This window comes from Burkholderia sp. 22088, assembly GCF_052045915.1.
GTDB lineage: Bacteria > Pseudomonadota > Gammaproteobacteria > Burkholderiales > Burkholderiaceae > Burkholderia > Burkholderia cepacia.
The window spans coordinates 113,249-169,929 of sequence record NZ_JBQEPY010000022.1 but is presented as its reverse complement, the minus strand read 5'-3'; the positions used below and the strand labels follow the sequence as shown (position 1 = coordinate 169,929).

The following is a 56,681-nucleotide window of genomic DNA, read 5'->3' as shown; positions in this document are numbered from 1 at the left end:
TCCCTTGCTCGTTCTTCAGCAGCGCATAGTGCGACTTCACGCAGAAGTGGCACTTGCCGACGATCGACGCGGCGAGCGCGTACATCTCGAACTTGCGCTTGTCGACGCCGCCGTGCGTCGCGTACGCGCCCATCCGCAGTTCGGCACGTTGCGTCTTCAGGTCGGCGTCGTCGGCCATCTCGACATACGGATACCAGGTGTTGTTCATCCCCATCAGCGCGGCCGCCGTCAGCACGGCATTCGTCTCTTCGGGCGACAGGACGCCGGCTTCGCGGATCGTCTTGATGAGTACCGTGCTCTTCGCCGCGATCGCCGCCGCCAGCGCGACGCCGACCGCGTCGGTGCCTTCGAGCGACGAGCGCGAGATCGTGCCGTCGAGGTTCAGGCGAATGTCCTTCGCGTAGTCGGGAATACGTGCCTTAATCGAGTCGATGAATTCCATTGATATCTCCTATGGGTTGGCCGTTAAAAAAGCCCGCAGGCAGGACGTGCGCCGCGGGCTTCGTGCATCGATGCGCTTACAGCGTTGCGCCGCCGACTGCACGGTTGCACGGGCAGAGTTCGTCCGTTTGCAGGCCGTCCAGAATCCGCAGGACTTCTTCCGGGCTGCGGCCGACGTTCAGGTTGTTCACCGAAACGTGCTGGATCGTGTTGTCCGGATCGACGATGAACGTTGCACGCAGGGCCACGCCGGCTTCCTTGTCGCGCACGCCGAGCTGGTCGATCAGCTCGCCCTTGACGTCGCCGAACGAGTAGTGGTTCAGCTTGTCGAGGTCCTTGTGCTCACGGCGCCATGCGAGCTTGACGAATTCGTTGTCCGAGCTGCCGCCCAGCAGGACGGCGTCGCGCTCTTCAAACTGCTTCGTGAGCTTTGCGAATTCGACGATTTCCGTCGGGCACACGAACGTGAAGTCCTTCGGGTAGAAGTAGATGATCTTCCACTTGCCCGGGAACGACGCTTCGGTGACGGTCTCGAATGCCGACTGGCCGTTTTCTTCGTGGTTGTTGAAGCCCGGCTTCGCGGCCACGACGGTGAAAGCTTCGAGTTTATCGCCAACGGTTTTCATGCGGATACTCCTGTATGAGTTGGGAAGAAGACTGAGTCAAGCTACCTCGGTGCTGCAACGATGGTGTGACAGCATGGGCGAGACTGTAACACTATTAGTAAGGCGCTTCAATAGATTTTGACTAACGCCCTCCATAGTTTTTTTCAACCGGATCGATAGTGTGAAGGGCGGCAGGCGTACGCGAGCGCGTCACGCCGTCGCACGTGCCTTGCCGGCGCCGGGGAATTCGAGCGTGACTTCGAGGCCCGCGTCGGGGCTGCGGTTGCGCAGGCGCAGCGCACCGCGATAGCGGCCGACGAGGCGCAGCACGATCGCCATCCCGAGCCCCGTGCCGTCCGCCTTGGTGCGCGCCGTGTCGACGCGATAGAACGGCCGCATCACGAGCGGCAGCTGGTCCTCGGGGATGCCGGGGCCTTCGTCGCTCACCGAGAGCTCGACGCGCGCGTGCGTCACGCGCGTCTCGAGCGTGATGCGCGACACGCCGTCGTCGCGGCTCTGGCCGTATTTGCGCGCGTTTTCGACGAGGTTGCCGATCACGCGGCGCATGTCGGTCTCGTCGGCTTCGATCACGGCGTTCGGCGCAAGCCGCGTGCGGATCTCGACGCCGTCCTCGCCCGACACGCGCGCGGCGACTTCGTGCGCGATCGAGGAGAGGTCGACCGGCTCCGGCTTGCGCTGGGTCGGACGCGCGTAGTCGATGAAGGCCGCGATGATGCGATCCATTTGCTCGATGTCGTCGACCATCGCGTCCTTGGTCGCCTGGTCGGACGGGCTCATCTCGGTCTCGAGCCGCAGCCGCGCGAGCGGCGTGCGCAGGTCGTGCGAGATGCCCGCGAGCATCAGCGCGCGATCGGCCTCGAGCTGCTCGAGGTCGCGCACCATCTGGTTGAAGCTGCGGTTGGTGTCGGCCGCGACGCCCATCCCGCGCTCGGGCAGCGGGTCGGGCGCCTGCCCCGAGCCGACCTGGCGCGCGACGAGCGCGAGCCGCGAGAACGGCCGGTTCACGAGGCTGGTGATGAACGCGGAGCCGAACAGCGACAGCGCGAGCGCGAATAACCCCCAGCCGGCCCACTGCAGGCCCGTGACGTTGTCGAGCTGGTCGCGGTCGAGCGCGACCCAATAATCGTCGTCGTCGATCTTGAAGCTGATCCACACGCCGGGAATGTCGTTGACCGACTGCGCGATCACGGTATCGTCGCCTAGGCGGCTGCGGATGTCGTGCTCGATCAGGCGGTTCAGCGATTCGTCGGGCTGCAGCTTGAACTTGTCGGTCTTTTCGCGCGGGTACACGCGCACGCCCTCGTTGCTCTCGAGATCCTGCAGCAGCGCGCGCCGCAGGTCGGGATCGGAATAGAGCAGGGCGGTGCGCGTGAGCTTCACGACCGCGACGAGCTGGAGAGCCACGCGCTGCGCGCGCGGCTCGCGCTCGATCACACGAAAGCTCTGGAACCACGCGGCGAGACTGACCGAGATCAGCAGCGCGATCAGCAGGAAGGTGCGCCAGAACAGCCCGCCGAACGCGAGCTGCAGGAGGCGCCGGTCGATACGCATGGGACGGGCCGTGGGCGGGCGAAACCGGAAAGGAAAAAGATCAGGCGGCGCCGTCCGGGATGAACACGTAGCCGAGGCCCCAGACGGTCTGGATGAAACGCGGGCTGCCCGGATCCGGTTCGATCAGCTTGCGCAGGCGCGAAATCTGCACGTCGAGGCTGCGGTCGAACACTTCGTATTCACGGCCGCGCGCGAGCTCCATCAGCTTCTCGCGCGACAGCGGCTGGCGCGGATGGCGCGCGAATACCTTCAGCACCGAGAATTCGCCGGTCGTCAGTGGAATTTCCTGGCCGGATTTCGTCAGTGTGCGGGTCGCGAGGTTCAGCGAGAATTCGCCGAACTCGAACACCTCGGTGGTTTCCGACGGTGCGCCCGGCAGCTCGGCCGGCGCCTGGCGGCGCAGCACCGCATGAATGCGCGCGACGAGCTCGCGCGGGTTGAACGGCTTCGGCAGGTAATCGTCGGCGCCCATCTCGAGGCCGACGATGCGATCGACGTCCTCGCCCTTCGCGGTGAGCATGATGATCGGCGTGCGGTCGTTGCTGCCGCGCAGGCGGCGACAGATCGACAGGCCGTCTTCGCCCGGGAGCATCAGATCGAGCACGAGCAGGTCGAAACGCTCGCGGACCCAGAGCTTGTTCATTGCGGTTGCGTTTTCGGCGACGTAGACATTGAAACCCTGCTCGCCGAGATAGCGGCGCAGCAGATCGCGCAGGCGCGGGTCGTCGTCGACGACGAGAATCTTGGAGGGGTTTTTCGTTTCCATGATCGGCATCTTATCGCGAATGGGAATTGACGCACGGCCGCGTATTTTCGTGCGTTACAGTCGGTTACAAAATTTACCCGTAGTGTCGCGCCGAGTAAAGGCAGGCTATATAGATTCCTTTACTCGAAGCCGAAATTCGGTAGATACTCCCCTGCACTCCATCATTCATCTTTGCACACCCGAATTCCGCAGGGTTTTTCAAGTACCAGAGGTAACCGGTTGCCGCGTGACGAAGGGAACAAATCGACCAAAGAAGCGAGGACGGTCATGCGATCTGCCCGGATTGCACTGATGCTGACGATCGCGCTCGCCGGTCCGTATGCGTCGAACTTCGCGTATGCGCAGCGCCCCGAGCAGGGCGCATCGTCGCGCAAGCTGCCGCGCGGCAAAGCGCCGCAGTCCGATCGTACCGCCGAGATGACGGTCCGTTCCGCCGTGCCTCCCGATCTCGAACAGCGCCGCCGCGACGGGCACATGACGCCCGAGGAGCGCCACCTTTTGCGCCAGCACATCGAGGACGCCGTTCGCGAGCTGTACAAGCGCTGACGCGCCGTCTTTCGCCCTGCGGATTACAACGCGATACATCGCGCGGAAAAGATTCGTAGCAATTTTTCCGTCAACTTTCGCCTGCCGATTGCCGTTGTACCGGCATCCGCACCGCCGGTGCGCACCGGGAGTCCATGACGATGAAAGCGAACGCTGCCGCACCGGCGCCGTCGCCCGCCATGCAGTCGCCGCTCGACGCCGACGACGCATTGTTTTTCCTGAGCCGTACCGGTTTTTCTCCCGCGCCCGCCGATGTCGCGCGCATCGTCGGCATGACGCGCGCGCAGGTCGTGGCCGACACGCTCGGCAGTGTTCGGCGCGAGCCCGTCACGACGTGGCCGGACTGGATCGCCGAGTTGCCGCCGACGCGCGCGCAACGCCAGGCGCTGACCCCCGACATGCGGCGCGACGAGCAGCGCGAGCGCAATGTCCGTTACGATGCGCTGCGCGCGGCCTGGGTCAACGAAATGATCGTCACGCCGTCGCCGCTGACCGAGCGCATGACGCTGTTCTGGCACGGGCACTTCACGTCGGGGCAGGACAAGGTGCCTTACCCGCAGACGATGGCCGCGCAGAACGCGCTGTTTCGCCGCGAGGCGCTCGGCAACTTCGGCGTGCTGCTGCACGCGGTCGCGAAGGATCCGGCGATGCTTCAGTATCTCGACGGCGCGAGCAATCGCAAGGGCCGCCCGAACGAGAACTTCGCACGCGAGGTGATGGAGCTGTTCACGCTCGGCGAAGGGCATTACACGCAATACGACGTGACCGAAGCCGCGCGCGCGATGACGGGCTGGACGGTCGATCCCGACACGCTGCGCTTCGAGGTGCGGCCGGAATGGCACGATGCGGGCGACAAGACGATCCTCGGCGAAACGGGGCCGTTCGACGGCGACGGCTTTCTCGACATCCTGCTGAAGCAGCCCGGCACCGCGCGCTTCATCGCCGGCAAGCTGTGGCGCGAGTTCGTGTCGGATACGCCCGATCCGGGCGCGCTCGATGCGGTGGCAGAGCGGTTTCGCGCGAGCGGCTACGACGTTCGCGCGGCGCTCGCCGCGCTGTGGTCGACCGACGCCTTCTGGGACCCGCGCAATCGCGGCGTGCTCGTCAAGTCGCCGGCGGAATTCGTCGTCGGCTCGGTGCGGCTGTTCGACGTTGCGTACGGCGATCCGCAGATGCTTGCCAACACCGTGCGCACGCTCGGGCAGAACCTGTTCTATCCGCCGAACGTGAAGGGCTGGCCGGGCGGCGCGCTGTGGATCAACAGCACCACGCTGCTTGCGCGCAAGCAGTTCGTCGAGCAACTGTTCCGCGCGACCGAGACGGCCGGCATGCACCCGCCGGCGCGTGCGATGGCGCCGCCGCCGAATGTCCGCGCGCACGCGATGCCGGTGGTCGATGCGGCGTCCGCCGCCGGCATGCGCGCGGCGCCTGCCAGGCCCGCGCGCGGCGGCCTGCGTTTCGACCTCGAACGCTGGCTCGCGCAATATCGCGCGCGGCCGCAGGCGATCGCGGGCTTGTCGACCGAGCTTCAGTTGCAGCACGCGGTGCTGCAGCTTTCGCCGGTCGCGGCGATCGACACGGATTCGACCGGCAGCGCGTATCTCGAGGCGCTGCTGATGGATCCGGCCTATCAACTGAAATGATTCGAACGACGATGAAGCGGGGAGCCGGTGCGGCAAAGGTGCCGGGCGGCGAACCAAAGGATGCGCGATGAACCGACGTGATTTTCTGACGCTGACGGGCGCCGCGGCCGCAGCCGGCGTGTCGCTGTGGCAGGCGCCCGCGATGGCTGCCACCGGACGGCAGCCGGCGGCAGGGTATGCGAACGTGCTGATCCTCGTCGAGCTGAAGGGCGGCAACGATGGCCTCAACACGGTGGTGCCGTATGCCGATCCGCTGTATTACCAGTTCCGGCGCAGCATCGGCATCAAGCGCGAGCAGGTGCTGCAACTCGACGCGCACACGGGGCTGCATCCGTCGCTCGCGCCGCTGATGCCGCTGTGGCGTGACGGGCAGGTCGCGGTCGTGCAGGGCGTCGGTTATCCGCAGCCGAACCTGTCGCATTTCCGCTCGATCGAGATCTGGGATACGGCGTCACGCTCCGACCAGTACCTGCACGAAGGCTGGCTCACGCGGACGTTCGCGCAGGCGCCGGTGCCGCCCGGGTTCGCGGCGGACGGCGTTGTGCTCGGCAGCGCCGAGATGGGGCCGCTCGCGAACGGCGCGCGCGCGATCGCGCTCGTCAATCCCGCGCAGTTCATCCGTGCGGCCCGCCTCGCCGAGCCGTCGTCGCTGCGCGAGCAGAACCCCGCGCTCGCACACATCATCGACGTCGAGAACGACATCGTGAAGGCCGCCGACCGGCTGCGCCCGCGCGGCGGGATGCGCGAATTCCGGACGGCTTTTCCGGCCGGCGCGTTCGGCACATCGGTGAAGACCGCGATGCAGGTGCTGGCCGCGTGCGAAGCGTCCGGGCCCGGCGCGCAGGATGGTGTCGCGGTGCTGCGCCTGACGCTCAACGGCTTCGACACGCACCAGAACCAGCCGGGGCAGCAGGCCGCGCTGCTCAAGCAGTTCGCGGAAGGGATGAGCGCGATGCGCGGCGCATTGATCGAACTCGGGCGCTGGAACCAGACGCTCGTGATGACGTATGCGGAATTCGGGCGGCGCGTGCGGGAGAACCAGAGCAACGGCACCGATCACGGCACGGCCGCGCCGCATTTCGTGATGGGCGGTCGCGTGGCCGGCGGGCTGTACGGCGCACCGCCGGCGCTCGGGCGGCTCGACGGCAACGGCAACCTGCCGGTCGCGGTCGATTTCCGCCAGCTTTATGCGACCGTGCTCGGGCCGTGGTGGGGGCTCGATGCGACGCGCGTGCTGCAGCAGCGCTTCGACACGCTGCCGTTGTTGAAGGCGTGATGCGTCGTGACGTTCAGCGGCGGCGCGCGGCGCGCCACGCGATCCACAGCTTGCGGATCGGCGTCAGTGCAATGCGCTGGTGCAGCACCTGGTAGTCGTCGCGCTCGATTTCGTCGAGCAGCGCGCCGGCCAGTGCGATCTGCGCGCGCAGCGTGCGCTGTGCGCGGCGCCCGGATGCGGGGATCGCCGCTTCGGCGGCCGCAAGCGCTTCGCGTGCCCGTGCCGTCTGGAATTGCAGCAGCTCGGTGAACGCCGGGCTGTAGCGACGGTTCAGCAGGTCGGCCGCCGTCACGTTGTAGCGCTGCAGTTCGTCGATCGGCAGGTAGATGCGGCCGTGGCGCGCGTCGTTGCCGAGTTCCTGCACGAACTGCGCGAGCATCAGCGCGCGGCCGGCGTCCGCGGCCCACGGCTGCGGGTCGGCCGGGTTCGCCGAACTGGCGCGCGCGACCAGCGACGCGAAGGTGCCGCCGACCTGCGCGATGTAGCGCTGCAGATTCGCGAAATCGAGGTAGCGCGCCTGTTCGAGATCCATCCCGTAGCCGTTGACGAGCGTGCGCAACGCGTCGGCTTCGGCGGCGATCGCGGGGTGATGTTGCGCGAGCGCCTTCGTGACCGGATGCGACGGCTGTCCGTCGGCCAGCGCCGCGAGTTCCTTGTGCCACCACGCGAGCTTCGTGTGTCCGACGGTCGGGTCGCTGGTTTCCTTGACGGTTTCCTCGAGTTCGCGGCGCAATGCGAACAGCGCGGTCAGGCGCGGTTGCGTGGCGAGCGGCGCCTGACGCAACGCGTAGTAGACGCTGGAGCCCGCAGGGGCGGCCTTTTGCTGACAGTAGTCGTCGAAGTTCACGGGCGGAATCGTGTGGGGGCGGGTTCGGGGGACGCGCGGCGGCGCGGTGCCGAAACGTCGAGCGCGGCATTCTAGCACCGCCGCACGACGGGTGCCGGCGGGGCGAGACAACGCCGCCCGGATCGGGTAGAATCTCGCGCTCGCCTGATCGGGCGTGCCGGCTCGAGGCCGGCGCGATGTCCCGGGCGCGCGGCAACGCATCTTGCGTGCCGCGTAGTCAGGCGACAGAAAATGCGCGTGAGTGGCGAAATTGGTAGACGCACCAGGTTTAGGTCCTGACGCCCGCAAGGGTGTGCCGGTTCGAGTCCGGCCTCACGCACCAGAAGTCGAACATGCACTCGTCAGGGTGCGGTTCCCGAAAAAGCGCTGCCGGTCGGCTGACCGCAGCGCTTTTTCGTTGATGCCTGTCTTGTTCGCGGACGTGCAGCCCGTACGAGGAGCGCACCCTCAAATTCGGCCGCATGTAATATCGTCAGCGCGATCGAATACGAGAAGTACGAGAACACCGAGGGGCCACCGATGAAAAACACCGTACGCATTCCGATTTCCGTTCTGGCGCTGATGCTGGCCGCGCCGGCGTTTGCCAATACACCTGCCGACAACGTCGCATGGAGCGCCAGGCCGCTGCATGTGGCTGCATCGACGTCGGCGTGCTCTGCGTACTCGGGGCGGGTGATGGCGGGCGGCGAGTCGCTGTCGACCGAAAACGTGCTGAAAGCGCTCGGCACGTCGCTGGCCGGCGCCGTGCTGGGCGCCGTCACCGGGGGGTATCAGGGCGCGGTCTCCAATCCGTGCCCGCGTCCCGGCCTGTGACCGGCGCGCAGGCGAGTCGAGGGGCTCGCCGCGTTATCCGGAACAAGCCCGACGAAGCGCCGCGCGTCACCCGACTCGCGGCGCTTCGCCGTTTCAGGCGCGTCTATTCCCAGAAACTCCGGATCGCAACCGCCACGATCACCGGCACCGAAAAAACCAGCGGGATCGCGAAATACTGCGCCTCGCGATCGACGATCCAGCTATAGATCACCCACGCCGCGCCGAGCGCGAACGTGATGAGGCCGACCGTCACGGCTGCGATGTTCAGGGCCAGTTTCGAAGGCTGGCGGCGCGTCTTGGCATCGTCATTGTTGTCGCGCGGGGACGATTTCATCGGAAGAGTACGGCTTCGGGCCGGAACGGGAATAAAGGCACAGGAGACCCCATCCGCTCCGATCGCGCAAGAGGGCCGCCGCCGGCCGGCCCCGGCGCGTTCGTCAGCGCGCATTACAACCCGAACGACGCCGCCAGTTCGTCGAGCAGTCCGCGCTGGAACGCGACGAACCGTTCGCCCGGCTGCTGCGCGATCGCGAGGTCGAGCATCGGATCGGCGACGTCGGTACGAATGCCGGCCAGTTCCTCGACGATCGCGAGCCCGCAGAACGGCACGTACGCCTCCGAATAGCCGCCTTCGTGAACGATCACGAGCCGCCCGCCGCAATGGCGCTGCGCGGCATCTTTCACCGCACGCGTCATGAACCGGTAGCTGTCGGTATGCAACTGCATGCGCGCGAGCGGATCGACCGCACTCGCGTCGAGGCCGCTGGCGATGACGATCAACTCGGGCCGGAAACGCGCCAGCGCCGGCAGCACGATCCGCTCGAACGCGTAGCGATAGGCATCGTCGCCGCTGCCCGCGAGCAGAGGCACGTTCAGGTTCGCGCCGACGCCCGCGCCTTCGCCGCGATCGTCCGCGCCGCTATAGCCGGGCGGGAAGCAGCGGTCCTGATGCAGCGAGATCGTCAGCGTGTCCGGATCGTCGTAGTAGATCGACTGCGTGCCGTTGCCGTGATGCACGTCCCAGTCGATCACCGCGACGCGCTCGATGCCGTGTTTCGCGCGGGCGGCCTCGATCGCGATCGGAATGTTCGCCAGCATGCAGAAGCCCATCGGGCGATCGCGCAGGCAGTGGTGACCGGGCGGCCGCGACAGCGAGAACGCGTTGGCCGCGCGCTCGCCGACGACCGTATCGACGGCCGCGATCGCAAGGCCGGCAGACAGCGCGGCGATCTCGTAGCTCCCTTTGCCGAACGGCGCGAGATCGCCGAGGTCGCCGCCGTTCGCGTCGCTGAGTGCGCGGAACGCGTCGAGATAGTGCGCGGGATGAATGCGCAGCAGGTCGGCGGTCGTTGCCGGTTCGGCGCCGCGCAGGTCGAGCTGCGCGGCCAGGCCCGAGGCCTGCACGAGCGACAGGAAACGGCGCTTCGAATCGGGCGATTCCGCGTAGCCTGCGCTCGACGGCGGCTGGACCCAGCCGCCGACCGGGAAGAACAGCGCATGCGTGCCGCCGGTGTGCCAGAAAGTGCGTTCGTCGGTGAAAAAAGCAGTGCGATTCATGGATGTGCGAGACCTGTCACGGTTGGGAGGAAACGGAGGCGTGCGTGCGGCGATCGATGTGGCGCAGCGCGGCGAAAGACACGATCGCGACAGCCGTCGCGATCGTGAACAGCGCGTGCATCGTGCCGCCGGCGTCGAGCATCAGCCCGGCGAGCAACGGGCCGGCAGCGAGGCCGGCGCCGATCACGAAATTGAGCGTGGCCACGAGGCGGCCCGACGAATCGATCTGCGCGACGGTCGCGAGGATGAACGGCAGGACGAATGTCCACGCGAACTTGAACGCGAAGATCGCCGCGCTGTAACCGCCGGCTTGCCGCATCACGGCGAGCGCGACGAGCGAGGCCGCCAGCAGCGCGTAACCGGCCGTCAGCATGGCGCGCCGCGCGAGCCGGCCGCCCGCGCACGACGCGAGCGCCGCGCCGGCGATGCCCATCACGCTTGCGATCGCGAGTACGTTGCCGGTCGACTGCGGATCGAGCCCGGCTTCGGCCGCGGCCCGGCTCGCGAACGTCCACACGCTGCCGATCGCGAGATAGAACGTCAGCACCGCGCCGATCGCAAGCACGATCAAGCCTTGCGGCGTCCGTGCCGCCGCGCCGCGCGCGTGTTGCGCAGGCGCGGTTCGCGCGCCCAGCGATGACGGGAAGCCGCGCGACAGCGGCGCGGCGAGCAGCGCGAGCCCGGCGAGCGCGACGTACAGCGCGCGCAGCCCGAATGCCGCGAATACATGCGGCAGCACGAACAGGCCGATCGCGCCCGCGATCAACTGGCCGACGACCCACAGGCCGTACACGCGGTCGCTGTTCTCGCTTGTTGCGGCGCTCGTCATGCAGAGCACCATCAGCGAACCACCGCCGAGCGCGGTCACGGCGCGCAGTGCGAGCAGCGCGACGAAGCCCGGCATCCACAGCGCGGTCAGCAGGTTGCCCGCGCCGAACAGCGCGATGGCGAACGCGGCCACGCGGCGTGCGTCGATGCGACCGAGCCACAGGTACGACGGCACGGTCGCGAGGCTGAACGCACCGAGTTCGACGAAGAAGTAGGTGCCGATCTGCGAGGCGGACAGCCCGAGCTGCGTCGCGAGCTGGCCGGCGACGGCGGGCGCGACGAGCAGCAGCAGCGGCGTGATGGCCGCGAACACGACGAGCGCGACGAGCGTCGAGCGCGCGAAGGCCGATGCGCGGCCGTCGGGCGGGAGTGCGGCATCCGGGGACAGGGTTTTCATGGCGGGATCTCGTGTGGGGAATCAGAACAGGTGGTACATGCCGACCATCGCGCCGAACTGCGATGCGCCGGCGAGCGGCGTCGGGTCGTATTCGTAGACGGTCTGCGAACTCTGGCCGCTGTTGCGCGCATAGCCGAGGTTCACGTAGGCGACGGTGCGTTTCGACAGCGCATACGTGGTGCTCGCGATGAACAGCGTCGGGTGGCCGATGGCCGGCGCGCGCGAGTCGGTGTGGTAGACGCCCGCGTTCAGGCCGATCCCGTTCGGTGTCAGGTAGCGCGCACCGCCCCAGACGATCGTGCGCGCGGCGTCGAGGTCGCCGGTCAGGCGTTCGACACCTGCATAGACGGTGAGCGGCAGCGCGGCGAACGCATAGCGTGCGGCGAGCGTGCCGAGTTCGCGGCGGCGTGCCGACGTGTCGTCGGCCGCCGATACCTCGCCGTGTGCCTGATGCAGCACCGCGCTGACCGACAGGCCGTTGCTCGTGTACTGGCCGCCGAGTTCGAGCACGCGTCCGGCGCGCGTATTGCCGGCGACGCCGGACGTCGCGGCAAGCGCCTCGACGTCGAAGCCGGCGAAGGTCGGCGACTGGTACTTGACGGAGTGGTCGATGAAGTTCGCGTTCATCGGCACGATGACGCCCTGGCCGCTGTACGACGCGTACCAGAGCGGGTCGTAGAACAGCGTCTTGTCGAACAGCACGCTGAACTGACGGCCGAGCGTGACGGTGCCCACGGGCCCGGCGACGCCGACGTACGCGCCGCGGAAGAACGCGTAGCCGGGCGCGGTCGCGGTGCCGTCGTTGAGGTTGAGGCCCTGTTCGAGCTTGAACAGCGCACGCCAGCCGCCGCCGAGATCCTCGTTGCCCTTCAGCCCGACCTGAGAAGGCAGGATGCCGTAGTTCTGCAACTGCACGGCCGAACGGCGCCCGTCGGCATGCGTCAGGTATTGCACGCCGGCATCGAGCGCGCCGTACAGCGTGAGGGTCGACTGCGCATGCGCGCCGGCGCCGCACGCGGCAAGCGTCGCGACGGCCGCGGCCGTGCGGATGAAGCGGGGTTTCGTCACGTGGGGTTCTCCATACCGTCCTGCATCGGTTTGTCGTTGGTGTTGTCGCGACGCAGTGTCCGCAGCGGGAAAACCTTCGAACAGTCGTACAGATGAACGGTGCGGAAAACCCGAGGTGCGCGGCATGGTCGCGACGCGCTGGCGTCGCGCGGCGTGCTGCGGAGCAGCAACGTGCCGCGTACCGTTCAAATGGATGGGGCTGGCGCCGGTTCCGGCACCGGGGCCTGTCAAAAAAGCCGGTCGCTATAATCGGCCGGTGTCGTTGCGCACGTCAGCAGCCCGATCGGGCAGGGGAGCGGAAGGTGAGGATCACGACGGATATCGGGCAGGATCTCGAAGCGCTGCGTGACGTGCCGGCAGCCATCGTGCTCGACGACTTCGCCTGGCCGCCGCTGCCGTCCCGGCGTGCGGATTTCGACGGCGTCACGCGCGGCGACGCATCGCAGCGCGAACTCGGGTTGATGCTGCTCGACCTGTACGCGGTTGCCGCGCGGTCCGGCATCGGCGAATTCGAATACCGCTTCTTTTCGCTGCTGCAGGTGCTCATTCCGTTCGACGCCGCGTGGACAGGCGTCGCAACTCATGTGCCGACCGGCCCGGTGATGCACAACAGCTTCCTGTACCGTCTGCCGCACGCGTTCTTCAGCGACTGGAAGCGCGTGCGCGATTGCGACCCGCTCGCGCACCGCACGCTGCGCGGCGCACACGGCCATGCGGTGCGGCTGTCGGTCGTCGAGCCGGGGCTCGATGCACGGTTTCGCGACTGGTGCGTGAAGTACGGGCTCGCGCAACTGATGTGCGTGTGCACGCTCGATCGCCGTTTCGGCCTGACGACGTTCATGTCGATCTACCGTCAGGGCCTGAACCGTCCGTTCAGCGATGACGATGCACGCCGTTTCGAGGAAGTGATTCCGCATCTCGCGGCGGCGCTGACGATCAATCGCGCTGCGCAGCTCACGCGCGAGCGCGGCGATGCAGTTGCGCCGGCCGCCCGCGCGTTGTGCGACAACTTCGGTGTGCTGCATCACGCCGATCATGGTTTCGACGACGTGCTGCGCACCGAGTGGCCGGCATGGGCCGGTGCACGCGTGCCGGAGCCGCTCGTTGCGCACCTGCGGCGCCAGACGGGCCAGCCGTTCGTCGGCGATGCGTTGCGGATCCAGTGCGTGCCGGTTGCGGGGCTGTTCCAGATCGAGGCGCGGCCGCGCTCGCTGCTCGACCGCCTGAGCCCGCGCGAGCTCGCGGCGATCCGCTATTACGGCGCCGGGCGCTCGCACAAGGAAGTCGCGCAACAGATGGCGATTTCGCCGACGACCGTGCGCCACTACCTGCGCTGTGCGTACCGCAAGCTCGGCATGCACGACAAGAGCCAGATCGCCGGCGTGCTCGGCGCGACGGGCGGCGCGGCCGACGACGAACCGGTGGAAGCCGGCGGCGAGCCGCGCTGACGCATGCGAACGCCGTGCGTCGCACGGGGTTGCGTGAATGGTTGTGCCCGCAACCATTGAGCGTTATGCTCGTCAGCTCCCAGGAGACGGAATTCCATCATGAACGACACGAATTCAGGGTCGGTGCGCGCGGCGGTGGTCGGGGTCGGCGCGATCGGCGGATTGCTCGCGGCCGCGTTGTCGCGGGCCGGGATGACCGTGAGCGCGTACGCGCGCGGCGCGACGCTCGACGCGCTGAACGCGCACGGCGTGCGCGTGATCGACGAGGCGGGCACGACGTCGTCGGTTCCGGTGCGAGCGAGTGACGATGCGGCCGCGCTCGGCGTGCAGGACTACGTGGTGATCGCGCTGAAGGCACAGGCACTGCCGGCATTGGCCGCGCGCATCGCGCCGCTGGTCGGGCCGGACACCGTGATCGTCGCGGCGATGAACGGGCTGCCGTGGTGGTTCACGCACGGGCTCGAAGGCGCGCTCGACGGCGTGCCGCTCGACGCGGTCGACCCGGCCGGCGCGGTGTCGGCAGCGTTGCCGCCCGCACAGGCGATCGGGTGCGTCGTCCATTTGTCGTCGAGTACCGACGCGCCGGGCGTCGTGCGGCGCGGGCGCGGCAACCGGCTGATCGTCGGGGCGCCCGATGCGCGGCTCGATACGGCCGCTGCCCGGTTTGCCACGGCGCTCGCGGCGGGCGGTTTCGACGTCGAGTCGACGCCGGCGATCCGGGCCGAGATCTGGACGAAGCTGTGGGGCAACATGAACATGAATCCGCTGAGCGCGCTGACGGGATCGACGGCCGAGCAGCTGCTCGACGATCCGTTCACGCAGGGTCTCGCGCTGCGGATGATGGAGGAGGCGGCCGCGATCGGCGCGAAGCTCGGCCTGTCGACGGGGATGAGCGGGCCCGAGCGGATCGCGGTCACGCGCAAGCTCGGTGCGTTCAAGACGTCGATGCTGCAGGATTTCGAAGCGGGCCGCGCGCTCGAGATCGGGCCGATCCTCGGTGTGTTTCCCGAGCTCGGGCGCAAGCTCGACGTGCCGACTCCGTATTGCGACGCGGTGCTCGGGCTGCTGCGCCAGCTGGCGACGAACAGCGGGTTATAAGCGCGGGCGGGGCCGCTGCATGCGCGATGCCGGCGAGGTGGCGCGCTGCAATCCGGTTGCCGCGCGCAGCGCATCACGCAAAGCGGGCCGCCCGCGTCGCTGGTGTGGCGACCGGGGCGGCCCGTCGAATTCATCGGATCAATACTGCGGACGTCGTGCCCGCGTGCCGGTCAGTCGTCCCGCTCGATCGCGTGCGCGACGACCTTGTCGAGCAGCCGCTCGAATGTCTGGCGTTCGCTGTCGGACAGGCATGCGAGCAAGCCATCGTTCCACTTGCGCACGATCGGCATGATCTTGCGATGCAGCGCGCGGCCGTCGGCGGTCAGCGCGATCAACACGATCCGGCCATCCTCCTCGCTTGCGCTGCGTTCGAGCAGCCCCTGGCGCAGCAGCGCCTCGGCCGCCCGGCTCGCCTGGCTCTTGTCGAGATTGGTGTGGCGCGCCAGATCCATGATCGAGAACGGGCCGAAGGCGCCGACGGCGGCGATCACGCGCGCCTCGGGCAGCGAGATGTCGAGCTTGTGCCGGTACACCTCGCCGATCCCGCGGTCGGATCGCTTCGTGAGCGCGTGGAGGCGATAGGTCAGAAACTGATCGAGCCCGGCTTGACGGCCTTTCATGTCGAATCCTGAAGAAAAAGGGCGGGCCCGATTGTTCCTGTATCGCGCGCTCGGGTCAACGGTCAGTGTGCGCCGTACTTCAGGCGTGTCAATTGCTCCGCTTCGTTCGCGAGCAGATTGGCCGCGTCGCGGATCGCGACGTCGAGCGTGATCGGCCCGGGAGCCGGCGAGAAGCAGCCGGAAAAATGTTCGGACAGGCGCGGCAGCGCGGCCGGGTCGACCGCGCCGGACAGCAGCGACGCGGGCACGCCCGCGGCCTGCGCGTGGCGGCACGCGATGAACGGCGCCTTGCCGTGCAGCGTCTGTACGTCGGAGCGGCCTTCGCCGGTGATCAGCCAGCCCGCGCCGGCGAGCGCCGCGTCGAGCCCGACCTGTCGCGCGACCACCTCGGCCCCCGCTTCGAATTGCGCACCGAGCATGTGCAGCGCGAATCCGAGGCCGCCCGCGGCACCGGCGCCCGGCAGGTCGCGGCCGCGACGGTCGAGCGCGCCTTCGAGCAGGTCGGCGAAGCGGGCGAGTGCGGCGTCGAGGGTGGCGACCTGCTCGGGCGTCACGCCCTTTTGCGGGCCGAATACGGCGGTTGCGCCGTGCGCGCCCGTCAGCGGGTTGTCGACGTCGGACATGCCGATGAATTCGGTTTCCTTCAGCCGTGGGTCGAGCCCCGACGCGTCGACGCGCGCGATGTCGGCGAGCCGCGACGGCACGGGCTCGACCGGCTGGCCGCCCGCGTCGAAGCACTGCAGGCCGAGGCCTGCGAGCAGCCCGGCGCCCGCGTCGTTGGTGCTGCTGCCGCCCAGCGCGACGAAGAAGCGGCGCACGCCTTCGTCGAGCAGCGTGCGGATCGCCTCGCCCATCCCGCGCGTGCTGCGCGCGTCGACCGGCACGCTCATGCCGACCGGATCCGTGATGCCGACGATCTCGGCCGTTTCGACGATCGCGGTGCGCGCGTCGATCACGCCGACCGCCGCGTCGCGCGCCGCGAGCGACGCACCGGCTACCCGCAGCGTGCGCCGCGTGCCGCCGCCTGCCAGCATCGCGTCGAGCGTGCCTTCGCCGCCGTCGGCCATCGGGCAGCAGCGCACGACGGCGTCGGGCCGGGCGCGGCGGATGCCGGTGGCGATCGCGTCCGCGACCTGCTCGGCGGAAAGCGAGCCTTTGAACGAATCGGGCGCGATGACGACGACAGGCGCGGACGGGTGTTGCGGCATGGTGTCTCCGGAAGGCGTGATTGGTGTGAAGAATATTGGGGCGCGACGGCGGTGCACCCTCATTCGGAGCTTACAGGATGGCAGGCCCGTGGTGGATACGCCATGCGGCATAGCGGCGATCCGCGCGCATTGCCGTGCGAAGGGCTGCCGGCGCGGTGCGGACGTACGCGCGTCGCGCCGATCTGGCGGTGTGAGGAAAATTGTTTGCTAGAATAGTCGATTCTTCCGGCCAAAGCCGTGCTCCGAGCCGCTTGCGCTAGCCATCCGGCGCGTGCAGGGATGGCGTGGCGCTCCGGCGCGGCGAGTGTATGTGACGCACATCACGCCGCAGGCAGGCACGGCAAGGAAAACCCGATTCGCTCGAATAATTTTAGGACGATTGAAGCCATGGCTAACGTTGTTGAGAACCTCGGCAAGCTTGAACGCCGCGTGACGATTTCCCTGCCGAAAGACACCGTGCAGAAGGAAATCGACGCCCGTATCCAGAAACTCGCGAAGAACGTGCGCATGCCGGGTTTCCGCCCGGGCAAGGTGCCGCTGAAGATGGTCGCGCAACAGTACGCGGGTCAGGTCGAAGCGGAAGTGCTGAGCGACAAGATCGGCCAGGAATTCTTCACGATCAGCCGCGCGGAAAACCTGCGCGTCGCCGGCCAGCCGAGCTTCGAGCCGAAGCAGGAGCAGGCTGAAGATGCATACGCGTTCGACGCGACGTTCGAGGTCTACCCGGAAGTCAAGATCGGCGATCTGGCGACGGCTGAAGTCGAGCGCTCGACGACGTCGATCGGCGACGCCGAAATCGACCGCACGCTGGACATCCTGCGCAAGCAGCGCGTGCACTTCCACGCACGCGGCGAAGCCGGCGAGCACGGCGACGGCGGCGCGGACACCGCAGCGAAGAACGGCGACCGCGTGACGGTCGACTTCGTCGGCAAGATCGACGACGTCGCGTTCCAGGGCGGCACGGCCGAAGATTTCCCGTTCGTGCTCGGCGAAGGCCGCATGCTGCCGGAATTCGAAACCGCAGCGCTGGGCCTGAAGGTCGGCGAAGCGCGCACGTTCGACCTGAAGTTCCCGGACGACTACCACGGCAAGGACGTGGCAGGCAAAACGGCCCAGTTCACGGTCACGATGAAGAAGATCGAGTGGCCGCACCTGCCGGAAATCGACGGTGAATTCGCGAAGTCGCTCGGCATCGAAGACGGCGATCTCGCGAAGATGCGCGCCGAGATCAAGGAAAACCTCGAGCGCGAAGCGAAGCGCCGCACGCAATCGATCGTCAAGAACCAGGTGATGGACGCGCTGCTGAAGATCTCCGAACTCGACGTGCCGAAGGCGCTGATTGAGCAGGACCAGCAACGCCTCGTCGAAATGGCTCGCCAGGATCTGGCGCAGCGCGGCGTGCCGAACGCGAAGGACGCACCGATCCCGGCCGAGATGTTCACCGAGCAGGCAGAGCGCCGCGTGAAGCTGGGCCTCGTGCTGGCCGAGCTGGTGAAGTCGAACGGCCTCGAAGCGAAGCCGGAACAGATCCGCGCGGAAGTCGACGAGTTCGCGAAGAGCTACGAAGACCCGAAGGAAGTGGTCCGCTGGTATTATTCGAACCAGCAGCGCCTCGCCGAGATGGAAGCGTTCGTCGTTGAAAGCAACGTCGTCGATTTCGTGCTGGGCAAGGCGAAGGTGACGGACAAGGAAGTGAGCTTCGAAGCACTCGCGAGCGCATCGGCGCAAGCGTAAGTGTTGCTCTAGCGGCGTGCCGGCTGTCGGAGCGACGGCCCGCACGCCGTTTTTACGTCAAGCGCACGGTTGCCATTAATATGGCGATTGAGCGGGCGGCTTCCTTCCGTTCAATTTTCCATTCGAACAAGGTTCATTGAATGATCACTCGCGCTGAATTGCTGGACATGCTTGCTTCGAACGCGCCGCAAGGTTTCGAGGCGCAAGCGCTGGGGCTGGTGCCGATCGTCGTCGAAACGAGCGGCCGCGGCGAGCGTTCGTACGATATCTATTCGCGTCTCCTGAAGGAGCGCTTGGTGTTCATGGTCGGCGAAGTGAACGACCAGACCGCCAACCTCGTGGTCGCGCAGTTGCTGTTCCTCGAGAGCGAGAATCCCGACAAGGACATCAGCCTGTACATCAACAGCCCGGGCGGGTCGGTGTCGGCCGGCATGGCGATCTACGACACGATGCAGTTCATCAAGCCGGACGTGTCGACGCTGTGCATGGGCCTCGCGGCCAGCATGGGCGCGTTCCTGCTCGCGTCGGGCGCGAAGGGCAAGCGTTTCGCGCTGCCGAACTCGCGCGTGATGATTCACCAGCCGCTCGGCGGCGCACGCGGCCAGGCATCGGACATCGAGATCCAGGCGCGCGAAATCCTCTACCTGAAGGAGCGGCTGAACCAGTTGCTCGCGCAGCACACGGGCCAGGACGTCGAACGCATCGCGCGCGACACCGACCGTGATAACTTCATGTCGAGCGAGGATGCGAAGGCGTACGGGCTGATCGACCAGGTGCTGCTGAAGCGCCCGTGAGCTTAAGTGGGGTGCCGCCCCGATTCGTGCGGCGCCCCTGCGACTTCCCGAACGCCCAGAGCATCTGCGGCAAGCGCATCCGGTCGGCTCCGGTCGCGCCCTAGGCGCGGTGCCCGGAGCATTCGGCGTATCATGTCATTTACCTGTCCGGAGGCTCTACATTCATGGCGGACAAAAAAGGTTCGAACAGCGAGAAGCTGTTGTATTGCTCGTTTTGCGGAAAAAGCCAGCATGAGGTGAAAAAACTCATCGCGGGCCCGTCGGTGTTCATCTGCGATGAATGTATCGACCTCTGCAACGAAATCATTCGCGACGAGGCGGCTGCCGCCGGCGTCGAGGCCAGCCTGTCCCGGTCGGATCTGCCGAGCCCGCAGGAAATTCGCGACATCCTCGATCAGTACGTGATCGGCCAGGAGCGCGCGAAGAAGATCCTCGCGGTGGCCGTGTACAACCACTACAAGCGCCTGAAGCATCTCGACAAGAAGGACGACGTCGAGCTGTCGAAGAGCAACATCCTGCTGATCGGCCCGACGGGCTCCGGCAAGACGCTGCTCGCGCAGACGCTCGCGCGGTTGCTCAACGTTCCGTTCGTGATCGCCGATGCGACGACGCTGACCGAAGCCGGCTACGTCGGCGAGGACGTCGAGAACATCATCCAGAAGCTGTTGCAGAACTGCAACTACGAGGTCGACAAGGCCCAGCGCGGGATCGTCTACATCGACGAAATCGACAAAATCAGCCGCAAGTCGGACAACCCGTCGATCACGCGCGACGTGTCGGGCGAGGGCGTCCAGCAGGCACTGCTGAAGCTCGTCGAGGGCACGATGGCGTCGGTGCCGCCGCAGGGCGGCCGCAAGCACCCGAACCAGGACTTCATCCAGGTCGACACGACCAACATCCTGTTCATCTGCGGCGGTGCGTTCGACGGTCTCGAAAAGGTGATCACCGATCGTACCGAGAAAACCGGTATCGGCTTCGGTGCGACGGTCAAGAGCAAGCAGGAGCGTGACGCGGGCGAAGTGCTGCGTGAAACGGAGCCGGAAGACCTGATCAAATTCGGTCTGATCCCCGAATTGATCGGCCGCCTGCCGGTGGTCGCGACGCTCGGCAAGCTCGATGAAGCGGCGCTGATGAAGATCCTGGTCGAGCCGAAGAATGCGCTCGTCAAGCAGTATCACAAACTGTTCGCGATGGAGCGCGTCGAGCTGGAGATCCGGCCGGGCGCGCTGCAGGCAGTCGCCCGCAAGGCGATCCGCCGCAAGACCGGCGCGCGCGGTTTGCGTTCGATCATCGAACAGGCGTTGCTCGACGTGATGTACGAGCTGCCGACGATGAAAGGGGTCAGCAAGGTCATCATCGACGAAAACGTCATCGATGGCGACGGCAAGCCTTTGCTGATCTATGAGGACACGCCGAAGGTGGCGGGTTCGAACTGACCGGCTTGCCGACGATGTTCTGCGAAAAAGGCCGTTCATGAGTCCGTGGGCGGCTTTTTTTCGTTTATCTTGTGGGTAACTCTGACTCGACTCGCGGTGGTTACTTTCTTACCGAATATTTCCCGCACTTGAAGGCTTGCAATTCGTTGTGGCGGCCTCAATTACCGAACAATTGATTCCACTCATGGGGAAATGAAATGTCAGGCACCCAACTTCTTCCGCCGGAACGCATCACGCTCCCGCTGCTGCCGCTGCGGGATGTCGTCGTTTTCCCGCACATGGTCATTCCGCTCTTCGTGGGCCGGCCGAAATCGATCAAGGCCCTCGAAGCAGCGATGGAAGGCGGCAAGCACATCATGCTTGTCGCCCAGAAAACCGCAGCCAAGGACGAACCGACCGAAAAGGACATGTACGAGGTCGGTTGTATCGCCAACATCCTGCAGATGCTGAAGCTGCCGGACGGCACCGTGAAGGTGCTCGTCGAGGGCCTGCAGCGTGCGAAGGCGTTGTCGATCGAAGAGCAGGAAACGCAATTCTCCTGCGAAGTGATGCCGCTCGAGCCCGATCACGCCGACAGCGCTGAAACGGAAGCGCTGCGCCGCGCGATCGTGTCGCAGTTCGACCAGTACGTGAAGCTGAACAAGAAGATCCCGCCGGAGATCCTCACGTCGCTGTCGGGCATCGACGAAGCGGGCCGCCTCGCCGACATGATCGCCGAGCGCCTGCCGCTGAAGCTCGACCAGAAGCAGCACATCCTCGAGATGTTCCCGGTCATCGAGCGCCTCGAGCACCTGCTCGCGCAACTCGAAGCCGAGATCGACATCCTGCAGGTCGAAAAGCGCATCCGCGGGCGCGTGAAGCGCCAGATGGAAAAGAGCCAGCGCGAGTACTACCTGAACGAGCAGGTCAAGGCGATCCAGAAGGAACTGGGCGAAGGCGAAGAGGGTGCGGACCTCGAGGAACTCGAGAAGCGCATCAACGCCGCGCGCATGCCGAAGGAAGCGAAGAAGAAGGCCGACGCCGAGCTGAAGAAGCTGAAGCTGATGTCGCCGATGTCGGCGGAAGCCACCGTCGTGCGCAACTACATCGACACGCTGATCGGCCTGCCGTGGCGCAAGAAGAGCAAGGTCAACAACGACCTGTCGAACGCCGAGCAGGTGCTCGACGAAGATCACTTCGGCCTCGAGAAGGTGAAGGAACGCATCCTCGAGTATCTCGCGGTGCAACAGCGCGTGGACAAGGTCAAGGCGCCGATCCTGTGCCTCGTCGGGCCCCCGGGCGTCGGCAAGACCTCGCTCGGCCAGTCGATCGCCCGTGCGACGAACCGCAAGTTCGTCCGGATGGCACTCGGCGGCGTGCGTGACGAAGCCGAGATCCGCGGCCACCGTCGTACGTATATCGGTTCGATGCCGGGCAAGATCCTGCAGAGCCTCACGAAGGTCGGCGTGCGCAATCCGCTCTTCCTGCTCGACGAAGTCGACAAGATGGGCATGGATTTCCGCGGCGATCCGTCGTCGGCGCTGCTCGAGGTGCTCGATCCGGAACAGAACCACACGTTCGCCGACCACTACATCGAAGTCGACTTCGACCTGTCGGATGTGATGTTCGTCGCGACGTCGAACTCGCTGAACATCCCGCCGCCGCTGCTCGACCGGATGGAAGTGATCCGTCTGTCGGGCTATACGGAAGACGAGAAGGTCAGCATTGCCCAGCGTTACCTGCTGCCGAAGCAGAAGAAGAACAACGGGCTGAAGGAAGGCGAGATCGAGGTCACCGAGCAGGCGATCCGCGACATCATCCGCTACTACACGCGCGAAGCCGGTGTGCGTTCGCTCGAGCGGGAAGTGTCGAAGATCTGCCGCAAGGTCGTGAAGATGCTGCTGCTGAAGAAGGCATCGGGCGCGATCAAGGTCGACGGCGAGAACCTCGATACCTTCCTCGGCGTGCGCAAGTACGACTTCGGCCTCGCGGCGAAGGAAAACCAGGTCGGTCAGGTGACGGGCCTCGCGTGGACGGAAGTCGGTGGCGATCTGCTGACGATCGAAGCCGCGGTGATGCCGGGCAAGGGCAACGTGATCCGTACGGGTTCGCTCGGCGACGTGATGAAGGAGTCGGTCGAGGCGGCACGTTCGGTCGTGCGCTCGCGTTCGCGGCGTCTGGGCATCAAGGACGAAGCGTTCGAGAAGCAGGACATCCACATCCACGTGCCGGAAGGCGCGACGCCGAAGGACGGTCCGTCCGCCGGCGGTGCGATGACGACCGCGCTGGTGTCGGTGCTGACGGGTATCCCGGTGCGTGCCGATGTCGCGATGACGGGCGAAATCACGCTGCGTGGTGAAGTCCTGCCGATCGGTGGCCTGAAGGAGAAGCTGCTCGCAGCGCATCGCGGTGGCATCAAGCTCGTGCTGATCCCGGAAGAGAACGTCAAGGATCTCGCCGAGATTCCGGACAACGTGAAGAACGCGATCGAGATCGTGCCGGTCCGCTGGATCGACAAAGTGCTTGAACTCGCGCTCGAGCGTTCGCCGACCCCGCTGCCGCCGGAAGAAGAGGCGAAGGCGGCGGCACCGGTCGCCGATGCGGCGAAGGATGCCGGCTCGACGGAATTCGTCAAGCACTGAGCATCGGAGTGCCGTTCGTTCTGACGGTTGTTCACGAAACCCGCGGCTTGGCCGCGGGTTTTTTTATGCGTCCCGGAATCGTATGCGCGAGCGTGGAAAATATTCGCACCGGGGCTTTGCAAAATGATCGGGGATGAATTAAACTTGCGGGCTCGCTGGTTGTTGATGCCGAAACGCAGATCGCAGCCAGAACGAATCGGAAACGGGTGCTTAGCTCAGCTGGTAGAGCGGCGCCCTTACAAGGCGTAGGTCGGGGGTTCGAACCCCTCAGCACCCACCAGTTTCCAGATTCAGCCAGACCAAGGAGCGGTAGTTCAGTCGGTTAGAATACCGGCCTGTCACGCCGGGGGTCGCGGGTTCGAGTCCCGTCCGCTCCGCCAAACAAACAACAATGCCCGCCTCGTGCGGGCATTGTTGTTTTTGCGTTCGGTTTGCGCCAGATCCCGGGCGCAAACCGAACGCAAAAACGGCGGGGGAAATCGTCTGCGCGGCCTCCGGGGCGCGCCGCCGTCAGAACGGAAAACCCGCGACCGCTCGAACGCGGTCGCGGGTTTTTCATGCTTTCTCGCCACAGAGGCGCCGTTTTTTCCGGCTCGCGCGGGGCTGTATTACTGAACGCGTATTACCGGCGGCAACTTGTAGGTTCCATTCAGGAGCGGGGCGTCCGGCAAGTAGGTGCGCAGCGTCAGATTGAACGCGCCGGCAGGGGCCGGCAGCCAGTTGCTGGCGGGGACACCCGCGGGTCGCACATGGCTGATGGTGAGCACGAGCGAGCCGTCGCTCGCGAACTGAAAGTTCGACGCCGGATAGGACAGCGCATAGATTCGATCGGGATTCGGATAAAAGAAAGCCTGCGCCTGGTTCGTGCCGGCGTACAGCGTCAATGACCAGAAGGCGCGCGCCGGAGGAAGCTGTCCCGCCGGGAACGTCATCTGATAGACGCCGTTGCCGTCGTAATTCGCCCCCGACGTGTTCGCCGCTCCCGTACTGGTGTAGTAGATCGCTTCGCTACCGGGCAGCGCACCGAGGCCGTTCAGCGCAACGCGCGCCCGTAGCGTGTACTGGGTTCCATAGTTGCCGACGTTGGCCGGGCCGCCTGTCCAGCCATTTGCGTCGGTACTCGTCTGGGCGGTGGCTTGCTGCGTTCCGCCGCCCGTCAGACTCGCCAGCGCCTCTGCCGCGCCTGCGTCGATCGATGCGACGTCGGCGGACGACGCGTTGAAGGTCTGCGCCGGGCCTATACCTGTCACGTCGAGTGCGTTCGTCGCCTCGGCCGTATCCTGCGGCGTCGGCGGACTCTTTTTCAAGAGCCGGTTCACGTACTGAAAATACGACGGCCAGTTGGCATAACCGGGCGGCTTTTGCGTGTCCACGCTGTCCCACGCAGCGACACCGGTTCCAGCGGGGCGCGACACGACCAGTTGATTCTGAACGGCCCACGCGGCGGGGTAATCGTTCGCATCGCTCACGTAAGTCCGCGCCAACGCCCACACCGCGTTGGTCGACGAGCGGAGCACGGTGACGCCTGCCGGGGCGGTTCCCTGCCAGTTCGGCCCCACGACCCAAAAGACCTTCGCGACACCGTTGTCGGCGCTCGTGCCGCGAATCGCGAAGTTGTTCGTATAGGCGTCCATCAGCGCGAGGGAAAAGTAGCGGGTGCCGCTGGCGGGTGTGTCGATCTGAACAGGACCGGCGTCCAGTTGAAGCATGGCGACGGAATACAGCGTGTCGTGATTGGGCTTCGTCACCGAGGTGGACGAAGCATCGGACAGCTGGCGACTGTGCACAAACGTATTCGGCGCAAGGCCCTGAGCGATGTAGCTCTGTCGGGTTGCGTAGAACTGGTACAGCGGAATCGTGAATAGCGTGGCACTGTTTGCGGCATTTTTCGTCGCGACGGGCGAAACGCCCGAGCTATCGACACTTTCCCCATTGCAGCCCGCCAGAAGGCCGACAGAGGCAGCGAATGCGACGAGGCGCGCGTGGTGAAGAAAACTCATCGAGTGGTGCGGTAGGGTTGAATGGTCGAATGGGCCGCACCCGTTCATCGTTTCGTCGACGAGCGTGGCACGGATTGCACGGCGCGAAAAGCGTATCCGGCTTGCGATGCGGCACGAACGATCTATTTTCGATATGCAAAGTCCGACGACTCGTTAGGGCGGTGTCGACCGATCGGCATCGTGCGGTTGATCCTTGTCGCCTTTCCGGTCGTCACGTTTCTCGTGGCCCATGCCGGGCTTGTGCCGTGTGCTCCCGTGTCGGGCGCGTTCCGTTGGCTCGATTCGCGGTCCTGGCGGTGCCGTGCGGTCGTCGGCGCGAATGACGCCAGCCCCGCATCGGGCAAGCCGCTCCGCGAACGAGTGATCGTGTGCTGCCGGGAGCCTGGGCGGCCGCGATGGGGGACGATCATTGGGCGAGCTGCTTTTCGAACTTCGCGAGGAGAGGCGGGTGACGGTGCGTGCCCGGTTCTGAAAGACGGGTATTTTTGCCTGTACTTCCTGTGGTGATCGCCGCGGGCGCCGCCGCTTTTCTCCCGTTCTACCCCGTATGTTGTAATATCGGGCGTTTTGTCCAATTTTCCCGTCACGCATGCTCGATTTCTTCCGTAATCACCAGCGCCTGATGATGGCGCTCCTGCTCCTGATCGTGTTGCCGGGGCTGGGTTTCGTCGGGATCCAAGGCTTCCGCGGCTTCTTCGACGATAGTGCGAACGTCGCGGCAGTCAACGGGCACAAGATCACGCGGGTCGAATTCGACGGCGCGTTCCGCCAGCAGATCGACCAGGCGCGCCAGGCACTCGGCGGGCAGTTCGACATCAAGATGTTCGATACGCCCGAGCACCGCAAGCAGGTGCTCGACGGCCTGATCCAGCAACGCGTGCTGGCCGACGAGACCCAACGTCTGCACCTGACCGCATCGGACAACGCCGTGCGCGACGCACTGATGAGCGACCCGATGATCGCGTCGCTGAAGAAGCCCGACGGGTCGATCGACGTCGAGCGCTATGCGCAGCTGCTGTCGTTCCAGGGGATGACGCCCGAGCAGTATCAGGAGCGCGTGCGCTACAGCCTCGCGCTGCAGCAGATTCCGGCCAGCATCGTGTCGAGCGCGTTCACGCCGAAGAGCCTCGCGCAACGTCTGTCCGAACTCGCCGCGCAGCAGCGCGAAGTGCAGGCGCTCGTGCTGAAGACGAGCGACTTCGCCGCAAAGGTCCGGCCGACCGACGCGCAGCTCACCGCGTACTACGACGCGCACAAGCAGAGCTTCGCGACGCCGGAGACCGCGACGATCCAGTACCTCGTCTATTCGCCGGCGGCAGCGGCCGCGAGCGCGCAGCCGACCGACGCGGACATCAAGAAGTTCTACGATGACAACCCGACGCACTTCCGCACCGAAGCGCAGGTGCGCGTGAGCCACATCTTCATCGCCGCACCGGGCAGCGCAAGCGCGGCCGACAAGACTGCAGCGAAGACGAAGGCCGAGCAACTGCTTGCCGACGTGAAGGCGCACCCGGACCAGTTCGCGCAGATCGCGCAGAAGGACTCGCAGGATGCGCCGTCGGCCGCGAAGGGCGGCGACCTCGGCTTCATCACGCGCGGCTCGACGGCGGGCGGCAAGGCGTTCGACGATGCCGCGTTCGCGCTCAAGCAAGGCGATGTGAGCGGTGTCGTGCAGTCGGATCTGGGCTTCCACATCCTGAAGGCAACGGAAGTGAAGCCGGCGGCCGTCAAGCCGTTCGCGGAAGTGAAGGACCAGATCGCAGCCGACCTGAAGCAGCAGTACGCATCGAAGGCGTTCACGGACAACGCGGAAGGCTTCACGTCCACTGTCTACGAAAAGGCGAAGACGCTGCAGCCGGCCGCGGACAAGTACAAGCTGACGATCCAGACGGCTACCGTCACGCCGACGCCGAATCCGCAGTTGCCGCCGACGAGCCCGCTGAACAATCCGAAGTTCCTGGCCGCCGTGTTCGCAAACGACTCGGTGAAGAACCAGAACAACACGCAGGCGATCGACGTCGGCAACAACACGCTGATCTCGGCGCGTGTGACCGACTACAAGCCGGCTGCCGTGCCCGCGCTCGACGCGATCAAGGACGTCGTGCGCCAGAAGGTGGTCGCCGAGCAGGCTGCCGAACTCGCGAAGAAGGACGGCGCGGCGAAGCTTGCCGAACTGCAGAAGTCGAAGTCGACCGACGGGTTCGCGGCCGCGCAGAAGGTATCGCGTACGCAGTCGCAGGGCCTGACGCCGGCTGCGCTGAGCGCCGTCTACAAGGTCGATGCGAAGACGCTGCCGGCCTACGTCGGTGTCGATCTCGGCGCGGACGGCTATGCGATCTATCGCGTGAACGCGGTGATCCCGGGTTCGGCGGTTGATCCGCAGCAACTGGCGGCCGCGCAGCAGCAGATGGCGCAGGTCGACGCGCAGAGCGAAGGCGAAGCGTATCTCGCCGCGCTGCGCGATCGCTCGAAGGTGAAGCTGTACGGCTCGACGGCCAGCCAGTCGCCGGACGGCGACAACTGAGCATCGTTTCGCCCGCAACAAAAAGCCCCGCTTCACGCGGGGCTTTTTGCTTTCCGGCGGGGCGAGGCGGCGTCAGCCGCGCGGCTTGCCGAGCAGCGGTTTCAGCGCCGGCCAGACGTTGTCGAGCAGAATGCCCTGAGCCTGCTGCGCTGGATGCATCTGGTCGGCCTGGAACATCTCGGGCTTGTTCTCGATGCCGGCCAGCAGGAACGGCACGAGCGGCACGCCGAGATCCTTCGACAGCCGCGTATAGACGGCGTGGAACTTCTGCGTGTAGTCCGGGCCGTAGTTGGGCGGCACGTACATGCCGACCAGCACGACCCTGGCCCGCGCTTGCCGCGCACCGGCGATGATGTCGCGCAGGTTCTGTTCGGTCGTCGCGAGCGGCACGCCGCGCAGCGCATCGTTCGAGCCGAGCTCGACGACGACGATCGACGGCTTGAGTCGCTGCAGCACCGCAGGCAGCCGCGCGCGGCCGCCGCTGGTCGTGTCGCCGCTGACGCTGGCGTTCGCGACGCTATAATCGATTCGCTCGGTCGTGAGCCGTTGCCGCAGCAACGCCACCCAGCCGGTGTCGCGCGGCAGCCCGTATTCGGCCGACAGGCTGTCGCCGAGCACGACGATCACGGGCTGGCCCGATGTCGCGGCCGGTGTCGTCGCGGCGCGTGCGGGCACGGCGGCGGCCAGCAGCGTACCCAGCAGCGCGGCGATCGCCGCGCGTCTTTTCCAGCGAAATGTCGTGTCCATGTTCAAGATTACCGATCCGATCATCGAAGTCCATGACGTGTGCAAGCGGGTCGCCGACGCAACCGGCGAGCTGACGATCCTCGACGGCATCACGCTCGCCGTGCGGCCGGGCAGCAGTCTCGCGATCGTCGGCGCGTCGGGGTCGGGTAAATCGACGCTGCTCGGCCTGCTTGCGGGGTTGGACAGCGCGACGAGCGGCACGGTTCGCCTGCTCGGTCGCGCGCTCGATCAGCTCGACGAGGACGCGCGCGCGGCGCTGCGCAACGGCGCAGTCGGGTTCGTATTCCAGTCGTTCCAGTTGATGCCGCACCTGACGGCGCTCGAGAACGTGATGCTGCCGCTCGAACTGCAGGGCGGCATCAGTGCGCGCGATGCCGCCGATCGCGCCCGGGCGCTGCTCGTGCAGGTCGGTCTCGGCGAACGCACCGCGCATTATCCGAAGTTGTTGTCCGGCGGCGAGCAGCAGCGCGTCGCGCTTGCGCGCGCATTCGTCACGCGCCCGGCGATCCTCTTTGCCGACGAGCCGACCGGCAGCCTCGATGCGGCCACGGGCCATGCGGTCATCGACCTGATGTTCGAACTGAACCGCACGAACGGTGCAACGCTCGTGCTCGTCACGCACGATGCCGAACTGGCACGCCGCTGCGCGACGACGGTGACGCTCGACGCCGGGCGCATCGTCGAGCCGCGCGCGGCGCAGCGCAACGGCTGAATGCTTTTGCCGGCCGCGCGGCGTGCGCCGAGCGGCCGGCATGGGCATGACGCCGCTGCGTCAGTGCCTCACAGTGCCTCAGCGCTTTAACGCCGCGCGGGCGCGCTCGATCAGCGCGGTGGTCGACGAGTCGTGCTTCGCCGGATCGACCGACTCGGCCGACAGGTCGGCTTCCACCACCTTGCCGAGAATCTTGCCGAGCTCGACGCCCCACTGGTCGAACGGATTGATGTCCCACACCGTTGCCTGCACGAGCACCTTGTGTTCGTACAGCGCGATCAGCGCGCCGAGCGTGCGCGGCGTCAGCGCATCGACGAGCAGCGTCGTCGTCGGGCGGTTGCCCGGGAACGTCAGGTGCGGCGCGAGCGCCTCCTTGCCCGGCCCCGCGACCTTGCGTGCTTCTTCCAGCGTGCGGCCGAGCATCAGTGCCTCGCTCTGCGCGAAGCAGTTCGCGAGCAGCTTCGGGTGGTGGCTCGCGAGCGGATGCTCGGGCGTCAGCACCGCGATGAAGTCGATCGGCACGATCGTCGGCCCCTGGTGCAGCATCTGGAAGAACGCATGCTGGCCGTTGGTGCCCGGCTCGCCCCACGTGACGGCCGACGTCGGGTAGTCGACGAAGGTGCCGTCCAGGCGCGCGGATTTGCCGTTGCTTTCCATTTCGAGCTGCTGCAGGTACGACGGCAGGTAGTGCAGCGCTTCCGAATACGGCGCGACGAGATAGCTCTGCGAACCGAAGAAATTCCGGTACCAGATGCCGATCAGGCCGAGCAGCACGGGCAGGTTGCGCTCGAGCGGCGCCTCGCGGAAATGACGGTCCATGTCGTTCGCGCCGGCCAGCAGCTCGTCGAACTGCTCGGGGCCGATCGCGATCATGATCGACAGCCCGACCGCCGACCACAGCGAATAGCGGCCGCCGACCCAGTCCCACATTTCGAACACGTTGTCCGCGGCGATGCCGAACTTCACGACTTCGGCCGGGTTCGCCGACACGCCGACGAAGTGCTTTGCAAGCGCGTCCTCGGGGCAGCCGCGCGCGACGAACCAGTCGCGCAGCGAACGTGCGTTCGTCATCGTCTCGAGCGTCGTGAAGGTCTTCGACACGATGATCGCGAGCGTTTCCTCGGGATCGACCTGTTCGAGCACGCGTGCGAGATCGGCGCCGTCGACGTTCGACACGAAGTGCGTGGAAATTTCGGGCGTCGCGACGTGGTGCAGCGCGTGTACGACCATCTTCGGCCCGAGATCGGAGCCGCCGATGCCGATGTTGATCACGTGGCGGATGCGTTTGCCGGTGTAGCCCGTCCAGGTGCCGCTGCGCACGGCGCGAGCGAACGTCGCCATCTTCGCGCGCTCGGCGCTCACCTGCGCGTGGAACGGCGCTTGCGGATCGGTCGCGCGCAGCGCGGTGTGCAGGGCGGCACGGCCTTCGGTCGGGTTCACGATTTCGCCCGCGAACATCGCGTCGCGGCGCGCCTCGACACCCGCGTCGCGCGCGAGCTGGACGAGCAGGCGCAGCGTTTCGTCGTTGATGCGGTTCTTCGAGAAATCGGCCGCGAGACCGCCGCCCGGAATCGTGAAGCGTTCGGCGCGGGTCGGCGCGCGGTCGTGTTCCGGCGCGAACCAGTCGCGCAGCCGGGCGTGACGGATCTGTTCGAAGTGGGATTGAAGGGCAGTCCAGGCGGGGAGCGAATTCAGCGTCATGGCGGTTCGAGTGAAGCGTGAATCGGGAGGAATGCCGCGCCGGCTCATCGGGATCGGAAGGCCGGCGGACGAGAGGGCCCGCCGTGCGGCGGGGCAGTCAGTATAGCGGCGTTATGTGCCGGCGCGCGGCGACGCATAAAAAAGGCGATTGACCAGCGTGCGCACCATCGGCGCGAGTTCGCCTGCCGTGAGTCCGGCCGGGCCGGTTCCGTTCGCGGTCAGCGTGTCGGCCGCGAGGCCGTGCAGGTAGACGCCTGCCAGCGCCGCTTCGTACGGCGCGACGCGTTGCGCGAGCAGCGCGCCGATCAGGCCGCCGAGCACGTCGCCGGTGCCGCCCGTGGCGAGCGCTGCGTTGCCGGTCGGGTTGATCGTCATGCGGCCGTCTGGCGCCGCAATCACCGTGCCCGAGCCTTTCAGCACGACGATGGCCGCATAACGTGACGCGAGCGCCTGCGCGGCCGCGAGGCGGTCGCGCTGAATCGCCGCCGTGTCGCAGCCGAGCAGCCGCGCGGCCTCGAGCGGATGCGGCGTCAGCACGCACGGATAACCGCGCGCGCCGCGCGTGGCGACGGCGGCCGCGAGATCCGCATGCGTCGCGACGAGGTTCAGTGCGTCGGCATCGAGCAGCGTTGCGGCGTCGTGGGCAAGCACGTCGCGCACGAGCGTCGCCGCGGCCTCGCGCGTGCCCAGCCCGCAGCCTGCGGCGATGGCGGTCATCGCGCCGGGGTCGAGGGTGTCGGCCGCGTGCAGCATCAGTTCGGGGAACGGCGGATCGTACGGCGGCGCGCCGGTGCCGAGGAAGCCGACATGCACCTTGCCGGCACCGGCGAACAGCGCGGCGCGCGCGGCCAGGATCGGCGCGCCGCACATGCCGGTGTCGCCGCCGAGTACCGCGAGGCTGCCGTACGTGCCCTTGTGGGACGCGAATGCGCGCGCGGGCAGGGCGGCGGCGAACCGCGCGGGCGCGTTCAGTACGATGGCCGGCGCGGCGGGTGGCGCGACGTCGAGCGATTCGACGTCGATCGCGCCGGCGAGATCCCGGCCTTCGCCGGTGTAGAGGCCCGGCTTCGCGCCGATGAACGTGAGCGTGTGGGTGGCGGCGACGGCGACGCCCGCGCCGACGATCTGGCCCGTATCGCTGTCGAGTCCGCTCGGCACATCCAGCGCAAGCACGCGGCCGCCGCTGCGCGCATGCGCGGCGATGCGCGCGGCCTGCTCGGCGAACGCGCCGTCGAGCGCGCGGCCGAGACCGATGCCGAACAGTCCGTCGACCACCCACGCATAGCCGTCCAGCGAAGCAGGCGGCGTGGCCGACAGCGGCACGCCGGCGGCGCGCGCGAGGCCGAGCGCCCATTGCGCGTCGTCGGGCTTCACCGGCACCGGCATCCACGCCTGGGTCGCGACGCCGAGCTGCTGGAGGTGCGCGGCGGCAACGAGCGCGTCGCCGCCGTTGTTGCCCGGGCCGACCGCGAACCACACGGGGCGGTTGTCGCCGGCCGCGCGTTCGGACAGCCAGCGCGCGGCGGCGGCGCCGGCGCGACCCATCAGCGTATGCGGCGGCAGCGCCGCGGCTGCGTCGGCTTCGGCCGTGCGCAGGTCGGCGACGCGCAGCAGCGCGATCGGAGCGGAATCGGGAAGCGGAAGGGTAACGGTCATCGCGGGGTCATCGCCGGGTCGCGGCGGCTGGCAAGGCGGCCGCCGGGGACGGGCCCCGCGGCGGTCAGGTCGTGAAGCGCCCGGCGCTTAGCGCGGCGAGCGTGTCGGCGCGCCAGTGCTGCACGTCGCCGCCCAGGTAGTCGGTCACCACTTTAGCAGACCCGCACGCGAGCCCCCAGCCGGCCGGGCCGTGCCCGAAATTGACGAATACGCGCGGATGCGGGGTCGGACCGACGACCGGCAGGCCGTCCGGCGACAGCAGTTGCGTGCCTTGCCAGGACAGCGCGGCCGAGATCCTCGCGGCACCGGGCACCCAGTCGTGGACGGCCTGGCCGAGCAATGCGAGCGCGGCCTCGGACAGCGGCTCGGCGAGCGGCTTCGCGGTGTCGGGCAGGCTCTGCAGCACGGCGCCGCCGCCGACGCGCAGCCGCTGGTGGGTGCGCGTGATCGAGATGCGCTTGATCGAATCGATGACGTTCAGGTGCGGCGCATGTTCTTCGTAGGCGACCGGCGCGGTCAGCGCATGGACCCGCACCGGGTGCAGCGGCAGGCGCCAGCCGAGGCGGTCGAGCAGCGGCAGGCTGCCGGCGCCGGCGGCGACCACGATTGCATCGGCGGAAATCACGTCGACGTCGCGGGCGTTCGACGCGTGGCGGTCGCCGGGCGGGACGAGCTCGACCGCGGCGCGGCCGTTGTCGACGCGGATCGCGGCGACTTCCGCGCCGAAGCGGAACTGCACGCCGTGCTCGTCGAGCGTCTGCTTGACCAGTTTCGCGAACAGCGGGCAATTCCCGGTGCGCTCGGTCTCGAGCAGCACGCCGCCGGCGAAACCGGGCTCGGCCGGCACCGACGGCTCGAGTGCCGCGCATTCGTCTGCGGAGAGCAGGCGGTACGGCTGGTCGAGCGTGCGCAGCAGGTCGAGCGCGGGCTGCATCGCTTCCCAGTCGCGCGGATCGCGCACGACGTGCAGGATGCCGGGCTTCTGCTCGAACTCGAGCTCGAGGCGCGTCTCGATGTCGGCGAGCGCGTCGCGCGACGCGTCGATCAGCGGCCGCAGCCGCGTGTACTGCGCGGCGAACGCGTCGGGCTCGCGCAGCCTGCCGAGCTGCTTGACGAAGCGCCGTACGCCGCCGTTGAAGCCGGGCTTGTAGACGATGCCGCTGTCGCGCGGCTGGCGCTGGCGCATGAAGGTCGGGCCGAACCAGACGTCGAGCGGGCTCGGCAGCAGCGCGCCGCCGTCGCCGTAGGTCGCACCCTGCGCGACGGTCGCGTGGCGTTCGACCACGCATACGCGATGGCCGGCCGCGCGCAACTGGTAGGCGGTGGCGACGCCGCTGATTCCGCCGCCGATGACGATGACATCCATGGATTGCTTCGATGACGGGCGGCGCGCAGGCGCTGCCCGGTGAGAATTCGCTGAGGGCCCGGGCCCGGTGAACCCGGAATGATAGCGCCAAAATCGCGGGAACCGGCGCCGGGGTGGCACGGGCCGTGCCGCCGTGCCGCGGCCGCCGGCTGCCGCGCCCGCGCGGGGCGGCCCGGCGGGCAGGCCGCGTGCGGTGGACATCGCGGCACCGATGCGGTGCATGCGGGTTGCCGATCGGCCGGTCTTGGGCGACCGACTTCCGGGTATAATTACGGCCTTCCTTTCGCCCCACGTCGCCACCTCGCGCGACTCATCGACGTCAGTCCAGCCCATGGCTCACTTCTCGTGTTTTCCCGGCGCTTCGGCCCTCTCCGATTTCCGTCAAACCCGTCTGCTCGACACGCTCAGGCAAATCGACGCCAACATCGTCGCGGTGCGCGGGCAGTTCCTGCACTTCGTCAATGCGGCCGAGCCGCTGTCGGCCGACGACAGCGCGCGCATCGACGCGCTGATGCACTACGGCGCGCCGTTCGAGCCGGCGGCCGAGAAGGGCACGACCGAGACCTTCGTCGTGCTGCCGCGTTTCGGCACGGTTTCGCCGTGGGCGAGCAAGGCGACCGACATCGCCCAGCACTGCGGCCTCACGCACGTGCGCCGCATCGAGCGCGGCGTCGAATTCACGGTCACGCTGAAGTCGGGCCTGCTCGGCGGCAAGAAGGCGCTGTCGGACGACGCGCGCGCAGCCGTCGCGGCCGCGCTGCATGACCGGATGACCGAAAGCGTGGTCGCGGCGCGCGACGACGCGCAGCACCTGTTCGACGAACTGCCGGCCAAGCCGCTCTCGACCGTCGACGTGCTGGGTATCGGCCGCGGTGCGCTCGAGCGCGCGAACGTCGAGCTGGGCCTCGCGCTCGCCGACGACGAGATCGACTACCTCGTCGACGCGTTCCGCAAGCTCGAACGCAACCCGACCGACGTGGAACTGATGATGTTCGCGCAGGCGAACAGCGAACACTGCCGCCACAAGATCTTCAACGCGCAGTGGACGATCGACGGCGAAGCGCAGGACATGTCGCTGTTCGCGATGATCCGCAACACCGAGAAGCTGAGCCCGCAGGGCACGATCGTCGCCTATTCGGACAACTCGTCGATCATGGTCGGCGCCGAAGCCGAACGCTGGTTCCCGCGCAACGCAGGCGCGGCCGGCGAGCCGGGCGAGCGCTACGGCCGCCACACCGAGCTCACGCACACGCTGATGAAGGTCGAGACGCACAACCATCCGACGGCGATCTCGCCGTTCCCGGGTGCGGCGACCGGCGCGGGCGGCGAGATCCGCGACGAAGGCGCGACGGGCCGCGGCGCGCGTCCGAAGGCCGGCCTGACGGGCTTCACCGTGTCGAACCTCGACCTGCCGGACGCCCGCCAGCCGTGGGAAAACGCGCGCGACGCCGCGCAGCCGGTCGGCGAGCGCAATCCGAATGACGCGCACGGCCCGTACGGCCGTCCGGACCGCATCGCGTCGCCGCTGCAGATCATGATCGACGGCCCGCTCGGCGGCGCCGCGTTCAACAACGAATTCGGCCGCCCGAACCTCGGCGGCTACTTCCGCGTGTACGAGCAGAACGTCGGCGGGAAGGTGCATGGCTATCACAAGCCGATCATGATCGCGGGCGGCCTCGGCAACATCGCGGATCAGCATACGCACAAGCACGACGTGCCGGCCGGCTCGCTGCTGATCCAGATCGGCGGCCCCGGCATGCGGATCGGGATGGGCGGCGGCGCCGCGAGCTCGATGGCGACCGGCGCGAACACGGCGGAACTCGACTTCGACTCGGTGCAGCGCGGCAACCCGGAAATCGAACGTCGCGCGCAGGAAGTGATCAACGGCTGCTGGCAGCTCGGCGCGGAAAACCCGATCCTGAGCATCCACGACGTCGGCGCGGGCGGCCTGTCGAATGCGTTCCCCGAGATCGTCGACGGCGCGGGCAAGGGCGCGCGCTTCGAGCTGCGCAAGGTCGCGCTCGAGGAATCGGGCCTGTCGCCGCGCGAAATCTGGTCGAACGAAGCGCAGGAGCGCTACGTGCTGGCGATCGCGCCGGCCGACCTGCCGCGTTTCGAGGCGATCTGCGCGCGTGAACGCTGCCCGTTCGCGGTGGTCGGTGTCGCGACCGACGAACGCCAGCTGAAGCTCGTCGACGACGAAGCGACGGGCGCCGACGAATACCCGGTCGACATGCCGATGGAAGTGCTGCTCGGCAAGCCGCCGCGCATGCATCGTGACGTCACGCGCGTGACGACCGAACGCGCGCCGGTCGACGTGACGGGCATCGCGCTGTCGGAAGTCGCGATCGACGTGCTGAAGCACCCGACGGTCGGCAGCAAGTCGTTCCTGATCACGATCGGCGACCGTTCGGTCGGCGGCACGTCGGTGCGCGACCAGATGGTCGGCCCGTGGCAGGTGCCGGTGGCCGACTGCGCGGTCACCGCGCTCGACTACGCGGGCTTCAAGGGCGAGGCGATGACGATGGCCGAGCGCACGCCGCTCGCGGTGATCGACGCGCCCGCATCGGGCCGCATGGCGGTCGGCGAGGCGATCACGAACATCGCGAGCGCGCCGATCGCGTCGCTCGACAAGCTGAAGCTGTCGGCGAACTGGATGGCCGCGTGCGGCACGGCCGGCGAGGACGCCGCGCTGTTCGACACGGTCAAGGCGATCGGCATGGAGCTGTGCCCGGCACTCGGGATCGGCATCCCGGTCGGCAAGGACTCGCTGTCGATGAAGACGAAGTGGGACGAGCAGGGCGTCGCGAAGGAAGTGGTGTCGCCGGTGTCGCTGATCATCTCCGCGTTCGCGCCGGTCGAGGACGTGCGCCGTCACCTGACGCCGCAACTGCGCCGCATCGCCGATGCGGGCGACAGCGTGCTGATCGCGATCGATCTCGGCCGCGGCAAGAACCGGATGGGCGGCAGCATCTTCGCGCAGGTCACGCAGCAGGTCGGCGACACGACGCCGGACGTCGACGATGCGGAAGACCTGAAGCGTTTCTTCAACGCGATCCAGTCGCTCAATGCGCAAGACAAGCTGCTCGCATACCACGACCGCTCGGACGGCGGCCTGTGGGCGACGGTGTGCGAAATGGCGTTCGCGGGTCACGCGGGCGTGTCGCTGAACGTCGACATGCTGACGCTCGACCCGAATCACGAATCCGACTACGGCGACGCGAAGGACTGGGCGAAGCAGACGAGCGGCCGCCGCGAGGATCGCACGCTGCGCGCGCTGTTCTCCGAGGAACTGGGCGCCGTCGTGCAGGTGCGCGCGACCGACCGCGACGCGGTGCTGGGCGCGCTGCGCGAGTTCGGCCTGTCGGCGTGCTCGCACGTGATCGGCTCGGTCAACGATCGCGACGTGATCGAGGTGTACCGCGACGCGAAGAAGATTTTCGACGCACCGCGCGCCGAACTCCATCGTGCGTGGAGCGAAGTGAGCTGGCGCATCGCGCGCCTGCGCGACAACCCCGCGTGCGCGGATGCCGAATACGACGCGCTGCTGGACGTGGCCGACCCGGGCATCTCGCCGGTGCTGAGCTTCGATCCGGCTGACGACATCGCGGCGCCGTTCATCGCGACGGGCGCACGGCCGCGCGTAGCGATCCTGCGCGAGCAGGGCGTGAACTCGCATCTCGAAACGGCCTACGCGTTCGACCGCGCGGGCTTCGATGCGCACGACGTGCACATGAGCGACCTGCTGGCCGGCCGCGCGAATCTCGCCGATTTCGCGGGTGCGGTCGCATGCGGCGGCTTCTCGTACGGCGACGTGCTGGGCGCGGGCGAAGGCTGGGCGAAGACGATCCGCTTCAACGCGAATCTCGCCGACATGTTCTCGGCGTTCTTCGCACGTCCCGACACGTTCGCGCTCGGCATCTGCAACGGCTGCCAGATGCTGTCGAGCATCTCGTCGATGATCCCGGGTGCGGAAGCCTGGCCGAAGTTCACGCGCAACAAGTCCGAGCAGTTCGAGGCGCGTTTCTCGTTCGTCGAAGTCGAGAAATCGCCGTCGATCTTCTTCGCGGGGATGGAAGGCTCGCGGATTCCGGTCGCGGTCGCGCACGGCGAAGGTTATGCGGACTTCTCGCAACAGGGCGACATCGATCGCGTCGCGGTCGCGATGCGCTTCGTCGACCACCGCGGCGAAGCAACCGAGCGCTATCCGTTCAACCCGAACGGCTCGCCGGCCGGCATCACGTCGGTCACGACGGCCGACGGCCGCTTCTCGGTGCTGATGCCGCACATGGAGCGCGTGCATCGTACGGTCGCGATGAGCTGGCACCCGGAAAGCTGGGGTGAAGCGAGCCCGTGGATGCGCGTGTTCCGCAACGCGCGCCGCTGGATCGGCTGATCGGGATGATGTTCGATCCGAACGCGCCGGTCGAGGTCGTCACGCTGCGCGACGAGCGCGCGAGCGAGGCCGACGCGATCGGCCGTGTGATCGTCGCCGCGTTCGCAGGCGAGCCGGAAGGCGGGCAGTTCGAACGGCGGATCGTCGACACGTTGCGTGCGGACGGTGCGTTGAGCGTCTCGCTCGTCGCGGAACGCGACGGCCGCCTGATCGGGCACGTCGCGTTCTCGCCGGTGTCGATCGGCGGCGAGGCGCCCGGCAGCCAGGGCTGGTACGGGCTCGCGCCGCTCGCGGTGCTGCCCGACTGCCAGCGGCAGAGCATCGGCACGGGGCTGGTGCGCACGGGGCTCGACGCGTTGCGCCGCCTCGGTGCGCGCGGCTGCGTCCTGCTCGGGGAGCCCGCGTACTACACGCGTTTCGGCTTTGCGCCGTCCGGCGACATCGTGTTCCCGGGCGTACCGCCCGAGTATTTCCTTGCGCTGTCGCTCGACGACTCGGCGCCGCGGCCGTCAGGCGACGTTCGCTATCACGACGTGTTCCATCCCGCCTAAGTTTGCGGCGCGAGCCGATCAGGCATACGGCAAAGGCCGCTCTTCGGAGCGGCCTTTTCTTTGGTGGAAACGCCGCCCATCGTGATGCGCTTGCGGCCAGCCTGCGGGCACTGCGGGCAACAAAAAAAGCCGCTCCGGGGAGCGGCTTTTCGATGCGCGAGCGGCGAGCGCCTGCGTTACTGGATCTTTGCCTGCTGGCGCAGACCTTCCTCGAACGCCTGCAGCTTCTGCTGCACGAGCTGCTGCGCGATCTGTGCCTTCACCTGATCGAGCGGCGGCGGCGCGATGTCGCGGATGTCGTCGACGCGGATGATGTGCCAGCCGAACTGCGTCTTCACCGGCGTGTCGGTCATCTGGCCTTTCTGCAGCTTCTGCGCGGCCGCCGCGAATTCCGGCACGTACGCCTTCGGGTCGGACCAGTCGAGATCGCCGCCGTTCTTGCCCGAGCCCGGATCCTTCGAGAACTGCTTCGCGAGATCCTCGAACTTCGCGCCGGCCTTGATCTTCGCGATCAGGTCCTTCGCCTGCTGCTCGTCGCTGACGAGGATGTGGTGCAGGTGGTATTCGCGATTGCCGCCGGCGCCCTTGACGAGGTCGTCGTAGCGCGCCTTCACTTCGGCGTCGGTCGGCTGGTTCTTCTTCAGGAAGCTCTCGATCATCGAACGCAGCACGACGGTCTGCTGCGCGACGGCGACCTGCGCCTTCACGTCCGGACGATTCGGGATGCCTTCACGGATTGCTTCCTGCATCAGGATTTCGCGGTTCACGAGTTCCTGGCGCACGGCCTGCTGCAGCTGCGGGCTGTCGGTCTGGCCTTGCTGCACGAGCTGGGCGACCATCGCGTCCGCGCGCGACTTCGGAATCGGCGTGCCGTTGACGACGGCGATGTTCTGGGCAAATGCCGGTGCCGCTGCGAAAGCAGCCGCCGCGACCCACAGGCGGGGGGATTTCAGGATCATCGGGAATTCCTAATGAGACTAGATTGAAGATTCGTTGAATTCTTCGGGCGTGTAAGCCACGATCGCGAGCGCGTGAATGCCGCGCTGCATCGCATCAGCGAGCGCATCATACACCAGCCGGTGCCGCGCGACGCGCGGCTTGCCCGCGAACGCGGCCGACACGATCGTGACCGTGAAGTGGCCGCCGGCGGCCGCGCCGACGTGGCCCGCGTGCTGCGCGCTGTCGTCGCGCACGGTGAGCGACAGCGGGGCGAGCGATGCGGTGAGGCGCGCCTCGATCAGCGCGATGCGTTCGTCGGGCGACGCGTGGAGAAAGGCGTCCGTCATGTCACTCGTCCTTCAGGTATTTCGTGAGCCACAGGCTCTGCAGGATGATGAATACGACCATCGCGCCCGTCGTGCCGAACAGCTTGAAGTTCACCCATTGCGACTCGGTGAAGTTGTGCACCACGTACAGGTTCGCGACGCCGAGCACCGCGAAGAACAGCGCCCACGCGACGTTCAGTTTGTCCCACACGGGGTGCGGCAGCGTGAGCTGCTTGCCCATCATCTTCTCGATCAGGTTGTTGCCGAACGCATAGCGCGCGGCGAGCAGCCCGATCGCAAACAGCCAGTACAGCACAGTCGGTTTCCATTGAATGAATTTCTCGTCGTGCAGGACGAGGGTGGCACCACCGAAAACGACGATCACGCCCAGGCTGACCCACAGCATCGTGTCGACCTTCCGGTGCCGGAAGGCGACCCACGCGACCTGGGCCAGCGTCGCGACGATCGCGACGGCGGTGGCGGTAAAGATGCCCCAGACCTTGAAGGCGGCAAAAAACAGGATGATCGGAAACAGATCGAACAGGAATTTCATGGCGCTCGCAGCTGCGTGAAAGGCCGCTTGCGCGGCCTTTCACCGTTGTAGGGACCCGCCAGGCACCGCCGGAGCGGATCGGGGCGGCGGCGCGGGATGCCCCGCCGATCCGCCCGGCGCCGCTCATTCGTTTTCGGGTCGGGACTCGAAGTTTAACGCAGCCGAATTGATGCAGTAGCGCAAACCGGTCTTGTCGCGCGGGCCGTCCTCGAAGACGTGGCCGAGATGCGCGCCGCAGTGGTTGCAGCGGACCTCGACGCGCACCATCCCGTGCGAGTAGTCGACCTTCTCGTCGATCACCTCGCCGTTGAGCGGCTTGAAGTAGCTGGGCCAGCCGCAGCCCGAGTGGAACTTGGAGCCGGATTCGAACAGCGGCGTGCTGCAGACGACGCACTTGTAGATGCCGGCGTCTTCGGTGTCGGTGTATTCGCCGGTGAACGCACGCTCGGTTGCCGCGTGCTGCGTGACTTCGTACTGCATCGGCGTGAGCCGCCGGCGCAGCTCGGCGTCGTCCTTCTGGTACGGGAAGGTCTTGTCGTCGGAATCGTGGGACATGGGGTTCTCCTGATCGGTCGGTCGATACGCGCGGGTTGCGGGCTTCAGGACGAGCAGCTCACTTCGAGCGAGCCGGCCCAGTCGGGCGGCAACGCCGCGTACGCTTCATGCTCCGGTTGTTCGTCGAACGGCCGGCGCAGGATCTGCGCGAGCCGCTCGACTTCCGAAAAATCCTTTTCCTTCGCGCGCCGGATCGCGACTTCGGCCAGATGGTTGCGCAACACGTATTTCGGGTTCGCGCGATTCATCGCGGCCGCGCGTGTCGCGTCGTCGCGCGTTTCCTCGGACAGCCGCGCGCGGTAGAGGTTCGCCCACGCATCGAACGCGTCGCGGTCGATGAACAGGTCGCGCACGGGTGCGTCGCGGCTCGCGTCGTGCTTCGAGACCTGTGCGAGCCGGCGGAACGTCAGCGTGAAATCCGCGTGGCTCGCATGCATCGTCTCGAGCAGCTTGTTCGCGAGGTCGGCATCGTTCTCGCGCTCGAGCTCGAGGCCGAGCTTCGCGCGCATCGCGCGCTCGAGCGCGGGGCCGAAACGTTCCGGGAATTTCGCAAGCACGGCCTGCGCGTCGTCCACCGCGCGCTCGGCGCGCGCATCGTCGTCGGCGATGCCGTGCTGCAGCCCGATCAGCGGCAGCAGCGCCTGCGCGAGGCAGTAGCAGTTCCAGTGCGCGATGCGCGGCTGCATCCGGTACGCGTAGCGGCCGTTCGTATCCGAGTGGTTGCAGATGTGGTTCGCATCGAACGCATCGACGAAACCGAACGGGCCGTAGTCGATCGTCACACCGAGGATCGACATGTTGTCGGTGTTCATCACGCCGTGGCAGAAGCCGACGGCCTGCCACTGCGCGACGAGATCCGCCGTGCGCAGCGTCGCCGCTTCGAGCAGCGCGAGGTACGGATCGTCGGCGTGGCGGCAATCCGGATAGAAGCGGTCGATCACGTGATCGGCGAGCTGGCGCAGCAGGTCGGGGCGATCGTTCGAGAAGAAGTGTTCGAAGTGGCCGAAGCGCACGAAGCTCTCCGACACGCGCGTGACGACGGCCGACGTCTCGATTTCCTCGCGCACCACCGGCTGGTCGGAACCGATCACCGTCAGGGCGCGCGTGGTCGGGATGCCGAGGTGATGCATCGCTTCCGAGCACAGGAATTCGCGGATCGACGAGCGCAGCACCGCGCGGCCGTCGCCCATCCGCGAATACGGCGTGCGGCCGCTGCCTTTCAGCTGCAATTCGTAGCGGCGGCCGTCGGTGCCGGTGCGCTCGCCGATCGTCAGCGCGCGGCCGTCGCCGAGCTGGCCCGCCCACACGCCGAACTGGTGGCCGGAATACACCGATGCGTACGGCATCGCGTGCGCGGGCCAGTCGCGCGTCGGGTTGCCGGCGAACAGCTCGGCGAAGCCGGGTTGCGCGGCGAGCGACGGCGGCAGGTCGAGCATGTGCGCGACTTCGCCGGAAAAGCCGACGACGTACGGCGCGGCAAGCGGCGCGGCCGGCAGCCGCGTATGAAACGCGTCGCCGAGCGCGACGAACGCGCCGGCGGCGGGCGCGCGGAGCGTGGCGGCGAGGTCGGGGAGGGTGTCAGCCGTATCGGCTGCGCTTCGGGAAAACGACATGTTGAGCGCCTCTGGGTAAGCCGATATTGTAAGGCGGCGCCGCGCCGCCCGCATGGCGGCCCGCGCGCCATGCGCGACGCCCGTCCGGGGCCGCTGACGGGCGCGCCGCAGAGGCTGGTCACCGATTCGCATCCTCACGGAGAACAAGACGATGGGTAAGCCGTTGCTGGGCCAGATGATGGACATGCCGTTGCTGGTGTCCTCGCTGATTTCTCATGCCGCGCGACATGCCGGCGACACGGAGATCGTATCGAGGCGCGTGGAAGGCGATCTGCATCGCTACACGTACCGCGATTGCGAACGCCGCGCGAAGCAACTGGCGCAGGCGCTCGCGCGGCTCGGCGTCGAAACCGGCGATCGCGTCGGCACGCTGGCGTGGAACGGCTACCGGCATCTGGAAGCGTATTACGGGATCGGCGGCATGGGGGCCGTGTGCCACACGATCAACCCGCGCCTGTTCCCCGAGCAGATCGCGTACATCGTCAATCACGCGGAAGACCGCTACGTCTTCTTCGACCTCAATTTCGCTCCGCTCGTCGATGCGATCGCGCCGCAGTGCCCGCACGTGAAGGGCTGGGTCGCGATGACGGACGCCGCGCATCTGCCGTCCGGCACGACGCCGTTCCTGTGCTACGAAACGCTTGTCGAAGCGGAGGACGGCCGCTACGACTGGCCGCGCCTCGACGAGCAGCAGGCGTCGGGGCTCTGCTACACGTCGGGCACGACCGGCAACCCGAAGGGCGTGCTGTATTCGCACCGCTCGACCGTGCTGCACGCGTACGGCGCCGCGTTGCCGGACGCGATGAACCTGTCCGCGATGGACGCGGTGCTGCCCGTCGTGCCGATGTTCCACGTCAACGCGTGGGGGCTGCCGTACGCGGTGCCGCTCACGGGCGGCAAGCTCGTGCTGCCCGGCAAGGATCTCGACGGGAAATCGCTGTACGAGCTGATGGAAGCCGAGCGCGTGACGTTCTCCGCGGGCGTGCCGACCGTGTGGCTCGGCCTGCTCAACTACATGCGCGAGGCCGGTGTGCGCTTCTCGACGCTGAACCGCACGGTGATCGGCGGCTCCGCGTGCCCGCCCGCGATGCTGCGCACCTTCGAGGACGAATACGGCGTGCGCGTGATCCATGCCTGGGGGATGACCGAACTGTCGCCGCTCGGCACGCTCGCGAAGCTCAACTGGGCGCAGTCGCAGCGGCCGCTCGACGCGCAGCGCAAGCTGCTCGAGAAGCAGGGGCGCGTGATCTGCGGCGTCGACATGCGCATCGTCGGCGAGGACGGCCACGAGCTGCCGTGGGACGGCGTCGCGTTCGGCGAGCTGCAGGTGCGCGGCCCGTGGGTGATCGACCACTACTTTCGCGGCGATACGTCGCCGCTGTCGGACGGCTGGTTCCCGACCGGCGACGTCGCGACGATCGACCCCGACGGCTTCCTGCAGATCACCGACCGCAGCAAGGACGTGATCAAGTCGGGCGGTGAGTGGATCAGCTCGATCGACATCGAGAACGTCGCGATCGCGCACCCGGGCGTGGCCGAGGCCGCCTGCATCGCCTGTGCGCACCCGAAATGGACCGAGCGCCCGCTGCTCGTCGTGGTGCCGCGCGAAGGGGCGAACCTGAACCGTGACGCGCTGCTCGCGTTCTACGAAGGCAAAGTCGCGAAATGGTGGATTCCCGACGACGTCGTGTTCGTCGACTCGCTGCCGCACACCGCGACCGGCAAGCTGCAGAAGCTGAAGCTGCGCGAGACATTCCGCGATTACGTGTTGCCGACGGCGGTCGGCGAGTCGTAACGCGAGCCGTAACGTCTGCGCCCGGGCCGCAAGCGGTTCGCGAAACGGTCGCCCGATCCGTCCCCGGATCGGGAACAAAATTCAAATTGAACGACCGTGCTTTTTCGTTGTATGCTGCCTGCGTTCAACCGGACATGCGGCTGTTCGACCGCGCACAATGAAGCGCAGCCACCCCGGCGCGCGATGCATGGAGGCAGGCAGATGGCAGTGGATTACTCGACTCGCGACGGCGTGGCCGTCCTTACGCTCAACAATCCGCCCGTCAACGGGCTCGGCCTGTCCACCCGTCAGGGCGTCATGGACGCGCTCGATCGCGCCGCGCAGGACCCGTCGGTCACGGCCATCGTGCTGACCGGCGCAGGACGTGCATTCTCGGGCGGCGCCGACATCACCGAATTCAATACGCCGAAGGCGCTCCAGGAGCCGACGCTGCACACCGTGATCCGCGCGGTGGAGGCGAGTGCGAAGCCCGTCGTCGCGGCGCTGCACAGCGTCGTGATGGGCGGTGGCCTCGAGCTCGCGCTCGGCGCGCATTACCGTGTCGCGGCACCCGGCGCGCAGGTCGCGCTGCCCGAGGTGAAGCTCGGCCTGCTGCCGGGCGCGGGCGGCACGCAGCGCCTGCCGCGCGCGGTGGGGCTCGAAACCGCACTGAACATGATCGTGTCGGGCGCGCCCGTGCCGTCGGAGCAACTTGCGAAGAGCGGGCTGTTCGACGAGATGGCCGACGGCGACCTGCTCGACGCGGCTGTCGCGTTCGCGCGCAAGGCAGGTGCGCAGAAGGGGCCGCATCCGCGCGTGCGCGATCGCAAGATCGTCCACGCGAACGCCGCGGGCTTCATCCAGTTCGCGCGCAACTCGGCCCGGGCCGCCGCACCGAATTTCCCCGCGCCGCACAAGTGCATCGACGCGATCGAGGCCGGCGTGCTGCACGGCTTCGACAAGGGCAGCATCGCCGAGCGCGAGGGTTTCGTCGCGCTGATGATGACGCCGGAAAGCCGCGCGCTGCGGCATGCGTTTTTCGGTGAGCGCGCGGCGAGCAAGATTCCCGACGTGCCGTCCGATACGCCGCTGCGCGAGATTCGCCGTGTCGGCGTGATCGGCGCGGGCACGATGGGCGGCGGCATCGCGATGAACTTCGTGAACGCAGGGCTGCCCGTCACGCTGCTCGAAACGAAACAGGAAGCGCTCGAGCGCGGCGTCGCGACGATCCGCAAGAACTACGACGCGCAGGTGAAGAAGGGCAAGCTCACGCAGGAGAAGCTCGACGCGCGCATGGCGCTGATCACGCCGACGCTGTCCTACGACGACCTGAAGGATGCCGACCTGATCGTCGAGGCCGTGTTCGAGGAACTTGGCGTGAAGGAGCAGGTGTTCAGGAAGCTCGACGAAGTCGCGAAGGCGGGCGCGATCCTCGCGTCGAACACGTCGACGCTCGACGTCGACAAGATCGCTGCATTCACGAAGCGTCCGCAGGACGTCGTCGGCATGCACTTCTTCAGCCCGGCGAACGTGATGAAGCTGCTCGAGGTCGTGCGCGGCGCGCAGACCGCGAAGGACGTGCTCGCCACCGTGATGGCCGTGGCGAAGAAGATCCGCAAGACGGCGGTCGTGTCGGGCGTGTGCGACGGCTTCATCGGCAACCGGATGATCGAGCAGTACATCCGCCAGGCGCTCTTCATGCTCGAGGAAGGCGCGCTGCCCGCGCAGGTCGATCGCGCGATCGAGAAATTCGGTTTCGCGATGGGTCCGTTCCGGATGAGCGACCTCGCCGGCAACGACATCGGCTGGGCGATCCGCAAGCGCCGCTATGTCGAGCAGCCCGGCCTGCAGTACTCGAAGATCGCCGACCGCCTGTGCGAGCAGGGCCGCTTCGGCCAGAAGACGGGCGCCGGCTGGTACGACTACGTGCCGGGCGAGCGCAAGGCAAAGCCGTCGTCGCTCGTCGACGAGATGGTCGTCGCGTATTCGAAGGAGCGCGGCGTCGAGCGGCGCAAGATCGGCGACGACGAGATCGTCGAGCGGCTCGTGTTCGCGCTGGTGAACGAAGGCGCGAAGATCCTCGAGGAGAAGATCGCGTCGAAGGCGTCCGACATCGACATGGTCTACCTGACCGGCTATGGCTTCCCGCTGTGGCGCGGCGGCCCGATGCTGTACGCGGACGTGGTCGGCCTCTACAACGTCGAGCGCGCGATTCGCCGCTACGCGGCCGCGCCGAACGGCGACGCATGGCAGCTCGCGCCGTCGATCGCCGAGCTCGCGAAGGCCGGCCGCGGGTTCAACGGCTGACGCGCCGGATCGCGGCGCGACGAACACCCGGAGAAACGCAATGAGACACACCGACGACGTACTGCTCGTGATCGACGTGCAATACGACTTCATGCCGGGCGGCGCGCTCGCGGTGCCCGACGGCGACGCGGTCGTGCCGGTGATCAACGCGCTGGCGCAGCGCTTCGACCAGGTCGTGCTGACGCAGGACTGGCACCCGCGCGAGCACGTGTCGTTCGCGGCGAACCATCCGGGTCGCGAACCGTTCTCCACGCTCGCGCTGCCGTACGGCGAGCAGGTGCTGTGGCCCGTGCACTGCGTGCAGGACACCGACGGCGCGGCGCTGCATCGCGACCTCGACATCCCGCATGCGCGGCTCGTCATCCGCAAGGGCGGCGACGCGCAGGTCGACAGCTATTCCGCGTTCGTCGAAGCGGATCGCACGACGCGCACGGGGCTCGCGGGCTATCTGCGCGAGCTCGGCGCGAAGCGCGTGTGGTGCTGCGGGCTCGCGACCGACTATTGCGTCGCGTGGTCGGCGCTCGACGCACGTGCGGCCGGTTTCGACGCCGCGGTGATCAACGATGCGTGCCGCGCGATCGACCTGAACGGGTCGCTCGCCCACGCATGGCAGCAGATGCAGGCAGCGGGCGTCGCGCATGTGACGTCCGCGGGCGCGCGCCCGGCGGCGTAGCGCATTCCCATTCGATGCAGGACATGAAGCAGGACCGAAGGAGACTCGCATGACCGAAGCCGTAATCGTATCGACCGCCCGCACGCCGCTGGCGAAATCCTGGCGCGGTGCTTTCAACATGACGCACGGCGCGACGCTCGGCGGCCACGTGGTCGCGGCCGCGCTCGAACGCGCGAAGCTCGACCCCGCGCGCGTCGAGGACGTGATCATGGGGTGCGCGAACCCCGAAGGCGCGACCGGCGCGAACATCGCGCGGCAGATCGCCTTGCGCGCGGGGCTGCCCGTGAGCGTGCCGGGGATGACGGTGAACCGCTTCTGCTCGTCGGGGCTGCAGACCATCGCGCTGGCCGCGCAGCGGATCATCGCGGGCGAAGGCGAGGTGTACGTCGCGGGCGGCGTCGAATCGATCTCGTGCGTGCAGAACGAGATGAACCACCACATGATCCAGGAAGGCTGGCTCGCGCAGCACAAGCCCGAGATCTACTGGAACATGCTGCAGACGGCCGAGAACGTCGCGAAGCGCTACGGCATCTCGAAGGAGCGGCAGGACGAGTACGGCGTGCAGTCGCAACTGCGTGCCGCGGCCGCGCAGGAAGCCGGACGCTTTCGCGACGAGATCGTGCCGATCACGGTGCTCGCGGGCATCGCCGACAAGGCCACGGGCCGTCTGTTCACGAAGGAAGTGACGGTATCGGCCGACGAAGGGATCCGCCCGGACACGACGCTCGAAGGCGTGTCGAAGATCCGGTCGGCCGTGCCCGGCGGCGTGATCACCGCCGGCAACGCCAGCCAGTTCTCGGACGGCGCGTCGGCCTGCGTCGTCATGAGCGCCGACGCCGCGCAGCGCGAAGGGCTGCAGCCGCTCGGCGCATTCCGCGGTTTCGCGGTGGCGGGCTGCGAGCCGGACGAGATGGGCATCGGCCCCGTGTTCGCGGTGCCCAAGCTGCTGAAGCAGGCGGGGCTGAAGGTCGACGATATCGGCCTGTGGGAACTGAACGAAGCGTTCGCGGTGCAGGTGCTGTACTGCCGCGACACGCTCGGTATTCCTGAGGATCGCCTGAACGTGAACGGCGGCGCGATCGCGGTCGGCCATCCGTACGGCGTATCGGGCGCGCGCCTGACGGGCCACGCGCTGATCGAAGGCAAGCGGCGCGGCGTGAAGTACGTGGTCGTCACGATGTGCATCGGCGGCGGGCAGGGCGCGGCCGGCCTGTTCGAAATCCTCTGATCTTTGGCGGGTGGTGGCGGCCGCGGCTTCGCTTCGGCGAGGCAGGCGGCCGCGATGCGAATCGGCGCGACTGAACCGCCATTCGAAACAATCGGGAAGCAAAAGGCATGCGCCGGGCAATGCCGTTTCCCCTTACTTGTCAAACAATTTGCCCCACCTATACTTGCTCTGACATTTGCCTTTCGGCACGATGGGCCGGATCGTGCGTCGCACGATCCGTGCCGCGAAGGTTCGAACCAACGCAGCAGACCGACCGGGGACCGAATGAGTACGACCTATGCAGCCGGGGAACCGCCGCGCGTCGTCAGCGCGGCCGCGAGGCTCTACGCGAAATGCCTGCTGGTCGGATTCGCGTTGCTGCCCGCCTATCTGATCGCCTATCTGTGGTTCTTCAGCGACCCGCACGCGGTGTTCGAGAACCACGCGTTCCATGAAATCGCGATCGCGGCCGCGACCCTCGAGGGCGGGTTCGTTACCTACGTGACGTGGGTGTGCTACCGGTCGTCCGGCGAACCGCTGCTGCGCTGGCTGACACTCGGCTTTCTCGGCTTCGCGATGATCTACGCGCTGCACGGTGCGTTCACCGGGATGGCGCATCACAATATCTGGCTGTTCCTGCTGTACGGGCCCGCGTCGCGGCTCGTGATGTCGATCCTGCTGCTCACGGGCCTGCTGTCCTATGCCCGTCCGCCCGATCGCTTCGACAAGCGCACGAGCGTGCGCACGTGGCTGCCGTGGATCGTGTTCTTCGTGATCGTCAACGTCGTCGTGGCGTACATCGCGTATTCGCCGGTCGCGGGCGCGCCGGGCACGCGGCTGTCGATGGAAGGCGGCGCGCTCGTGTTCTCGCTGCTGAACGTCGCCGTGCTGCTCGCGCGGCGGATCCGCTCGCCGCTGATGGTGATCTACGGCGTGTCGATCATGGCGTTTGCGCTGTCGTCGCTGGCGTTCATTCTCGGCAAGCCGTGGAATCACATGTGGTGGCTCGCGCACGCGATTTTCGCGGGCGGCTTCTTCCTGCTCAGCTACGGTGTCGTGCAGGCGCTGCAGACGACGCGCTCGTTCTCGGCGATCTATAGCCAGGAAGACCTGATGAGCCGGCTGTCGGAATCGATGGCGCGCACCGAGAGCGCGCTGCAGGAACTGCGGCGCACGAACCAGAAGCTCGAATACATGGCCGCGACCGATCCGATGACGGGCGCGTCGAACCGCCGGCAGTTCATCGCGCAGGTCGAGCGCGAGATGGTGCGGGCCGAGCGCGACGGCACGCCGTTCTGTCTGCTCGCACTCGATCTCGACAATTTCAAGAACATCAACGATGCGTACGGGCACCAGATCGGCGACGAGGTGCTGCGCGGCGTCGTGCGTCAGTGCCTCGACGCTATCCGGCCGGCCGGCGGGCTCGCGCGGGTCGGCGGCGAGGAGTTCATGGCGCTGCTGCCCGAGATGCCGCTCGAAGGCGCGCGGATGACGGCCGAGCGCGTGCGCTCGTCGATCGCGAGCTCGCCGTTCGGGCTCGATTTCAAGCGCGTGCAGGTGACGGTCAGTGTCGGCGTCGCGCAATACGGGGTCGACGGCAGCACGGTCGACGCGTTGCTGCGCGTGGTCGACGAACGGTTGTACCAGGCGAAGCGGGAAGGGCGAAACCGCGTCGTGTCGCGGTGACGCGGGGTGGCGCGGCACGCGGGACGTTCGGCAACGCGGCCGTGCCGAAGGCGTGTCGATCGTTTCGGTTTCTGCCCAAGCCCCGGGCGAGGTAACGTACCCGGGGCTTCGGCATGCCCGGTCGGCATGCGACGGGCGATACGCAGCTAGCGCGATGCCAGGGCCGCCGCGTTTTCCGGCTGCGCGTCCTGCATCTGCCGCGACGCCTGCCACCAGTACTTGCCCGCGCGCTGCTGCGGATCGCGGATCGCGAGATACGTCGTACTCCAGAGCTGTGCCGCGTTGGCTTCGGTCGCATCGGCGCTGCGCGTGCCGAACGCGTCGGTCTGGTACTTGCCGTTCACGTAGGACCACGTCCACATCTCCGACGTCCGCATGTCGCGCCCGTTCGAGATCACCTGCCAGATCGTCTGCCGCGCCTGCGCGAGCAGCGTGCGGGTCGCGGCCGACAGGTCCTGGCGCGCGAGCTGGCGATCGAGCCCGGCCACCCACATCGCCTGCTGCCACGACCAGATCACCGTGCCGTGATACGCGGAACTCGTAAATTTCGGCCACAGTGCCTGGCTCGCATACGCAGGGTTCGCGATCAGCATGCCGGCATCGGTCACGAGCCCGGTCGGGAACGGCCGCGTGACGTCGGCGACGATCCGCTGGAGCTGGTCGTCCGGCGGTGTGCCGAACAGCAACGCGAAGCCGCCATCGGAGTTCATCACCGGAATCGGATTGCCCTGCTGATCGAGCGACAGCGCGTAGAAGGCCAGCGGTGCGCCAGGCACGGCACCGGCCGGCACGCCGGCGGACGGCGCATAGGCCGACACGTCGGCGGTCGCTTGCGCGGCCGGCACGCTGACCTGGAACAGTGGCGGCGCCTGCGTTTCCCATGTGGCCGCCTGGTTAGCCGTATTGGCGAGCGTCGCGCGCTGTCCGGCATCCAGGTACGGATCGAGCAGGCCGCGCGTGAGGAACGCGTTCGCCGCGCGCAACGCGGCCGGCACGAGCACCGCGTTCACGTCGTACGGGTAGACGCCGCCGCCGAGCCCGTCGGTGCTGTCGCGCCAGTTACCGACGATCTCGCCGGGCCGCAGGTGGATCAGGTTCGCGACCGACGGCTGCTGCGCGAACGGCTGCGCGGTGGTCGCGACGTGCAGCAGGTTGACGACCAGGCGGGCGCCGTTGGTCTGCCCGTCGCTGCCGCGCTGGGCCAGATACGCAGCCGCACGCGCCTGGCCGCGCGTATCGTCGATCAGCCACGCGGCCGCGATCGGCGCGAGCAGGTAGTCGCTGTCGATCATCTTGTAGTCGTAGGACGGCGTCGGATCGTTCGGTTTCCCGTTCTTCTGGTTGTCGACGAGTGCGAACTCGCCGATGCCTTCCTCGTGCGCGACCTTGCCGTCGGCCGACAGCCGGCTCAGCACCGACGACAGGCCGGCCTCGATCGCCGCGGGTTCGAGCACGGGCATCAGCATGCGAACCGAGATCAGCGTGTCGCGGCCGAAGTAGGTGTCGTACTGCCACGAGCCCGCCAGCAGCTTGTCGTGGAAGCTCAGGAATTCGAGCACGTTCTGGCTCACGGGGTCGGGGTTCACCGACGGCGCGAGCAGGTCGGCGCGCGTGATCGGCGACAACGGCGTCTCGCCCGACAGCGCATCGACATGCAGCCGCAGCGTGTGCGAGCCCGCCGGTGCGCTCAGGACGAGCTTGCCGCCCGCAGCCGGCACGATGCTGCCGCCGTCGCGCAACGTGATGCGCAGCGAATAGCCGGGCGCGCCGTCGATCCGGTCGCGTTGCCATTGCGCGGCGCTGCCCTGGACCGTCGGCGCGGCGAGAATCTGTTGCGGAATCGTTGCGCCGCCGTTGAAGTCGCGCAGGAAGCGCACGTTGCTGAGCACGCCCTGGCGGATCGTCAGCGTGCCGGTGTCCACCGACACGTCGGCGCCGATGCCGTACAGCGGGCGGCCGTGCGCGTCGGGTGCCGACAGCGCGGACGGCGGTGTGTCGAGGCTCCAGTTCACCGGCTGCGGGGTGTCGTCGAACCACAGCCCCGTGCCGCTGTTGCCGGCGGGGAAGACCACGAGCAGGCGCGGTTTCGTCGATGAACGCACCAGCAGGTGCGCGGCGACCTTGTCCTGCCGGTAGAACGCGTTGATCTGGCCGCCGGCGTCCATACGGAACGACAGCGCGGCGTTGTTCGACGGCGGGCTGTTCGATTCGACGTTGTCGTCGTTGCAGGCCGCGAGCAGGCCGGCGCAGATGATTCCGAGGCACAGCGACTTCACAAGGCGATGCATGTTGATGTCCCTCCTGATGACTGGCGATTTTTTATCGGGATGGTCGAATGACGGATCTGTTGTCCGTTTGGTACCGTGTCGCGGGCATTCGAGTGAATGCCGGGTGTTAATCAGGATGTGATGCTGTTGCGGTGAGTGAATCGAGCAGGAAATCGGCAAACAGGCGATAAATGCCGAAAGCTGAAACGGCAAGGGACGCCGCCCCGACGTGAAGCGAGAAAAGGCAAGGCGGACGGCGTTCGTGCAGGTGCGTGCCGGCTTGTGTGCGGCGGGAGAAAATCAATCGTAAGCCGCTGTAGGGGATTCTAAATTTTCGGAAGAATCGAAGTCAATGACGTTTTCCTGATTTCAGGCTGTTTTGCGAAAAGGCGATCGTAACTATTACTCATTGAGTCGGTAAATTATGCAATTTAATGAAGGCGGGTATTGGAATTCGGATATTCGGTGAATAAATAATCGGCAATGACGTTTCATTTTGCCGATTGCTGTCGTGCCGGAATTGAATCGTCGAGTTTGCGCGGGCGATTGCCGAGGCATGCAGGCCTGCGCCGAAGCGGCGCGCGCGAAGCCGGGCAAGCCGCGTTCCCGCGATTCAATGGAAGGCTGCGCGATCGTTCCATCGGAGCGTTCAAGTTTGGTAGGCTTGGCGATTGCCGCCGCTTGCGCGGATCGCGCCGTCGGTGAGCGACGCGGTGAAAATGCGCGTATCGTCGCCGGAAAGGCCGGACGACAGCCGATTCGATACGCGTTTTCCCCCCGTTGCCGCGACCGCGTGCAAGCGAAGCGGGCAGACGACCGGCCGGGCATCACCCGGCCGGCCACGATGCGGGCCGAGCCCGCATCGTGAACACCAACGAACAGGAGCAACCGAAGTGATCCGACATATCGTCATGTGGAAGTTGAAAGAATCGGCCGAAGGCGCGACGCGCGCGCAGAACGCGCTGAAGCTGAAGGAAAAGCTCGAAGGCTGCCGCGACCTCGTGCCGGGCACGCTGCAGATCGACGTCGGCGTGGCAACGCCCGGCCTCGACGCGACCGCCGACATCGTGCTCGTGTCCGATTTCGCGGACAAGGCCGCGCTCGATGCCTACCAGGTGCACCCGGTTCACCAGGAAGTGAAGAAATTCGTCGTCGCGGTGGCCGAGTCGCGCGAATGCGTCGACTACATCGTCGACAGCGCACGATGAGCGACGCGGCAACCCCGACGGACGGCCCGTCGATCGAAAGCCCGTTCGTCGACCTGCTCGGCGTGCAGCTCGTGTCCGCGAAGGACGGGGCGAGCGAGCTCGTGCTGCCGCTCGAAGAGCGGCACATGAACACGTGGAGCATCGCGCACGGCGGCGTGACGATGACGCTCGCGGACATCGCTCTCGCGATGGCCGCGCGCAGCCTGACCGACGACGGCGTCGGCGTCGTGACGGTCGAGATGAAGGTGAACTTCATGCAGCCGGGACGCGGCGAGTTGCGCGCTTACGGGCGCGTGATGCATCGTTCGACGACGATGGCCTACTGCGAAGGCGAAGTGCGCGACAGCGACGGCAATTTCGTCGCGAAGGCGCTCGGCACGTTCAAGTACATGCGGCGGCTCGCGGTGGGCCGCGACATCAAGCGGCAACGCTCGCGCACGGCGCCGGACGCCCAGCCCGGCCCGAGCGACGCGTAAGCGCCGGAACGCACGGCCCTGCCGCTTTGCCGGCAGGGCCGTTTTGTTGTTCACGGCGCAGGTGTGCCGTCGAACGCGTTCACGGCAGGCCGAGGGAGGGCCGGGATTGCGCACCGCGCCTGCACGACGAGGGCGTGGCATCATGTGACGCTTGTCCGTTCACGGCGTCGCACCGGCGCCGTCCTTATCGATGCCGCTGAATCCGAAAATCGCCCAGGTGCTCGACATGATCGAGCGCGCGAAACGTCCGTCCTACCATCACCAGACGCCGCAGCAGGCGCGCGCCGCGTACGAGAAGAGCGCGCCGATCCTCGACGTCGCACCGGCGCCGATGCATTCGGTCGAGGAGTGCGTGGTCCCGACGCGCGATGGCCGCACGATCGGCGCGCGGCTGTACCTGCCGGTCGCGCCGAGCCTCGCGGAGCCGCTGCCTGCGCTCGTGTACTACCACGGCGGCGGTTTCACGGTCGGCAGCGTCGATACGCACGACGCGTTGTGCCGGATGTTCGCGCACGACGTGCAGTGTGCGGTGCTGTCGGTCGGCTACCGGCTCGCGCCGGAGCACCGGTTCCCGACCGCGGTGAACGACGCCGACGACGCGTTGCAATGGCTGCATCGCGAGGCCGCCACGTTCGGCATCGATGCCGAACGGCTGGCCGTCGGCGGCGACAGCGCGGGCGGCACGCTCGCGACCGTCTGCGCGGTGCTCGCGCGCGATGCGGGCATTCGCCTCGCGCTGCAGATGCTGATCTATCCGGGCGTGACGGGCTACCAGGACACCGGATCGCACGCACGGCTCGCGAACGGCTACTTGCTGACGCAGGACACGATCCAGTGGTTCTTCACGCAATACGTGCGCGATCGGTCGGACCGCGACGACTGGCGTTTCGCGCCGCTTGACGGCACGCGCGATGCGCCGTCGTTCGCGGGCGTCGCGCCGGCGTGGATCGCGACGGCCGAATACGATCCGCTGAGCGATGAGGGTGCCGCGTATGCAGAGAAGTTGCGTGCGGCGGGCAATGCGGTCACGCTGGTCTGCTATCCGGGGATGATCCACGAATTCTTCAAGATGGGCGGCTACATCCCCGAGGTGCGGGCCGCGCATGCCGACGCGGTCGCGGCACTGAAGGCCGCATTCGACGACGTTTGACGGCATTGGCGGCGCGCGCGCCGCGTGGAGGGCTGCGATGACGGACGGCGTGGTGGAAACGGGCGACTGGACGGTGCTGGGCGGCGACGCCGCGCGGATCCGCGACGCGGTGTTCGTGCGCGAGCAGCAGATTCCGCCGGAATGGGAGCTCGACGACGACGATCCGCTGTCGCTCCACGCGGTGGCGTACCGGGTCGATGCCGCGACCGGCGTGCGCCGCGCGGTCGCGACGGGGCGGCTGCTGCCGTCGGGCACGATCGGCCGCGTCGCGGTGCTGGCCGATGCACGCGGCCAGGGCGTCGGGTCGGCCGTATTGGACGCGCTGCTGGACGCGGCGCGGCGCCGCGGCGAAATCGTCGTGCGGCTCTATGCGCAGGATTCGGCCGTGTCGTTCTACTTGCGGCACGGCTTCACGGCGGTCGGTGAACCGTTCGTCGAAGCCGGCGTGCCGCACGTCGAGATGGCGCGCGCGCCGTAGCACGGCGCCCGCACGCGTGCTCAGCGCGGCGGGGTCGCGTCGAGGTCGAACGTGAACGCGCGCTCGAACGAACCCGGCCGCACGGTACGGTGCGAACCGTCGTCGTCGCAGCGCTCCTTGATCTCGACCGTGAGCCGCACGCCTTCCTTCATCGTGACGCGCAGCGCGGTCGTGCCGCGCGTGCCGTATTCGGGCGTCTCGATGAACGCGGCCGACAGCGCGCGCTCGCGCTCGATCGGAATGCCCGTGTGCGGCAGCGCGTCGTCGGCCGCGACATGCGGGTCGCGCATCAACGCGATCAGGTCGTCGAGCGACGGGGTCGGATTGTCGGTGAGCAGCGTGCCGAGCTCCGCGCGTTTGCGCACCACTTTCGGCCAGGGCGTATCGAGCCGCGCATTCGACAGCGCATGCACGCCGGGCGCGATCGCGACGGGGGCGGCGACACCGCTTTCGCCTTCGGGCGCACGATTGCAGAACCACGCGAGTTCGCGCCGCCTC

Annotated in this window: 46 protein-coding genes and 3 tRNA genes (2 of these 49 running past the window's edge); 26 read left to right on the top strand and 23 right to left on the bottom strand. The window is 67.3% G+C overall.

The features are described from left to right. The 4 genes from ACTJLD_RS34700 to ompR all read right to left on the bottom strand — a co-directional run. Positions 1–442 carry the 5' portion of a carboxymuconolactone decarboxylase family protein gene (locus tag ACTJLD_RS34700; protein WP_011352388.1) on the bottom strand. 86 nt of this gene lie to the left of the window's left edge, so only the first 442 of its 528 coding nucleotides appear in the window; the start codon lies at positions 440–442; the stop codon falls past the left edge of the window. 76 nt (positions 443–518) lie between these two features. Further along, positions 519–1,067: a peroxiredoxin gene (locus ACTJLD_RS34695; RefSeq protein WP_006478563.1), complete on the bottom strand. Its 549-nt coding sequence runs from the start codon at positions 1,065–1,067 to the stop codon at positions 519–521. 189 nt (positions 1,068–1,256) lie between these two features. Continuing rightward, positions 1,257–2,618 (bottom strand): ATP-binding protein, encoded by a 1,362-nt coding sequence (locus ACTJLD_RS34690; protein WP_027787146.1) that lies wholly within the window; start codon positions 2,616–2,618, stop codon positions 1,257–1,259. 40 nt (positions 2,619–2,658) lie between these two features. After that, positions 2,659–3,393 (bottom strand): osmolarity response regulator transcription factor OmpR, encoded by a 735-nt coding sequence (gene ompR, locus ACTJLD_RS34685; protein WP_006478565.1) that lies wholly within the window; start codon positions 3,391–3,393, stop codon positions 2,659–2,661. Positions 3,394–3,651: 258 nt separating this feature from the next. Here ompR and ACTJLD_RS34680 point away from each other — a divergent pair, with 258 nt between their 5' ends. The 3 genes from ACTJLD_RS34680 to ACTJLD_RS34670 all read left to right on the top strand — a co-directional run bounded on the left by ACTJLD_RS34680 (position 3,652) and on the right by ACTJLD_RS34670 (position 6,849). Then, complete coding sequence (locus tag ACTJLD_RS34680) at positions 3,652–3,930, top strand: hypothetical protein (protein ID WP_011352385.1); 279 nt, start codon at positions 3,652–3,654, stop codon at positions 3,928–3,930. A gap of 140 nt (positions 3,931–4,070) precedes the next feature. Then, a complete protein-coding gene (locus ACTJLD_RS34675; protein WP_091921058.1) occupies positions 4,071–5,573 on the top strand; it encodes a DUF1800 domain-containing protein in 1,503 nt (500 codons plus the stop codon). A gap of 67 nt (positions 5,574–5,640) precedes the next feature. Then, positions 5,641–6,849, top strand: coding sequence for a DUF1501 domain-containing protein (locus tag ACTJLD_RS34670; RefSeq protein WP_027787148.1), 1,209 nt, complete (start codon positions 5,641–5,643; stop codon positions 6,847–6,849). 13 nt (positions 6,850–6,862) lie between these two features. Here ACTJLD_RS34670 and hpnD read toward each other — a convergent pair whose 3' ends face one another. Continuing rightward, the gene (gene hpnD / locus ACTJLD_RS34665) at positions 6,863–7,696 is read right to left on the bottom strand and encodes a presqualene diphosphate synthase HpnD (RefSeq protein ID WP_059490014.1); all 834 of its coding nucleotides are present in this window, start codon (positions 7,694–7,696) and stop codon (positions 6,863–6,865) included. A 235-nt stretch (positions 7,697–7,931) separates the two neighbouring features. On the opposite strand from hpnD, the gene ACTJLD_RS34660 reads away from it, so the two are divergent. After that, positions 7,932–8,018 (top strand) — tRNA-Leu (locus ACTJLD_RS34660). A gap of 197 nt (positions 8,019–8,215) precedes the next feature. Then, the gene (locus tag ACTJLD_RS34655; protein WP_060311836.1) at positions 8,216–8,509 is read left to right on the top strand and encodes a hypothetical protein; all 294 of its coding nucleotides are present in this window, start codon (positions 8,216–8,218) and stop codon (positions 8,507–8,509) included. A 103-nt stretch (positions 8,510–8,612) separates the two neighbouring features. On the opposite strand, the gene ACTJLD_RS34650 is transcribed toward ACTJLD_RS34655, so the two are convergent. The 4 genes from ACTJLD_RS34650 to ACTJLD_RS34635 all read right to left on the bottom strand — a co-directional run bounded on the left by ACTJLD_RS34650 (position 8,613) and on the right by ACTJLD_RS34635 (position 12,359). Beyond that, the gene (locus tag ACTJLD_RS34650; protein WP_021160392.1) at positions 8,613–8,843 is read right to left on the bottom strand and encodes a hypothetical protein; all 231 of its coding nucleotides are present in this window, start codon (positions 8,841–8,843) and stop codon (positions 8,613–8,615) included. Between the two features lie 113 nt (positions 8,844–8,956). After that, positions 8,957–10,066, bottom strand: coding sequence for a class II histone deacetylase (locus ACTJLD_RS34645; protein WP_060174331.1), 1,110 nt, complete (start codon positions 10,064–10,066; stop codon positions 8,957–8,959). A gap of 16 nt (positions 10,067–10,082) precedes the next feature. Then, positions 10,083–11,291 carry an MFS transporter gene (locus ACTJLD_RS34640; RefSeq protein WP_060206013.1) on the bottom strand — a complete coding sequence of 403 codons (1,209 nt, stop codon included), beginning with the start codon at positions 11,289–11,291 and terminating at the stop codon, positions 10,083–10,085. 21 nt (positions 11,292–11,312) lie between these two features. Further along, positions 11,313–12,359, bottom strand: a complete 1,047-nt coding sequence (locus tag ACTJLD_RS34635) for a porin (protein ID WP_124672090.1) — start codon at positions 12,357–12,359, stop codon at positions 11,313–11,315. 302 nt (positions 12,360–12,661) lie between these two features. On the opposite strand from ACTJLD_RS34635, the gene ACTJLD_RS34630 reads away from it, so the two are divergent. Beyond that, positions 12,662–13,807, top strand: a complete 1,146-nt coding sequence (locus tag ACTJLD_RS34630; protein WP_440660969.1) for a response regulator transcription factor — start codon at positions 12,662–12,664, stop codon at positions 13,805–13,807. Between the two features lie 99 nt (positions 13,808–13,906). Then, complete coding sequence (locus tag ACTJLD_RS34625) at positions 13,907–14,905, top strand: 2-dehydropantoate 2-reductase (protein WP_440660967.1); 999 nt, start codon at positions 13,907–13,909, stop codon at positions 14,903–14,905. A 170-nt stretch (positions 14,906–15,075) separates the two neighbouring features. Here ACTJLD_RS34625 and ACTJLD_RS34620 read toward each other — a convergent pair whose 3' ends face one another. Next, entirely contained in the window at positions 15,076–15,525 is a 450-nt protein-coding gene (locus tag ACTJLD_RS34620) for a MarR family winged helix-turn-helix transcriptional regulator (RefSeq protein ID WP_021160399.1), read from the bottom strand. 62 nt (positions 15,526–15,587) lie between these two features. Further along, a complete protein-coding gene (locus ACTJLD_RS34615) occupies positions 15,588–16,733 on the bottom strand; it encodes a glycerate kinase (RefSeq protein WP_174413451.1) in 1,146 nt (381 codons plus the stop codon). Between the two features lie 387 nt (positions 16,734–17,120). Between ACTJLD_RS34615 and tig the strand changes: the two genes are divergently transcribed. From tig to ACTJLD_RS34585, 6 genes are all read left to right on the top strand, one after another. After that, positions 17,121–18,467: a trigger factor gene (gene tig / locus ACTJLD_RS34610; RefSeq protein ID WP_027787157.1), complete on the top strand. Its 1,347-nt coding sequence runs from the start codon at positions 17,121–17,123 to the stop codon at positions 18,465–18,467. Between the two features lie 140 nt (positions 18,468–18,607). Beyond that, positions 18,608–19,261, top strand: a complete 654-nt coding sequence (gene clpP, locus ACTJLD_RS34605) for an ATP-dependent Clp endopeptidase proteolytic subunit ClpP (RefSeq protein ID WP_010092137.1) — start codon at positions 18,608–18,610, stop codon at positions 19,259–19,261. 164 nt (positions 19,262–19,425) lie between these two features. Beyond that, positions 19,426–20,697, top strand: coding sequence for an ATP-dependent Clp protease ATP-binding subunit ClpX (clpX, locus tag ACTJLD_RS34600; RefSeq protein WP_006489345.1), 1,272 nt, complete (start codon positions 19,426–19,428; stop codon positions 20,695–20,697). Positions 20,698–20,894: 197 nt separating this feature from the next. Then, entirely contained in the window at positions 20,895–23,318 is a 2,424-nt protein-coding gene (gene lon, locus ACTJLD_RS34595) for an endopeptidase La (RefSeq protein ID WP_011352361.1), read from the top strand. 204 nt (positions 23,319–23,522) lie between these two features. Beyond that, a tRNA-Val gene (locus ACTJLD_RS34590) sits at positions 23,523–23,598 on the top strand. A 23-nt stretch (positions 23,599–23,621) separates the two neighbouring features. After that, a tRNA-Asp gene (locus tag ACTJLD_RS34585) sits at positions 23,622–23,698 on the top strand. 228 nt (positions 23,699–23,926) lie between these two features. Here ACTJLD_RS34585 and ACTJLD_RS34580 read toward each other — a convergent pair. Further along, positions 23,927–25,318, bottom strand: coding sequence for a DUF1254 domain-containing protein (locus ACTJLD_RS34580; protein WP_440660964.1), 1,392 nt, complete (start codon positions 25,316–25,318; stop codon positions 23,927–23,929). 589 nt (positions 25,319–25,907) lie between these two features. Here ACTJLD_RS34580 and ACTJLD_RS34575 point away from each other — a divergent pair. Further along, positions 25,908–27,842, top strand: coding sequence for a SurA N-terminal domain-containing protein (locus ACTJLD_RS34575; RefSeq protein ID WP_440660962.1), 1,935 nt, complete (start codon positions 25,908–25,910; stop codon positions 27,840–27,842). Positions 27,843–27,914: 72 nt separating this feature from the next. Here the strand turns inward: ACTJLD_RS34575 and ACTJLD_RS34570 are convergent, their stop codons facing one another. Then, positions 27,915–28,589, bottom strand: a complete 675-nt coding sequence (locus ACTJLD_RS34570) for an arylesterase (protein WP_027787160.1) — start codon at positions 28,587–28,589, stop codon at positions 27,915–27,917. Here ACTJLD_RS34570 and ACTJLD_RS34565 point away from each other — a divergent pair. Continuing rightward, positions 28,588–29,301, top strand: coding sequence for an ABC transporter ATP-binding protein (locus tag ACTJLD_RS34565; RefSeq protein ID WP_021163968.1), 714 nt, complete (start codon positions 28,588–28,590; stop codon positions 29,299–29,301). The genes ACTJLD_RS34570 and ACTJLD_RS34565 overlap by 2 nt on opposite strands. 78 nt (positions 29,302–29,379) lie before the next feature. Here the strand turns inward: ACTJLD_RS34565 and pgi are convergent, their stop codons facing one another. The 3 genes from pgi to ACTJLD_RS34550 all read right to left on the bottom strand — a co-directional run bounded on the left by pgi (position 29,380) and on the right by ACTJLD_RS34550 (position 34,024). Beyond that, the gene (pgi, locus tag ACTJLD_RS34560; RefSeq protein ID WP_060194394.1) at positions 29,380–31,002 is read right to left on the bottom strand and encodes a glucose-6-phosphate isomerase; all 1,623 of its coding nucleotides are present in this window, start codon (positions 31,000–31,002) and stop codon (positions 29,380–29,382) included. A gap of 111 nt (positions 31,003–31,113) precedes the next feature. Then, positions 31,114–32,658, bottom strand: a complete 1,545-nt coding sequence (locus tag ACTJLD_RS34555) for an NAD(P)H-hydrate dehydratase (protein ID WP_440660959.1) — start codon at positions 32,656–32,658, stop codon at positions 31,114–31,116. 64 nt (positions 32,659–32,722) lie between these two features. Continuing rightward, positions 32,723–34,024, bottom strand: a complete 1,302-nt coding sequence (locus ACTJLD_RS34550) for an FAD-dependent oxidoreductase (protein ID WP_060358433.1) — start codon at positions 34,022–34,024, stop codon at positions 32,723–32,725. A 331-nt stretch (positions 34,025–34,355) separates the two neighbouring features. Here ACTJLD_RS34550 and purL point away from each other — a divergent pair, with 331 nt between their 5' ends. Together purL and ACTJLD_RS34540 are read left to right on the top strand one after the other, a co-directional pair. Beyond that, positions 34,356–38,420, top strand: coding sequence for a phosphoribosylformylglycinamidine synthase (gene purL, locus ACTJLD_RS34545; RefSeq protein WP_027787164.1), 4,065 nt, complete (start codon positions 34,356–34,358; stop codon positions 38,418–38,420). A 5-nt stretch (positions 38,421–38,425) separates the two neighbouring features. Continuing rightward, positions 38,426–38,971, top strand: a complete 546-nt coding sequence (locus tag ACTJLD_RS34540) for a GNAT family N-acetyltransferase (RefSeq protein ID WP_091921056.1) — start codon at positions 38,426–38,428, stop codon at positions 38,969–38,971. 176 nt (positions 38,972–39,147) lie between these two features. Here ACTJLD_RS34540 and ACTJLD_RS34535 read toward each other — a convergent pair whose 3' ends face one another. The 5 genes from ACTJLD_RS34535 to ACTJLD_RS34515 all read right to left on the bottom strand — a co-directional run bounded on the left by ACTJLD_RS34535 (position 39,148) and on the right by ACTJLD_RS34515 (position 42,957). After that, positions 39,148–39,930: a peptidylprolyl isomerase gene (locus ACTJLD_RS34535; RefSeq protein ID WP_027787166.1), complete on the bottom strand. Its 783-nt coding sequence runs from the start codon at positions 39,928–39,930 to the stop codon at positions 39,148–39,150. 18 nt (positions 39,931–39,948) lie between these two features. Then, positions 39,949–40,257 (bottom strand): BolA family protein, encoded by a 309-nt coding sequence (locus ACTJLD_RS34530; protein WP_060358435.1) that lies wholly within the window; start codon positions 40,255–40,257, stop codon positions 39,949–39,951. A gap of 1 nt (position 40,258) precedes the next feature. After that, entirely contained in the window at positions 40,259–40,789 is a 531-nt protein-coding gene (locus tag ACTJLD_RS34525) for a septation protein A (protein ID WP_011352350.1), read from the bottom strand. A 123-nt stretch (positions 40,790–40,912) separates the two neighbouring features. Beyond that, positions 40,913–41,344 carry a peptide-methionine (R)-S-oxide reductase MsrB gene (gene msrB / locus ACTJLD_RS34520; protein WP_021163396.1) on the bottom strand — a complete coding sequence of 144 codons (432 nt, stop codon included), beginning with the start codon at positions 41,342–41,344 and terminating at the stop codon, positions 40,913–40,915. A gap of 44 nt (positions 41,345–41,388) precedes the next feature. Then, positions 41,389–42,957 carry a protein adenylyltransferase SelO gene (locus ACTJLD_RS34515; protein WP_440660956.1) on the bottom strand — a complete coding sequence of 523 codons (1,569 nt, stop codon included), beginning with the start codon at positions 42,955–42,957 and terminating at the stop codon, positions 41,389–41,391. A gap of 151 nt (positions 42,958–43,108) precedes the next feature. Here ACTJLD_RS34515 and ACTJLD_RS34510 point away from each other — a divergent pair, with 151 nt between their 5' ends. The 5 genes from ACTJLD_RS34510 to ACTJLD_RS34490 all read left to right on the top strand — a co-directional run bounded on the left by ACTJLD_RS34510 (position 43,109) and on the right by ACTJLD_RS34490 (position 50,604). After that, positions 43,109–44,752: a 3-(methylthio)propionyl-CoA ligase gene (locus ACTJLD_RS34510; protein ID WP_059708046.1), complete on the top strand. Its 1,644-nt coding sequence runs from the start codon at positions 43,109–43,111 to the stop codon at positions 44,750–44,752. A gap of 201 nt (positions 44,753–44,953) precedes the next feature. Further along, the gene (locus ACTJLD_RS34505) at positions 44,954–47,038 is read left to right on the top strand and encodes a 3-hydroxyacyl-CoA dehydrogenase NAD-binding domain-containing protein (protein ID WP_027787170.1); all 2,085 of its coding nucleotides are present in this window, start codon (positions 44,954–44,956) and stop codon (positions 47,036–47,038) included. Positions 47,039–47,078: 40 nt separating this feature from the next. Continuing rightward, positions 47,079–47,711 carry a bifunctional nicotinamidase/pyrazinamidase gene (gene pncA, locus ACTJLD_RS34500; RefSeq protein WP_060067674.1) on the top strand — a complete coding sequence of 211 codons (633 nt, stop codon included), beginning with the start codon at positions 47,079–47,081 and terminating at the stop codon, positions 47,709–47,711. Between the two features lie 49 nt (positions 47,712–47,760). Beyond that, entirely contained in the window at positions 47,761–48,939 is a 1,179-nt protein-coding gene (locus tag ACTJLD_RS34495) for an acetyl-CoA C-acyltransferase (RefSeq protein WP_059553275.1), read from the top strand. Positions 48,940–49,203: 264 nt separating this feature from the next. Next, positions 49,204–50,604, top strand: a complete 1,401-nt coding sequence (locus tag ACTJLD_RS34490; protein ID WP_027787173.1) for a GGDEF domain-containing protein — start codon at positions 49,204–49,206, stop codon at positions 50,602–50,604. A 146-nt stretch (positions 50,605–50,750) separates the two neighbouring features. On the opposite strand, the gene ACTJLD_RS34485 is transcribed toward ACTJLD_RS34490, so the two are convergent. Continuing rightward, on the bottom strand, positions 50,751–52,892 hold the full coding sequence (locus ACTJLD_RS34485; RefSeq protein WP_440660953.1) for a hypothetical protein: 2,142 nt from the start codon (positions 52,890–52,892) through the stop codon (positions 50,751–50,753). A gap of 872 nt (positions 52,893–53,764) precedes the next feature. On the opposite strand from ACTJLD_RS34485, the gene ACTJLD_RS34480 reads away from it, so the two are divergent. From ACTJLD_RS34480 to ACTJLD_RS34465, 4 genes are all read left to right on the top strand, one after another. Next, positions 53,765–54,079: a Dabb family protein gene (locus ACTJLD_RS34480; RefSeq protein ID WP_027787175.1), complete on the top strand. Its 315-nt coding sequence runs from the start codon at positions 53,765–53,767 to the stop codon at positions 54,077–54,079. After that, positions 54,076–54,555 (top strand): PaaI family thioesterase, encoded by a 480-nt coding sequence (locus ACTJLD_RS34475; protein WP_011352338.1) that lies wholly within the window; start codon positions 54,076–54,078, stop codon positions 54,553–54,555. The genes ACTJLD_RS34480 and ACTJLD_RS34475 overlap by 4 nt, the downstream gene beginning before the upstream one ends. A 190-nt stretch (positions 54,556–54,745) precedes the next feature. After that, on the top strand, positions 54,746–55,705 hold the full coding sequence (locus ACTJLD_RS34470; protein WP_440660952.1) for an alpha/beta hydrolase: 960 nt from the start codon (positions 54,746–54,748) through the stop codon (positions 55,703–55,705). A 37-nt stretch (positions 55,706–55,742) separates the two neighbouring features. After that, positions 55,743–56,183 (top strand): GNAT family N-acetyltransferase, encoded by a 441-nt coding sequence (locus ACTJLD_RS34465; RefSeq protein WP_060084279.1) that lies wholly within the window; start codon positions 55,743–55,745, stop codon positions 56,181–56,183. 20 nt (positions 56,184–56,203) lie between these two features. Here ACTJLD_RS34465 and ACTJLD_RS34460 read toward each other — a convergent pair whose 3' ends face one another. Then, positions 56,204–56,681: the 3' portion of an NRDE family protein gene (locus ACTJLD_RS34460; RefSeq protein ID WP_060084278.1), read on the bottom strand. The gene runs 368 nt beyond the window's last position; 478 of the gene's 846 nt are visible here — the last part of the coding sequence; its start codon lies off the right edge, out of view; the stop codon is at positions 56,204–56,206.

Bases quoted from the DNA above. Each gene is read 5' to 3' on its own strand.
- ACTJLD_RS34695 (WP_006478563.1), bottom strand. From the start codon at position 1,067: ATGAAAACCGTTGGCGATAAACTCGAAGCTTTCACCGTCGTGGCCGCG.
- ACTJLD_RS34690 (WP_027787146.1), bottom strand. From the start codon at position 2,618: ATGCGTATCGACCGGCGCCTCCTGCAGCTCGCGTTCGGCGGGCTGTTC.
- ompR (WP_006478565.1), bottom strand. From the start codon at position 3,393: ATGCCGATCATGGAAACGAAAAACCCCTCCAAGATTCTCGTCGTCGAC.
- ACTJLD_RS34680 (WP_011352385.1), top strand. From the start codon at position 3,652: ATGCGATCTGCCCGGATTGCACTGATGCTGACGATCGCGCTCGCCGGT.
- ACTJLD_RS34675 (WP_091921058.1), top strand. From the start codon at position 4,071: ATGAAAGCGAACGCTGCCGCACCGGCGCCGTCGCCCGCCATGCAGTCG.
- ACTJLD_RS34670 (WP_027787148.1), top strand. From the start codon at position 5,641: ATGAACCGACGTGATTTTCTGACGCTGACGGGCGCCGCGGCCGCAGCC.
- ACTJLD_RS34655 (WP_060311836.1), top strand. From the start codon at position 8,216: ATGAAAAACACCGTACGCATTCCGATTTCCGTTCTGGCGCTGATGCTG.
- ACTJLD_RS34650 (WP_021160392.1), bottom strand. From the start codon at position 8,843: ATGAAATCGTCCCCGCGCGACAACAATGACGATGCCAAGACGCGCCGC.
- ACTJLD_RS34645 (WP_060174331.1), bottom strand. From the start codon at position 10,066: ATGAATCGCACTGCTTTTTTCACCGACGAACGCACTTTCTGGCACACC.
- ACTJLD_RS34640 (WP_060206013.1), bottom strand. From the start codon at position 11,291: ATGAAAACCCTGTCCCCGGATGCCGCACTCCCGCCCGACGGCCGCGCA.
- ACTJLD_RS34625 (WP_440660967.1), top strand. From the start codon at position 13,907: ATGAACGACACGAATTCAGGGTCGGTGCGCGCGGCGGTGGTCGGGGTC.
- ACTJLD_RS34620 (WP_021160399.1), bottom strand. From the start codon at position 15,525: ATGAAAGGCCGTCAAGCCGGGCTCGATCAGTTTCTGACCTATCGCCTC.
- ACTJLD_RS34615 (WP_174413451.1), bottom strand. From the start codon at position 16,733: ATGCCGCAACACCCGTCCGCGCCTGTCGTCGTCATCGCGCCCGATTCG.
- tig (WP_027787157.1), top strand. From the start codon at position 17,121: ATGGCTAACGTTGTTGAGAACCTCGGCAAGCTTGAACGCCGCGTGACG.
- clpP (WP_010092137.1), top strand. From the start codon at position 18,608: ATGATCACTCGCGCTGAATTGCTGGACATGCTTGCTTCGAACGCGCCG.
- clpX (WP_006489345.1), top strand. From the start codon at position 19,426: ATGGCGGACAAAAAAGGTTCGAACAGCGAGAAGCTGTTGTATTGCTCG.
- lon (WP_011352361.1), top strand. From the start codon at position 20,895: ATGTCAGGCACCCAACTTCTTCCGCCGGAACGCATCACGCTCCCGCTG.
- ACTJLD_RS34580 (WP_440660964.1), bottom strand. From the start codon at position 25,318: ATGAGTTTTCTTCACCACGCGCGCCTCGTCGCATTCGCTGCCTCTGTC.
- ACTJLD_RS34575 (WP_440660962.1), top strand. From the start codon at position 25,908: ATGCTCGATTTCTTCCGTAATCACCAGCGCCTGATGATGGCGCTCCTG.
- ACTJLD_RS34565 (WP_021163968.1), top strand. From the start codon at position 28,588: ATGTTCAAGATTACCGATCCGATCATCGAAGTCCATGACGTGTGCAAG.
- ACTJLD_RS34570 (WP_027787160.1), bottom strand. From the start codon at position 28,589: ATGGACACGACATTTCGCTGGAAAAGACGCGCGGCGATCGCCGCGCTG.
- pgi (WP_060194394.1), bottom strand. From the start codon at position 31,002: ATGACGCTGAATTCGCTCCCCGCCTGGACTGCCCTTCAATCCCACTTC.
- ACTJLD_RS34555 (WP_440660959.1), bottom strand. From the start codon at position 32,658: ATGACCGTTACCCTTCCGCTTCCCGATTCCGCTCCGATCGCGCTGCTG.
- ACTJLD_RS34550 (WP_060358433.1), bottom strand. From the start codon at position 34,024: ATGGATGTCATCGTCATCGGCGGCGGAATCAGCGGCGTCGCCACCGCC.
- purL (WP_027787164.1), top strand. From the start codon at position 34,356: ATGGCTCACTTCTCGTGTTTTCCCGGCGCTTCGGCCCTCTCCGATTTC.
- ACTJLD_RS34540 (WP_091921056.1), top strand. From the start codon at position 38,426: ATGATGTTCGATCCGAACGCGCCGGTCGAGGTCGTCACGCTGCGCGAC.
- ACTJLD_RS34535 (WP_027787166.1), bottom strand. From the start codon at position 39,930: ATGATCCTGAAATCCCCCCGCCTGTGGGTCGCGGCGGCTGCTTTCGCA.
- ACTJLD_RS34530 (WP_060358435.1), bottom strand. From the start codon at position 40,257: ATGACGGACGCCTTTCTCCACGCGTCGCCCGACGAACGCATCGCGCTG.
- ACTJLD_RS34525 (WP_011352350.1), bottom strand. From the start codon at position 40,789: ATGAAATTCCTGTTCGATCTGTTTCCGATCATCCTGTTTTTTGCCGCC.
- msrB (WP_021163396.1), bottom strand. From the start codon at position 41,344: ATGTCCCACGATTCCGACGACAAGACCTTCCCGTACCAGAAGGACGAC.
- ACTJLD_RS34515 (WP_440660956.1), bottom strand. From the start codon at position 42,957: ATGTCGTTTTCCCGAAGCGCAGCCGATACGGCTGACACCCTCCCCGAC.
- ACTJLD_RS34510 (WP_059708046.1), top strand. From the start codon at position 43,109: ATGGGTAAGCCGTTGCTGGGCCAGATGATGGACATGCCGTTGCTGGTG.
- ACTJLD_RS34505 (WP_027787170.1), top strand. From the start codon at position 44,954: ATGGCAGTGGATTACTCGACTCGCGACGGCGTGGCCGTCCTTACGCTC.
- pncA (WP_060067674.1), top strand. From the start codon at position 47,079: ATGAGACACACCGACGACGTACTGCTCGTGATCGACGTGCAATACGAC.
- ACTJLD_RS34495 (WP_059553275.1), top strand. From the start codon at position 47,761: ATGACCGAAGCCGTAATCGTATCGACCGCCCGCACGCCGCTGGCGAAA.
- ACTJLD_RS34490 (WP_027787173.1), top strand. From the start codon at position 49,204: ATGAGTACGACCTATGCAGCCGGGGAACCGCCGCGCGTCGTCAGCGCG.
- ACTJLD_RS34485 (WP_440660953.1), bottom strand. From the start codon at position 52,892: ATGCATCGCCTTGTGAAGTCGCTGTGCCTCGGAATCATCTGCGCCGGC.
- ACTJLD_RS34475 (WP_011352338.1), top strand. From the start codon at position 54,076: ATGAGCGACGCGGCAACCCCGACGGACGGCCCGTCGATCGAAAGCCCG.
- ACTJLD_RS34470 (WP_440660952.1), top strand. From the start codon at position 54,746: ATGCCGCTGAATCCGAAAATCGCCCAGGTGCTCGACATGATCGAGCGC.
- ACTJLD_RS34465 (WP_060084279.1), top strand. From the start codon at position 55,743: ATGACGGACGGCGTGGTGGAAACGGGCGACTGGACGGTGCTGGGCGGC.